Annotated in this window: 39 protein-coding genes and 1 pseudogene (1 of these 40 running past the window's edge); 16 read left to right on the forward strand and 24 right to left on the reverse strand. The window is 72.0% G+C overall.

Annotated features, from left to right (window positions below; translation table 11 throughout):
• The 3 genes in view from ACH4K1_RS30685 to ACH4K1_RS30695 are tightly spaced (at most 52 nt apart) and all read left to right on the forward strand, a layout consistent with a single transcriptional unit that may run on beyond the window.
• Nucleotides 1-69: the end of an LRV domain-containing protein gene (locus tag ACH4K1_RS30685; protein ID WP_398092801.1), read on the forward strand. The gene continues 1,332 nt to the left of window position 1, outside the view; 69 of the gene's 1,401 nt are visible here — the last part of the coding sequence; its start codon lies off the left edge, out of view; the stop codon is at nucleotides 67-69.
• A 10-nt stretch (nucleotides 70-79) separates the two neighbouring features.
• Nucleotides 80-376 carry a YciI family protein gene (locus ACH4K1_RS30690; protein ID WP_398092802.1) on the forward strand — a complete coding sequence of 99 codons (297 nt, stop codon included), beginning with the start codon at nucleotides 80-82 and terminating at the stop codon, nucleotides 374-376.
• 52 nt (nucleotides 377-428) lie between these two features.
• Complete coding sequence (locus ACH4K1_RS30695) at nucleotides 429-1,295, forward strand: alpha/beta fold hydrolase (RefSeq protein ID WP_398092803.1); 867 nt, start codon at nucleotides 429-431, stop codon at nucleotides 1,293-1,295.
• Between the two features lie 45 nt (nucleotides 1,296-1,340).
• On the opposite strand, the gene ACH4K1_RS30700 is transcribed toward ACH4K1_RS30695, so the two are convergent.
• The gene (locus ACH4K1_RS30700; RefSeq protein ID WP_398092804.1) at nucleotides 1,341-2,429 is read right to left on the reverse strand and encodes a WD40/YVTN/BNR-like repeat-containing protein; all 1,089 of its coding nucleotides are present in this window, start codon (nucleotides 2,427-2,429) and stop codon (nucleotides 1,341-1,343) included.
• A 235-nt stretch (nucleotides 2,430-2,664) separates the two neighbouring features.
• On the opposite strand from ACH4K1_RS30700, the gene ACH4K1_RS30705 reads away from it, so the two are divergent.
• From ACH4K1_RS30705 to ACH4K1_RS30720, 4 genes and pseudogenes are all read left to right on the forward strand, one after another.
• Complete coding sequence (locus tag ACH4K1_RS30705) at nucleotides 2,665-3,081, forward strand: SsgA family sporulation/cell division regulator (protein WP_398092805.1); 417 nt, start codon at nucleotides 2,665-2,667, stop codon at nucleotides 3,079-3,081.
• Between the two features lie 224 nt (nucleotides 3,082-3,305).
• A pseudogene (locus ACH4K1_RS30710) lies at nucleotides 3,306-3,658 on the forward strand (hypothetical protein); the annotation flags it as partial.
• 10 nt (nucleotides 3,659-3,668) lie between these two features.
• Nucleotides 3,669-6,002, forward strand: coding sequence for an ATP-binding cassette domain-containing protein (locus ACH4K1_RS30715; protein ID WP_398092806.1), 2,334 nt, complete (start codon nucleotides 3,669-3,671; stop codon nucleotides 6,000-6,002).
• Nucleotides 6,003-6,179: 177 nt separating this feature from the next.
• Nucleotides 6,180-7,154 (forward strand): acyl-ACP desaturase, encoded by a 975-nt coding sequence (locus ACH4K1_RS30720; RefSeq protein ID WP_398092807.1) that lies wholly within the window; start codon nucleotides 6,180-6,182, stop codon nucleotides 7,152-7,154.
• Nucleotides 7,155-7,396: 242 nt separating this feature from the next.
• On the opposite strand, the gene ACH4K1_RS30725 is transcribed toward ACH4K1_RS30720, so the two are convergent.
• The 3 genes from ACH4K1_RS30725 to ACH4K1_RS30735 form a co-directional block, all read right to left on the reverse strand.
• Complete coding sequence (locus ACH4K1_RS30725; protein ID WP_398092808.1) at nucleotides 7,397-7,651, reverse strand: WhiB family transcriptional regulator; 255 nt, start codon at nucleotides 7,649-7,651, stop codon at nucleotides 7,397-7,399.
• 62 nt (nucleotides 7,652-7,713) lie between these two features.
• Entirely contained in the window at nucleotides 7,714-8,508 is a 795-nt protein-coding gene (locus tag ACH4K1_RS30730; RefSeq protein WP_398092809.1) for a VOC family protein, read from the reverse strand.
• A gap of 343 nt (nucleotides 8,509-8,851) precedes the next feature.
• Nucleotides 8,852-9,862 carry a multicopper oxidase domain-containing protein gene (locus ACH4K1_RS30735; protein WP_398092810.1) on the reverse strand — a complete coding sequence of 337 codons (1,011 nt, stop codon included), beginning with the start codon at nucleotides 9,860-9,862 and terminating at the stop codon, nucleotides 8,852-8,854.
• A 326-nt stretch (nucleotides 9,863-10,188) separates the two neighbouring features.
• Here ACH4K1_RS30735 and ACH4K1_RS30740 point away from each other — a divergent pair, with 326 nt between their 5' ends.
• Together ACH4K1_RS30740 and ACH4K1_RS30745 are read left to right on the forward strand one after the other, a co-directional pair.
• Entirely contained in the window at nucleotides 10,189-12,639 is a 2,451-nt protein-coding gene (locus ACH4K1_RS30740) for a ThuA domain-containing protein (RefSeq protein ID WP_398092839.1), read from the forward strand.
• On the forward strand, nucleotides 12,636-14,873 hold the full coding sequence (locus ACH4K1_RS30745; RefSeq protein ID WP_398092811.1) for an OmpL47-type beta-barrel domain-containing protein: 2,238 nt from the start codon (nucleotides 12,636-12,638) through the stop codon (nucleotides 14,871-14,873). Before ACH4K1_RS30740 ends, ACH4K1_RS30745 begins: the two co-directional genes overlap by 4 nt.
• A gap of 17 nt (nucleotides 14,874-14,890) precedes the next feature.
• Here the strand turns inward: ACH4K1_RS30745 and ACH4K1_RS30750 are convergent, their stop codons facing one another.
• A complete protein-coding gene (locus ACH4K1_RS30750; RefSeq protein ID WP_398092812.1) occupies nucleotides 14,891-15,958 on the reverse strand; it encodes an ABC transporter permease in 1,068 nt (355 codons plus the stop codon).
• Complete coding sequence (gene ligD, locus ACH4K1_RS30755) at nucleotides 15,955-16,998, reverse strand: non-homologous end-joining DNA ligase (protein ID WP_398092813.1); 1,044 nt, start codon at nucleotides 16,996-16,998, stop codon at nucleotides 15,955-15,957. Before ligD ends, ACH4K1_RS30750 begins: the two co-directional genes overlap by 4 nt.
• A gap of 76 nt (nucleotides 16,999-17,074) precedes the next feature.
• On the opposite strand from ligD, the gene ACH4K1_RS30760 reads away from it, so the two are divergent.
• The gene (locus ACH4K1_RS30760) at nucleotides 17,075-18,145 is read left to right on the forward strand and encodes an ATP-dependent DNA ligase (RefSeq protein WP_398092814.1); all 1,071 of its coding nucleotides are present in this window, start codon (nucleotides 17,075-17,077) and stop codon (nucleotides 18,143-18,145) included.
• Nucleotides 18,146-18,260: 115 nt separating this feature from the next.
• Nucleotides 18,261-19,226 (forward strand): polyphosphate kinase 2, encoded by a 966-nt coding sequence (gene ppk2 / locus ACH4K1_RS30765; protein ID WP_398092815.1) that lies wholly within the window; start codon nucleotides 18,261-18,263, stop codon nucleotides 19,224-19,226.
• A gap of 93 nt (nucleotides 19,227-19,319) precedes the next feature.
• On the opposite strand, the gene ACH4K1_RS30770 is transcribed toward ppk2, so the two are convergent.
• The 18 genes from ACH4K1_RS30770 to ACH4K1_RS30855 form a co-directional block, all read right to left on the reverse strand.
• Complete coding sequence (locus tag ACH4K1_RS30770) at nucleotides 19,320-20,615, reverse strand: lytic transglycosylase domain-containing protein (RefSeq protein WP_398092816.1); 1,296 nt, start codon at nucleotides 20,613-20,615, stop codon at nucleotides 19,320-19,322.
• Nucleotides 20,616-20,630: 15 nt separating this feature from the next.
• Nucleotides 20,631-21,413 (reverse strand): hypothetical protein, encoded by a 783-nt coding sequence (locus ACH4K1_RS30775; protein ID WP_398092817.1) that lies wholly within the window; start codon nucleotides 21,411-21,413, stop codon nucleotides 20,631-20,633.
• 50 nt (nucleotides 21,414-21,463) lie between these two features.
• Nucleotides 21,464-21,961, reverse strand: coding sequence for a hypothetical protein (locus ACH4K1_RS30780; RefSeq protein ID WP_398092840.1), 498 nt, complete (start codon nucleotides 21,959-21,961; stop codon nucleotides 21,464-21,466).
• A gap of 215 nt (nucleotides 21,962-22,176) precedes the next feature.
• Nucleotides 22,177-22,800: a hypothetical protein gene (locus tag ACH4K1_RS30785; RefSeq protein ID WP_398092818.1), complete on the reverse strand. Its 624-nt coding sequence runs from the start codon at nucleotides 22,798-22,800 to the stop codon at nucleotides 22,177-22,179.
• On the reverse strand, nucleotides 22,797-23,318 hold the full coding sequence (locus ACH4K1_RS30790; protein WP_398092819.1) for a hypothetical protein: 522 nt from the start codon (nucleotides 23,316-23,318) through the stop codon (nucleotides 22,797-22,799). The genes ACH4K1_RS30785 and ACH4K1_RS30790 overlap by 4 nt, the downstream gene beginning before the upstream one ends.
• A complete protein-coding gene (locus tag ACH4K1_RS30795) occupies nucleotides 23,315-24,550 on the reverse strand; it encodes an MCE family protein (protein ID WP_398092820.1) in 1,236 nt (411 codons plus the stop codon). The genes ACH4K1_RS30790 and ACH4K1_RS30795 overlap by 4 nt, the downstream gene beginning before the upstream one ends.
• A complete protein-coding gene (locus ACH4K1_RS30800; RefSeq protein ID WP_398092821.1) occupies nucleotides 24,547-25,800 on the reverse strand; it encodes an MCE family protein in 1,254 nt (417 codons plus the stop codon). Before ACH4K1_RS30800 ends, ACH4K1_RS30795 begins: the two co-directional genes overlap by 4 nt.
• Nucleotides 25,797-26,927: an MCE family protein gene (locus ACH4K1_RS30805; RefSeq protein ID WP_398092822.1), complete on the reverse strand. Its 1,131-nt coding sequence runs from the start codon at nucleotides 26,925-26,927 to the stop codon at nucleotides 25,797-25,799. The genes ACH4K1_RS30800 and ACH4K1_RS30805 overlap by 4 nt, the downstream gene beginning before the upstream one ends.
• A 1-nt stretch (nucleotide 26,928) precedes the next feature.
• Nucleotides 26,929-27,948, reverse strand: coding sequence for an MCE family protein (locus ACH4K1_RS30810; protein ID WP_398092823.1), 1,020 nt, complete (start codon nucleotides 27,946-27,948; stop codon nucleotides 26,929-26,931).
• On the reverse strand, nucleotides 27,945-28,976 hold the full coding sequence (locus tag ACH4K1_RS30815) for an MCE family protein (protein ID WP_398092824.1): 1,032 nt from the start codon (nucleotides 28,974-28,976) through the stop codon (nucleotides 27,945-27,947). Before ACH4K1_RS30815 ends, ACH4K1_RS30810 begins: the two co-directional genes overlap by 4 nt.
• The gene (locus ACH4K1_RS30820) at nucleotides 28,973-30,262 is read right to left on the reverse strand and encodes an MCE family protein (protein ID WP_398092825.1); all 1,290 of its coding nucleotides are present in this window, start codon (nucleotides 30,260-30,262) and stop codon (nucleotides 28,973-28,975) included. The genes ACH4K1_RS30815 and ACH4K1_RS30820 overlap by 4 nt, the downstream gene beginning before the upstream one ends.
• Complete coding sequence (locus ACH4K1_RS30825; protein ID WP_398092826.1) at nucleotides 30,262-31,065, reverse strand: MlaE family ABC transporter permease; 804 nt, start codon at nucleotides 31,063-31,065, stop codon at nucleotides 30,262-30,264. The genes ACH4K1_RS30820 and ACH4K1_RS30825 overlap by 1 nt, the downstream gene beginning before the upstream one ends.
• Before the next feature lie 3 nt (nucleotides 31,066-31,068).
• The gene (locus tag ACH4K1_RS30830) at nucleotides 31,069-31,938 is read right to left on the reverse strand and encodes an MlaE family ABC transporter permease (protein ID WP_398092827.1); all 870 of its coding nucleotides are present in this window, start codon (nucleotides 31,936-31,938) and stop codon (nucleotides 31,069-31,071) included.
• Entirely contained in the window at nucleotides 31,935-32,921 is a 987-nt protein-coding gene (locus ACH4K1_RS30835) for an ABC transporter ATP-binding protein (protein ID WP_398092828.1), read from the reverse strand. Before ACH4K1_RS30835 ends, ACH4K1_RS30830 begins: the two co-directional genes overlap by 4 nt.
• A 567-nt stretch (nucleotides 32,922-33,488) precedes the next feature.
• Nucleotides 33,489-35,024: a DUF6801 domain-containing protein gene (locus tag ACH4K1_RS30840; protein WP_398092829.1), complete on the reverse strand. Its 1,536-nt coding sequence runs from the start codon at nucleotides 35,022-35,024 to the stop codon at nucleotides 33,489-33,491.
• A gap of 431 nt (nucleotides 35,025-35,455) precedes the next feature.
• A complete protein-coding gene (locus ACH4K1_RS30845) occupies nucleotides 35,456-36,967 on the reverse strand; it encodes a DUF6801 domain-containing protein (protein ID WP_398092830.1) in 1,512 nt (503 codons plus the stop codon).
• A 158-nt stretch (nucleotides 36,968-37,125) separates the two neighbouring features.
• Nucleotides 37,126-37,788: a hypothetical protein gene (locus ACH4K1_RS30850; RefSeq protein WP_398092831.1), complete on the reverse strand. Its 663-nt coding sequence runs from the start codon at nucleotides 37,786-37,788 to the stop codon at nucleotides 37,126-37,128.
• 180 nt (nucleotides 37,789-37,968) lie between these two features.
• A complete protein-coding gene (locus ACH4K1_RS30855) occupies nucleotides 37,969-38,904 on the reverse strand; it encodes a hypothetical protein (RefSeq protein ID WP_398092832.1) in 936 nt (311 codons plus the stop codon).
• 799 nt (nucleotides 38,905-39,703) lie between these two features.
• On the opposite strand from ACH4K1_RS30855, the gene ACH4K1_RS30860 reads away from it, so the two are divergent.
• From ACH4K1_RS30860 to ACH4K1_RS30880, 5 genes are all read left to right on the forward strand, one after another.
• Nucleotides 39,704-40,918 (forward strand): helix-turn-helix domain-containing protein, encoded by a 1,215-nt coding sequence (locus ACH4K1_RS30860; RefSeq protein WP_228989272.1) that lies wholly within the window; start codon nucleotides 39,704-39,706, stop codon nucleotides 40,916-40,918.
• Between the two features lie 197 nt (nucleotides 40,919-41,115).
• A complete protein-coding gene (locus ACH4K1_RS30865) occupies nucleotides 41,116-41,379 on the forward strand; it encodes a hypothetical protein (RefSeq protein WP_398092833.1) in 264 nt (87 codons plus the stop codon).
• A 197-nt stretch (nucleotides 41,380-41,576) separates the two neighbouring features.
• A complete protein-coding gene (locus tag ACH4K1_RS30870) occupies nucleotides 41,577-42,050 on the forward strand; it encodes an SCP2 sterol-binding domain-containing protein (protein ID WP_398092834.1) in 474 nt (157 codons plus the stop codon).
• A gap of 4 nt (nucleotides 42,051-42,054) precedes the next feature.
• Nucleotides 42,055-43,269, forward strand: coding sequence for an acyl-CoA dehydrogenase family protein (locus ACH4K1_RS30875; protein ID WP_398092835.1), 1,215 nt, complete (start codon nucleotides 42,055-42,057; stop codon nucleotides 43,267-43,269).
• 316 nt (nucleotides 43,270-43,585) lie between these two features.
• Nucleotides 43,586-43,999 carry an excalibur calcium-binding domain-containing protein gene (locus ACH4K1_RS30880; RefSeq protein ID WP_398092836.1) on the forward strand — a complete coding sequence of 138 codons (414 nt, stop codon included), beginning with the start codon at nucleotides 43,586-43,588 and terminating at the stop codon, nucleotides 43,997-43,999.
• Nucleotides 44,000-44,142 lie beyond the last annotated feature (143 nt).

Consider the following 44,142-nt stretch of genomic DNA (forward strand, 5'->3'; position numbering starts at 1 on the left):
GCGGCGGAGGGGCCCGCGCTGCCGCTCGCGGCCATGGAGTCCGTCCTCGCCGCGGTCGGCATCCCGTAACCTGCCGATCATGTTCGTACTCGAATTGACCTACACCGCGCCGGTCGAGCGCGTCGACGCCCTGATGGCGGAGCACGTCGCGTGGCTGGACGAGCAGTACGCGGCAGGCGTCTTCATCGCCTCGGGCCGCAAGAACCCGCGGGACGGGGGGGTGATCCTGGCCGTCGGGGAGGACCGGGCGGCGATCGAGGAGATCGCGGCGGCCGACCCGTTCGCGGCGCACGGCGTGTGCGCGTACCGGATCACCGAGTTCATCGCCACCAAGACCGCGCCGGAGCTCGCCCCCCACCGCCAGCGGCTGCCGTAGCGGGTGGCCCCGCCGCCGATGAGTTTCGGGGGCGGGGCCGGTCTGCACGGGTATGGAGACCTACACACTCACCACCGCCGGCGCCGACCTCGTGTACGACGTGCGCGGCCCCCTGCCCACCGCCGACGGGCGTCCGCCGCTGGTCCTGATCGGGCACCCCATGGACGCCACCGGGTTCGCCGCTCTGGCGGCGCGCTTCCCCGACCGGACCGTCGTCACCTACGACCCCCGGGGGCTCGGCCGCTCCACCCGCAAGGACGGCCGGGTGGAGTACACGCCCGAGCTGCTGGCCGACGACGTGCACGCCGTCGTCGAGGCGCTGGGGGCGGGGCCGGTCGAGATGTTCGCCAGCAGCGGTGGCGCGGTCGCCGCCCTCGCCCTGGTGGCGCGCCACCCCGCCGACGTGGCGACCCTCGTCGCGCACGAACCGCCGCTCATCACGCTCACTCCGGACGGACCGGCGGCCGTCCGGGCGCGGGCCGGGGTCCGGGACGCGTACGAGGCGCGCGGGTGGGGCGCCGGGATGGCCGCGTTCGTGGCCATGACGTCGTGGGAGGGCGAGTTCACCGAGGCGTACTTCGCGCAGCCGGCCCCCGACCCCGCCGCGTTCGGGATGCCCACCGAGGACGACGGCTCCCGGGAGGACCCGCTGCTGTCCGACCGGTCCTGGGCGGTCAGCGGCCACCGGCCGGACGCCGGGGCGATCGCCGCGGCGGCCACGCGGGTGGTGATCGCCGTGGGCGAGGAGTCGCGGACGGTGCAGACCGGGCGGACGTCCGTCGCCGCCGCCGAGCTGCTCGGGCAGCGGGTGGCCGTCTTCCCGAGCCACCACGCCGGTTTCGTCGACGGGGAGTTCGGCTACCCGGGCAAGCCCGACGAGTTCGCCGAGCGGCTGCGCGAGGTGCTGGACGCCTCGTAGGGCGGCTCCGCTGGTGGGGGCCGCCCTACGAGGGACCCGGCGGCCCTAGAACCCCAGCCGGGCCACCCGTCCTTTCTCGCCCGCCGCCCAGCAGCCCAGGTCCGGGGTGCAGTCGACGGTGTCGTACGAACCGGGATCGACCGTCCGCCAGGTGCGCCCGCCGTCCAGGGTGAGGTCGGTGCCGGTCGGGCCGACCGCCAGGGCGGCGGTGCGGCTGTGCGGCAGCCAGGCGACGCCGGAGCGGTAGGCGGGCGGCGGCGTGGCCGCCTGCCGCCAGCTCCGGCCGCCGTCCCCGGTCACCGCGGCGGCCCGGGGCGACGGCTGGTCGGCGCGGTAGTCGCCGCCGACCGCGATGCCGTGGCCCCGGTCGCGGAAGGCCACGGCGAAGACGCCGCGCGCCGGATCGCCCGCCGGGAGGGTCGACGCGCTCGCCGTCCAGGTCAGCCCCCGGTCCCGGGAGTGCAGGACGCGAGCGGTCTCCGCTCCCCCGGTGGTCAGCCAGACGTCCTTCGGGCCGGAGCCGACCAGGCACTGGCCGCTGGCGGCGAACCCCGCCTCGCCGGGCAGGGCGGTGGGCATCCCGGCGTTCGGCAGGACCCGCCAGGAGCGGCCGCCGTCCGCCGTGGACAGGAGGCGGAACTTCCCGTCCACCGGGTCGCCCGCGGCGAGGCCGTGCCGGCTGTCGAAGAAGGTCAGGCAGTTGAAGAAGGCGCGCGGGTCGGTGTTGCGGAAGGACTCGGTCCAGGTCGCCCCGCCGTTCTCGGTGCGCAGGACCCGGGACGCCTCGCCCTCGCCGATGGCCAGGGCGACGGCCCGCTTCCCGTCGAACGCCTCGATGTCCCGCAGTTCCAGTCCGGCGGCCCCCGCGGGGGAGACGTCCCGCCAGGTGCGGCCGCCGTCGCCGGTGCGCAGGACCGTGCCCTTCGACCCGGCGACCCAGGCGGTGGTGCGGCTGACCGCCGCCAGCCCCCGGAAGCGGGAGTCCGTGCCGGTGTCGGTGAGTTTCCAGCCGGGCAGCGGGCCGCGGGCGGCGGGCTTCGTGGAGACCGCCTCTCCGCCGTGGCCCCCCGCCGCGTGCGCGCCCGGTGCGACCAGCGCGGCGGCCAGGGCCGCCCCGCCGGTCACCAGTGCCATCAGCCGTCTCGTGTTCCCCATCGCCTTCATGGCGCAGGAAGCTAGCCCACGGGTTCCGGCGCGTCCAGGGTGCGTCGCCGCCGAACGGGCAGGAGAGCGGGGTGCGCGGAGGCGCGGCGGGACCGGCCGGAACCGGTGACGCAGCTCACTCGGCGCGCCGGTGCACGAAACGAAGGGTTCCGTCGTCTACTCCAGTGCCGGGAACCGTTCACCCAGCAGCGAGAGGGAGCAGGTCTTGTCCAGCGTTATCGAGCAGTCCGTGCAGGCTCGCATGGTCGCGTCCGCCCCGCGGATGGAGACCCTGCCCGCCATGCTCAGCTACGACCGGGAGTACCCCTTCGCCGTCCGCATGGCGTTCCCCGCCCCGGCGACCCTGGAAGGCACCGAGGTGTCCTGGGAGTTCTCCCGCGAGCTGCTGGCCGCCGGGGTGGACGACCCGGCGGGAGAGGGCGACGTACGGGTGCGGCCGTTCGGGTACGACCGGACCGTGCTGGAGTTCCACGCCCCCGAGGGCATCGCCATGGTCCATGTGCGCACCGAGGAGCTGCGGCGCTTCCTGGAGCGGGCGCGGGAGTTGGTGCCGGAGGGCGAGGAGCACCTGTACCTGGATGTGGACCGGGAGCTGAGCGGCCTGCTCGGCGAGGACCGCTGACCTCGCCGTAAATCCCCTTGCCCGGTCCGCTTCCCGGCCCTGCCTTCGTGACGGTCCCTGTCGTCGTCGATCGGAGGGGGACGTTGCTGATCTGAGGTCCTGTGCACACCGTGGAGTCGGGCGACGTCCGGCCGGAGCACTTCGCGGTGATCGGCGACGACTGGGACGCCGAGGAGAGGTCCCTCGCCGCCCTGGACGGGCTCGGCCTCGGCCACATCGGGCTCGACCGCCCCGTCGGGGAGATGTCGGGCGGCGAGCGGTTCCGGGCGACGCCGGCCATGCTGCTGCCGGCCGACCCGGCTCCCCGCCTGCTCCTGCTCGACGAGCCGACGAGCCGACGAGCAGCCTCGACCTGCCGAGCGTACGGCGGCTGACCGAGGCGCTGGCGACGTACGAGGGGGCGCTGATCGTGGCGAGCCACGACGTGCCGTTCCTGGAGTCGATGGGGGTCACCCGGTGGCTCCGGCTCGACGGCGCGCTGCGGGACAGGGCGCCGGAGGCGGTGCGCGAGGGCCGTCGACCCCGCTGGTGGAACGCCCGGGAAAAGGCGACGGAAGCTGTCGGGTATCCCGCCTAGCGTCGGGGCCATGAACCGCTTTCCCGCGTACGGGCACGGCGCGGAGCCGGCCGCCTCCGGCTCCGCGCACCGCGACATCGTCATCAGGGGCGCGCGTGAGAACAATCTGCGCGACGTCTCCCTCCGCATCCCCAAGGGCCGGATCACCGTCTTCACCGGCGTCTCCGGTTCCGGCAAGTCGTCCGTCGTCTTCGACACCGTCGCCGTGGAGTCGCAGCGGCAGTTGAACGAGACGTTCACCTCGTTCCTGCGCAACCGGCTGCCGAAGTACGAGCGTCCGCACGTCGAGTCCGTCGAGGACCTGTCGGTGGCCATCGTGATCGACCAGAAGCCGCTGGGCGGCAACGTCCGTTCCACGGTCGGCACGGCGACGGACATCTGGTCGGTGATCCGGGTGCTGTTCTCGCGGTGCGGGACGCCGAGCGCGGGCGGGGCGACCGCGTACTCGTTCAACGACCCCGCCGGGATGTGCCCGCAGTGCGACGGGGTGGGGCGCACCGTCCACCTGGATCTCGACCGGGCGATCGACTGGTCGAAGTCGCTGAACGAGGGGGCGCTGCTGCTGCCCGGCCTGTCGGTGGGCAGCTGGGAGTGGAACCTGTACGGCGGGTCCGGGCGCTTCGACAACGACCTGCCGCTGGCCGAGTTCGGCGAGGAGGAGCGCCGGCTGCTGCTGCACGGTTCGGGGTTCACCGTCCGGCTCGACCTGCGGACCGGGTCGGCGGACATGAGGTTCGAGGGTGTCGTGACCCGCTTCGAGCGGTTGTACCTCAAGCGCGACACGGCCTCGCTGTCCGAGAAGCGGCGCGAGGCGGCAGCCCGGTTCACCGTGGAACGGATGTGCGGGGCCTGCGGCGGGGCGCGCCTGAACGCGGCGGCGCTCGCCACCCGGATCGACGGACTCTCGCCCGCCGACTACGGACGGATGGAGGTCTCCGAGCTCGTCGGCGTGCTGGAGCGGATCGACGACCCGGTGGGCGGGCCCCTCGCGGCCGCCGCCCGGGAGCGGTTGGAGCGGCTGACCGGCATCGGCCTCGGGTACCTGAGCCTGGACCGGGAGACCACGACCCTGTCGGGGGGTGAGGGGCAGCGGCTCAAGATGGTGCGCCACCTGGGCAGTTCGCTCACCGGGCTGACGTTCGTCTTCGACGAGCCGAGCGTCGGCCTGCACCCGCGCGATGTGGGACGGCTGGGCGACCTGCTGGTACGGCTGCGCGACAAGGGCAACACGGTGCTGGTCGTCGAGCACGACCCCGATGTGATGGCGGTCGCCGATCACATCGTCGACATGGGGCCGGGGGCCGGCTCCGACGGCGGCCGCATCGTCTTCGAGGGGCCGTTCGAGGCCCTGCGCGCGGCCGATACGCTCACCGGCCGGTCGCTGCGCCGCCGCACCCCGGTCAAGGAGGCCGTCCGCTCCCCCGCCGGCCGGCTCCCGGTGCACGGGGCGGACCTGCACAACCTCAAGAATCTGGACGTGGCGTTCCCGGTCGGGGTGCTGACCGCGGTGACGGGGGTGGCCGGGTCGGGCAAGTCGACGCTGGTGTCACGGGTGTTCACGGCGGCCCATCCGGGGGCGGTCGTCATCGACCAGAGCGCGATCGCCGCCTCGTCGCGCTCCACCCCGGCCTCGTACATCGGGGCGCTGGACGCCATCCGCAAGGCGTTCGCCCGGGAGAACGGCGTGGACGCCGGGTTGTTCAGCTTCAACTCCGCCGGCGCGTGCGCCACCTGCTCGGGGCGCGGGGCGGTCTCGACGGATCTGGCGTTCATGGACCCCGTCACCACGACCTGCCCGGAGTGCGAGGGGCGCAGGTTCCACGACGACGTGCTGAAGCACCGCCTCGCCGGCCGGTCGATCGTGGACGTCCTGGAGATGACGGCGGCGCAGGCGGCCGAGGTGTTCGAGGACCGTGCGCTGCTGCGGAAGCTGCGGGCGCTCGACGAGGTCGGCCTCACCTATCTGGCGCTCGGGCAGCCGCTGAGCACGCTCTCCGGCGGCGAGCGCCAGCGCATCAAGCTCGCCACCCAGCTGCACCGCACCTCCAGCGTGTACGTGCTGGACGAGCCGACGACCGGGCTGCACCTGGCGGACACGGGCGCGCTGGTGGATCTGCTGGACCGGCTGGTCGACGCGGGGAACACGGTGATCTGCGTGGAGCACAACCTGGAGGTGGTCAAGCGGGCCGACTGGGTGATCGACCTCGGCCCGGACGGCGGCAAGGGCGGCGGGGAGCTGGTCTTCGCGGGGACGCCCGCCGAGCTGCTCGCGCATCCGACGTCCGTCACGGGCCGGTACCTCCGCCGGGACCCGGGGGCGGGGGCCGCTGTGGCCGGCCGCTGAAAGGTTGCCTTCCAGGGCCCGTCGACGGGCCTCCACACCCCCTCCCACCTGGGCCCATCACACTGTGCAGCGACTCAGAGGCGGGGACGGGCTTGGATTTGGCCTTACGGTCGCCTTAACCTACGGTCACGTAACCTACGAAGCCGTAGGTAATTCTCCCGTCCCCAGGAGCTCCCCGTGACGATCACCTCTCCCCACCTCGGCAGTTCGAAGGCGTGGACCGACGCCCAACTGCTGTACGCGCTGGAAGAGGTGGTGGAGAAGGAACTCAACCGCCATCTCAAGGTCGCCAAGGACTGGATGCCCCACGAGTACGTCCCCTTCTCCGACGGCCGGAACTTCCCCGGCGTCTTCGAGGACGGCGAGGCGTGGACGGCGGACCAGTCCAAGGTCACCGACATCGGCAAGATCGCCCTCGTGGTCAACCTCCTCACCGAGGACAACCTCCCCAGCTACCACCACGAGATCGCCTCCCTCTTCGGCCGCGACGGCGCCTGGGGCACCTGGGTGCACCGCTGGACCGCCGAGGAGGGCCGCCACGGCATCGTGATGCGCGACTACCTGCTCACCTCGCGCGCCGTGGACCCGGACAAGCTGGAGCAGTTCCGCATGGCGCACATGGCGGAGGGGTTCGAGTCGGACAACCGGCACTCGATGCTGCACTCCGTGGCGTACGTCGCCTTCCAGGAGCTGGCCACCCGCGTCTCGCACCGCAACACCGGCCACCAGTCCGGCGACCCGGTCTGCGACCGGATGCTGGCGCGGATCGCGACCGACGAGAACCTCCACATGGTCTTCTACCGCAACCTCCTGGGCGCCGCCTTCGAGCTTGCCCCGGACCTGACCATGCAGGCCGTGCGCGACGTCGTCGTCAACTTCCGGATGCCCGGACACGGCATGCCGGGCTTCGAGCGGGCCGCCGCGCAGATGGCGATCGGCGAGATCTACAACATGCGCATCCACCACGACGACGTGATCCAGCCCGTGCTGCGCTTCCTGAAGGTCATGGACATCGACGGGCTCGGCCCCGAGGGCGCGAAGGCGCAGGAGGAGCTCGGCCTGTACATGGGCGGCCTGGACAGCGAGGCCTCGAAGTTCGACGAGAAGCTCGCCGCCCGCAAGGCCCGGATGGTGGCGCGCGGCCGCGCCTGACCCGCCCCCTCCGGCGCCCCTGCCGGCCTCCGGGGGCCCGGCTCCCGACGGGCCGCCCCTCGGGCGGTGGTCTCCGCGGACGCCCGTCGCGTACGGCGGCGGGGCAGGGCAGGGCAGCGGCGGGGACAAGCCGCGGGGCGGGGCGGCGGCGGGAACGAGCCGTGGTGTGCCGGTGGCCCGATGGCGCCGGGCCGAATCCGCCTCTCACGGCGTTCACGGGCCGGGAACCCGGCCGGGAACGTTCAGCCCCGGTCGCGCCCGTCCCTGCGCAGCCGTTCGCGCTCCTTCTCGGACAGTCCGCCCCAGACACCGAACCGCTCGTCGTTGGCGAGGGCGTACTCCAGGCAGGCCAGCCGCCCTTCGCAGGCGTTGCAGAGCTGTTTGGCCTCGCGGGTCGAACTGCCCGGGGCCGGGAAGAAGAACTCGGGCCCGGCCTGCGCGCACAACGCGGTCTCCTGCCAGGCGAGTGCGTCCTCGGTCACGGTGTTGATCAGCATGGAGCACACGGTGCCCGGTGGCGATAAACAGCCGATCAACGTTTCATCAACCCGCCGGTCGGCTACCGCCTCGGTTCGGGCTTCATGACCGCGAGGACCGCCCCGTACGGATCGGCCACGTTGGCCATCCTGCCGACGCCGGGCACCTCCAGCGCGGCCAGCGCCACCGAGCCGCCGAGCCGCCGGGCCTCGGCCACCGTGGCGTCGACGTCGGCCACGGCGAAGTACGGCAGCCAGTGCGGCCCGCGGGCCGCCTCGGCGGGAACGTCGCCCATCCTGACCAGGCCGCCGAACGACGCGTCCGGACCCGCCCCGGCCGGGTGGGCCGTCGTGTAGACGGAGTCGGTTCCCTCGACCTCCAGCTCCTCGGTCCCCCAGCCGAACACGCTGCGGTAGAACGCGGCCGCCGCCGGGACGTCGGGGGTGTACAGCTCGGCCCAGAGGAACGAGTTCGGCTCCTGGACCACCCCGAAGCCGGGGTGGTCCTTGGGCTGCCACGCCCCGAAGTACGCGCCGGCCGGGTCCGTGAAGCCCCCCATGGAGCCGAAGTCCAGGACGTCCATCGGCTCGAAGGCGGCGCTGCCGCCGGCCCGCTCCACCGCCGCGGCGGTGGCGGCGACGTCCGGTGACTGGAAGGAGACGGACCAGGCGCTCGGCGCCTGCTCCTCGGGCACCGTCATCACTCCGCCGACGTACCGGCCGTCCAGAGTGAGCATCCCGTAGCCGCCGACCTCGGGGCCGCCGGGGACCAGCCCCCAGCCGAACAGCTCCCGGTAGAAGGCGGCGGCTCCGTCGAGGTCGGGGGTGCCGAGATCGACCCAGTCGGGTGCTCCGTCGAGGAAGACGGGGTTGATCATGGTGTGCTCCTCGGTCGGTCCGGGCCGGCCCGCTCGCCGTGCGGCGCCGGGGCGGTGCCTCTCGTTCCGAGTCTCGCACCGGGCGCCGACGGCCGCAGTCCGCGCCGGGCCGGCCGGAACGCGATCCACCGCCGGAGCGGTGGGGCCCCGCGCCGGCCCTCCCGGCGGGGGCCGCTTCCGGCGGTGATCGCGTCCGTCATGCGGCCAGGGTAGACAGCGGGCGGGGGCCCGGGCGAAGCGTTGGACCGGCGCGTCGCCCGTGCGTACCGGAGGCGGAGGGCGCCGGACGCCCCTGACCGGGCCCGGCCCCTCCGGAGCGGCCCGGGGTGCGGAAGGGCGGCGGTCAGTGCTGGTGCGCGCCCGAGCCCGCCGCCTTCCCCTCCGCGCCGCCGGCCGTGCGGTGGTGCGGTTCGTACCCCGGAATGGTGCCGTCCGGCTTCTTGATCAGCAGCAGTCCGGCCATCCCCATGTCGGAATGGCTCTGGACGTGGCAGTGGTACATCCACGCGCCGGCCCCGACCCGTTCGCCCGCGATGAACTGGAAGCCGAAGGAGTCGGCGGGCCCGCAGATCTTGTTGTCGATCACCCGGCTGGGGTCGCCGGGACCGGTCAGGAGACCGGTGCGGTTGTCGGCCCAGCGGTGACCGTGGATGTGGAAGGTGTGGTAGTACTCCCCGTGCGTGATCATCACGACTTCGAGCCGGTCGCCCACCGTGGCCTCGAAGTTGACGCTGTTGTGCGCCGCCTTGTTGTTGATCGTCATGTCGTTGAAGACGATCGTGAACGTCCGGTCGGGCAGGATGTCCCCCTTGCGGCGCACGATGACCGGCCCGTAGAGCCCCTTGCGGATGCCGCCGGTGCCGTGGTCCGTGCCGACGACGTGGTCGTGGTAATGCCAGTAGCCCGCACTGCCCGGCTCCCAGGTGCCGTCCTCGCGGCGGCCGGGGGCGTGGGTGCGCCAGGTGTACGTCCGGGTGCCGCCGGGTTCGACGTGGCTCCTGTTCATCCGGGTGCCGTCGTTGGCGATGTCGTAGTCCACGCCGTGGACGTGGAGGCTGGCGTCGGCGTCGGTGAGGTTCTCGAAGTCGATGTGGACCGTGTCGCCCTCGTTCAGCTCGATGAGGGGGCCGGGGATCGACGCCTTGCCCTTCTCGAAGCCGTAGCCGAGCTGGCCGTCCGCCAACTTCTCTGCGTACACCTTCAGTCGGCGCACCACGCCCCCGGCCGGAGCCGTGCGGGGCGGGATCTCGGCGGAACTCGCCTCCACCGCGCCGAGCGACAACGATGTCACACCGGTCGCCGCCGCCGCGGCGCCCCCGGCCAGCATCCGTCGGCTGAAGGTCCTTCGGTCCATGTCGAACTCCCCACTGCGGTAAGGAAACTGATGGGCCCACCGTCACGGGGCGAGGGCCGCGGGATCGCCGGAACGGGCCACACCGTAGCCGGGGCGCCTCCGTTTATCCACACTCAGGACAAAGTTCGTTCGATTGCCGCCGTACCTATTGGCGGACCGCGAAAAGAGGTCTAGCTTCGTGCGCTGTCCCGGTGAATCGAGAGGCACCGACGAAGAGCGAGCAAGCCACAGTCACCGAGAGGTGCGGTGACCACAGAGGGGTGGGTGACCACATGCAGCGCGCATCACATCACCGGTCCAGATCACGACGCGGCCTCGCGGCGGCCATGGCGGCCGGCGCACTGACCGTGTCCATGCTGGGGTCCGGCGGCCCGGCCAACGCGGACACGTCGCCGGACCGGGCCCTGGTGGAGAAGATGGCGACAACGTTGTCGCTGCCGTCTCCGCCGGGCGCGGCGAGCCAGGTCAAAGTGCTGGTGTTCCACGCGTCGGCGGGCGAGGAGGCCCCCTACACCGACGCCGGGATCGCGGCGATCGAGAAGATCGGCCTCTCCGGCCCCGAGACCCAGCGGTTCGCCACCGTGGCCACCTCCGACCCGAGGGTCTTCACCAACGGCAAGCGGCTCGGCTCCTTCCACGCCGTCGTCTTCCTGACCGGCGGGGGCGACGTCCTCGACCCGGCGCAGGAGGCCGGGCTGGAGGCGTACATGGAGGCGGGCGGCGGCTTCCTCGGCATCCACGACGCGGCGCGCACCGAGCCGTACTCCGACTGGTTCACCGGTCTGGTCGGGGCCCGCCCGGCGGCGAAGAGCCCGGCGTCCGTACAGCGGGCCACCGTGGAGATCGGGGACCGGGTCCACCCGGCCACCAAGAACCTGCCGTTGGAGTGGAAACGCCCGGACAAGTGGCTGAACTGGACGAAGAACCCGTCCGGTGACGTCCACACCGTGGCGCGCGTACGGGAGTTGACGTACAAGCCGGGCGAGGGCGCCAACGGCTGGGACCACCCGGTCTCCTGGTGCCGCGACTACGACGGCGGCCGGTCCTTCTACACGGCCATGGGCGGTACGGCGGACAGCTTCGCGGAGACCGACTTCCGCGACCACCTGCGCGGCGCCCTCTCCTGGACCAACCGGACCGCGCGGGCCGACTGCAAGGCGACGATCACCTCCAACTACACCGCCGAACGGGTCACCCAGCCCAACCAGCCGGGCCGGAACGACCAGATCGGCGAGCCGCACGGCCTGGTGACCGCCCCGGACGGGCGGGTCTTCTACATCGGGCGCGGCGGGGCCGACAGCTCGGTCCCGGTCGTCACCGACTGGAACGACCCGGACATCGGCAAGGGCAAGGGCGAGATCCACGTCTACGACCCGAAGACCGGGAAGGTCACCCTGGCGGGGGCGCTCGACGTCTTCGGCAACAAGGGCGGCGGCGACGAACTGGTCAAGGTCGAGGAGGGGTTGCTCGGCATCGAGCTGGACCCGGACTTCGCGTCCAACGGGTGGGTGTATCTGCACTACACCCCGCACGCGAAGATCGACCGGGACAAGCGCATGGCGACCCGTCAGGTCTCCCGCTTCACCTTCGACTCCACGACCGGCAAGCTGGATCCGGCCTCGGAGAAGGTGCTGCTCCACTGGCCGGTGCAGATCCACAGCTGCTGCCACGCGGGCGGCGGCATGGCGTGGGACTCGAAGGACAACCTGTACATCGCGACCGGCGACAACAACTCCTCCGGATTCAGCGGAGGTTACTCCGGAAACAACCCGCAGCCGAACTACAAGGGCGTCTCCTTCGCGGACGCTCGGCGCACGGCGGGCAACACCAACAACCTCAACGGGAAGATCCTGCGGATCCACCCGGAGGACGACGGCACGTACACCCTGCCGGAGGGCAACCTCTTCACCGGCGAGGAGCCGGACGAGGGCGGCGGGAAGACGCGCGGCGAGATCTACGTGATGGGCGTGCGCAACCCGGCCCGGATCTCGATCGACCCGGCGACGGACACGCTGTACGCGGGCTGGGTCGGCCCCGACGCGGGTTCGCCGTCCACCACGTGGGGCCCGGCGAAGTACGACACGTTCGCCGCGATCACCAAGGCGGGCAACCACGGCTGGCCGTACTGCATGGGCAACAACCAGCCCTACCGTGACCGCAATCTGCCCGACCCGGCCAAGCCGCTGGGCTGGTACGACTGCGACGCCCCGAAGAACGAGTCGCCGAACAACGACGGCCTGGTCAAGCTGCCGCCGGTGACCCCGAACACCATCTGGTACTCCCCGCAGGGCGGCGGGGTCGACTACCCGCGCGACGCCGACGGCGTACCGAGCTACAAGCCCGAGGAGGGCAAGCAGCTGCTGCCCTGGCTCAAGGGCGGCGGACAGGCCACGATGAACGGCCCGGTCTACCGGTACGACGCACGGAGCGAGTCGACCGCCAAGTGGCCGGCCTACTGGGACGGCAAGTGGTTCGTCGGGGACTTCTACGACGACACCCAGCCCCGGCACGCCGTGCTCACCGACCCGAGGACGGCCGGCAAGGGCGGACTGCCCACCCACGCCGAGTCGTTGAAGAAGATCATCCCGGTCGGGGCGGACGGCATCCGCAACCTGATGGACTGGAAGTTCGCCCCGGACGGTTCGCTGTACGTCCTGGACTACGGGCGCGGCTTCTTCACCTCCGACTCCAAGTCCGCGCTGTGGCGCGTGTCGTACAAGGGCGGCGGCGCGACCCCGGCCGCCGCGGATCTCGTCGGAAAGGCGGCGGCGAAGTGAGGCACCATCCCTACCCCGCACGCGGGCGGCATCGTCCGCCCAGCTTCTGGGTCGCCCTGCTGGCCTCCCTCCTCATGGTCCTCGGACTGACCTCGACGGCCGCGTACGGCAAGGGGGACGACGCTCCCCCGGCAGCCGCCGCCGATCAGGTGCTGACCTGGACCGCGGGTGACCCGATCGACCGCTATCTGTCCGCGCCGAAGACGGCGGTGGCCGGCAGGGCGACCATCGTCTTCGAGAACAGCACCGCCACCGGGAACACGACGAGCATGCCACACACGCTGACGTTCAGCGTGTCGGACCCGGAGTTCAACAACGACGTCCAGCTGAACATCCTGGCCAACCCGGGCGACGCCTCGGGCGGCAAGCACAGCGTGGAGGTCACGCTGTCGCCCGGCCGGTACTTCTACCACTGCACCATCCCCGGCCACGGCATGATGCAGGGCATCCTCACCGTCACCGAGGGCAGCGGCGAGGACACCGAGGCCCCCGCCACCTCGGCGAAGGTGGACGGAGACCGGAACGGCGCCGGCGCGTACATCGGCCAGGCCACCGTCACCGTCGAGGCCGCCGACGCCGGCTCCGGAGTGGACACCGTCGAGTACGCGCTCGGCGCGGACGGCGCGTGGCAGCCCTACACCGCGCCCGTCGTGGTGAACACGGTGGGCGAGCACACCGTGCGCTACCGGGCCACCGACAAGGCGGGCAACGCGGCCGGTGAGAAGTCCGTCGCCTTCGCGGTCGCCGCCCCGCCGAGCGACGACGAGACCCCGCCGGACACCTCGGCGACCGTCTCGGGCGAGAAGGACGGCGCGGGCGCGTACCTGGGCATGGCGACGGTCACCGTGACCGCGTCCGACACCGGGTCCGGCGTCAACACCATCGAGTACGCGCTCGGCGCGGACGGCGCGTGGCAGCCCTACACCGCCCCGGTGATGGTCCACGAGCTCGGCGAGCACACGGTCCGCTACCGGGCCACCGACCGGTCGGGCAACGCGGCGGCCGAGAAGTCCGTCGGCTTCACCGTGGTCGAGCCGCCCTCGCAGGACCGGACGGCCCCGGAGACCTCGGTGAAGGTCGAGGGCGACCGGAACAGCGACGGCGCGTTCATCACCAGCGCCAAGGCCGCCGTCACCGCGACCGACGACGACTCGGGCGTGGAGAAGGTCGAGTACAGCCTCGACGGCGGGCCCTACCTGGCCTACACCGCCCCGGTGATCGTGGACCGGGTCGGCTACCACTCGCTCGCCCACCGGGCGACCGACAAGGCGGGCAACACCTCCGAGGCGAAGAAGGTGTCGTTCACCATCGCGCAGGGCGGCGGGGTTCCCGCCCCGAACTGCGCGGAGTTCGACGAGCGGCACACCGTCTTCGTCGGCACGGTCGACACGGGCGTCCCGAACCGGATCACCCGCAACCGCTGCACGATCAACGAGCTGATCGAGGACGAGAAGGACTGGTCCTCCCACGCGCTGTTCCTCAAGCACGTGGCCTCGGTGATCGACAGGCTGAAGGCCGACGGCGTCATCGACCTGCGCGAGCGCCGGGCGATCTACCGGGCCGCCAAGCAGTCGGGCATCGGCACGCCGGGCCAGGTCGAGGGGTACACCAAACTCTTCGACGGCACGGCGGCCTCGCTCGCCAAGTGGCAGCACGTGGGCGGCGGCGCGTTCGGGCTGAACGAGGAGGAGGGTTCGATCACCAGCTCCACCACCGTGGGCGGCATGGGCATGCTCTGGCTGCCGACCCGTGCCTACGGCGACTTCTCGCTGAAGCTCCAGTGGCGGGACGACGCCCCCGGGTCGGGCAACGCCAACGGCGGGGTCTTCGTCCGCTTCCCCCAGGTCCACGACCACCCGGAGGAGCCCCGGCCGGAGTGGGTCGCCATCAAGTACGGCCACGAGATCCAGGTCAACGACCGGCCGGACGGCGACATGTACAAGACCGGTTCGGTCTACGGCTTCGACCGGGTGGGGCTCGGCGGCGCCGGGGTCACGCCCAAGGGCAGCTGGAACGACTACGAGATCAGGGTGGTCGACCAGCACTACGAGATCTACCGCAACGGCGTCCTGATCAACGAGTTCGACAACAACCGCGGTCAGCTCTTCGAACCGCCGCGGGGCGACGACCCGGGCACCGACGGCCGGCGGTTCGCCACCGGTTACATCGGGCTCCAGGTGCACGGGGTCTCGGACGTCATCTCCTACCGCGACATCCGGATCCAGGAGCTGTAGGCCGTAGGGAGGAGGGCTCAGGTGGCCGCGGCCGCATGCTCCGGCGTGCGGGCGCGGCCACCGGGGTGCCGGTGCCGCCACACCCAGAACACCGTGCAGGAGACCAGCGCCCACCCGGCGAGGACCAGGTAGGGGAAGACGAACTGGTGGCCCTGGTAGTAGACGGCGGTGTGCTGGGCGTTGACGGACGCGCCCGGCGGCAGCCAGCGGCCGATGTGGCCGAGCGCCGAGGGCAGCAGCGGCCAGGACACCGCGCCGCCGGAGGACGGGTTGCCGAGCAGCACCATGACGCCCCAGGTGGGGATCATCGCCCAGCGGCCCATCAGGGTGTTGAACATGGTGAAGACCATGCCGGAGGTGAACATCGTGAACGCCAGGATCAGCCAGGACTGGACGAACGGCAGGTCCACCGCCCCCAGCCACCAGTCCACGGCCGCCGCGACGGCGAAGCCGCCGAGCAGGGCGTAGGCGGCGGTGAAGGCGATGCGCTCGGCCGGGTTCAGACCGCGGGCGTGCACGCTGAGCTGGATCGCGCCGAGGAAGCCCATGATCACGGCGGCCAGCGAGATGTAGAAGAGGGCGAGGCCGCGCGGATCACCCCGCTGGAGCGGTTTGACGTCCTCGACCGTGACCTCCGTCCCGGTGGCGTCGCCGGTCTCGACGGCCGCCTTGCCGAGGAGTTCGGCCACCGACGCCCCGGACGCCCCGGCCACGTCGAGCGCCACGCCGCCGTCGGAGGCGCGCACGACCGCGAAGACCTTCTGCTCGTCGAGGGCCCGGCGGGCGGCGGCGGCGTCCGGGTAGTCCCGCAGTGCGAGCGAGGCGTGGAGCGCCTTCTCCATCCCGGTGACGAACTCCCGGCCGCCGCGCACCTCGGGGTCGGCGACCAGGGCCGCCGGGATGCGGTGCGGGGTGGGGTTGGCCATGGCGTACGTGTAGGAGCCGGCGAAGAGGCCGGCCGCGGCGGCGACGATCAGGACGAGGACGGTCGCGGGGAGGAAGGGACTGTTCTTGTACGCCTCCCAGCGCTCGCGCGGCGACGGCGGACGGCCGTGGGCCCCGTGCCTCTCGCTGCTCCCGCTCACGTCTTCCCGCCGTGGTCGCCCCGGTCGTCATCGTCGTCGTGGCGGGCGCGGCTGGGCTGGACGCGCTTGGGTTCGCCGGGCATCTTCGGGTATTCCGGCGGGTACGGCAGGTCGCCGAGGCCGCGCTCCCTCTCGTCCCGGTCGGCCAGCTCCAGCAGTCCGTCGAGCCGGAACGCCTCCTGGTCCATGCCGGCGTGGACGTCGCCCAGTTCGGCGTAGCGCACCGGGAGCGTGCGGATGTCGAAGTCGCGCGGTTCGGCGTCGTCGATCTCCTCCCAGCGCAGCGGGGCGGAGACCGGGGCGTGCGGGAAGGGGCGTACGGAGTAGGCGGAGGCGATGGTGCGGTCGCGGGCGGCCTGATTGTAGTCGACGAGGATCCGCTCCCTGCGCTCCTCCTTCCACCAGGCGGTCGTCACCCGGCCGGGCATCCGCCGTTCCAGTTCGCGCCCGGCCGCGATGGCGGCGCGCCGCACCTCGGTGAAGGTCCAGGCGGGCTCGATGGGGACGAGGACGTGCATCCCGCGCCCGCCGGAGGTCTTGGGCCGGCCGCGCACCCCGTGGTCCTCCAGGACGGAGCGCAGCTCGTGGGCGGCGGTGACGGCGTCCGCGTAACCGGTGCCGGGCTGCGGGTCCAGGTCGATGCGCAGTTCGTCGGGGTGGTCGGTGTCCCCGGCCCGCACCGGCCAGGGGTGGAAGGTGAGGGTGCCGAGGTTGGCGGCCCAGACGACGGCGGCGAGTTCGGTCGGGCAGATCTCGTCGGCGGTCCGGCCGCTGGGGAAGGCGACCCGGGCGGTGGGGATCCACTCCGGGAGGTTCTTCGGGGCGTGCTTCTGGTAGAAGAAGTCTCCCTCGACGCCGTCCACGAAGCGCTGGAGGGTGGTGGGCCGGTGGTTCAGGGCGCGGGTGACGCCGGGCCCCACCGCCAGGAAGTACTCGGCCACGTCCCTCTTGGTGTAGCCCTTCCGGGGGAAGTACACCTTGTCCGGGTGGGACAGCCTCACGGTCCGTCCGCCCACGTCCAGCTCCACCGCTGCTCCCATGACGGTCACGGTAGGCCGGTCGCACATATGCCGCACATCGGGAGACACCGGCCGGTGGGCGGTGAAGAATCGGGGCATGGACCTGCCGGTGATGCCGCCCCTGAAGCCGATGCTGGCCGCATCGGCGGCGACGATCCCGCCGGGCATGGCGTACGAGGCGAAGTGGGACGGCTTCCGCACGATCGTCTACCGGGACGGCGGCGAGGTCGAGCTCGGCAGCCGTACGGGCAAGTCGCTGACCCGCTACTTCCCCGACGTGGTCGCCGCCGTACGGGAGAACCTTCCGCCGCGCTGTGTGGTCGACGGGGAGATCGTCATCGCCCAGGAGGGGCGGCTCGACTTCGAACGGCTCTCCGAGCGCCTCCATCCGGCGGCCTCCCGGGTGCGGACGCTCGCCGAGCGGACCCCGGCGAGCCTGATCGCCTTCGACCTCCTCGCGCTCCACGACACCTCGCTGCTCGCCGCCCGGCAGGCGGACCGCCGGGAGGCGCTGGAGGCCGCGCTCGCCGACGCCTCTCCTCCCGTCTTCCTCGCCCCGTCCACCACGGACATCGGCCTCGCCCGGGAATGGTTCGACCGGTACGAGGGGGCGGGGCTCGACGGAATCGTGGCCAAGCCGCTCGACCTCCCCTACCGGCCCGACGCCCGGGCGATGTACAAGATCAAGCACGAGCGGACCGCGGACGTCGTGGTGGCGGGCTACCGCGAGCACAGGAGCGGCCCGGTCGTCGGCTCGCTCCTGCTCGGGCTGTACGGCTCCGACGGCGTCCTCCAGCACGTCGGGGTCTGCGCGGCCTTCCCGATGAAGCGGCGCGCCGAACTGGTCGAGGAGCTGGCCCCGCTGCGCTGCGAGGCCGCCGATCACCCGTGGGCGGCCTGGGCCGACGCGGCGGCGCACGAGCAGTCCCGGCTGCCGGGGGCGCAGAACCGCTGGTCGGGCAAGAAGGACCGGTCGTGGGCGCCGTTGCGTCCGGAGCGGGTGTGCGAGGTGGCGTACGACCACATGGAGGGCGACCGGTTCCGGCACACCGCCCGGTTCCGCCGGTGGCGGCCGGACCGGGCCCCCGCCGGGTGCACGTACGCGCAGTTGGAGGAGGCCGTCTCCTACGATCTCTCGGAGGTGCTTTCGGCGGTCGGCCCCGGGTGAGAGGCATGGACGGCGGGTGCGGGGGCACGTTGCGGTGCGGGAGAGGGTCCACCCGCGGCGGGGTGGGCCCTCTCCCGTAGCGGTTGATGTCGAGGCGGACGGGGAGACCAGGACGATGACCGAAGGACCGCAGGCCGACCCGGCGGAGCTGCTGAAGGGGCTGACCGTGGACGGCAGCCGGCCCGAGCAGCCCGTCCTGCTGGACGACCGGGGCCGCCCGATCGAGACGTGGCGGGAGAACTATCCGTACGACCGGAAGGTGCTCCGCCGGGAGTACGAGCGGGAGAAGCGGGTCCTCCAGATCGAACTGCTGAAACTCCAGCGCTGGGTCCGGGAGAGCGGGCAGCGGCTGGTGGTCCTGTGCGAGGGCCGTGACGCGGCGGGCAAGGGCGGGACCATCCAGCGGTTCACCGAGCGGCTGAACCCCCGTGGCGCGCGCGTGGTCGCCCTGGAGAAGCCCACCGAACGCGAGAGCGGCCAGTGGTACTTCCAGCGTTACGTGGCCCAGCTCCCGACCGCCGGGGAGATCGTCTTCTTCGACCGCTCCTGGTACAACCGGGCCGGTGTGGAGCGGGTGATGGACTTCTGCACCACCGAGCAGTACGAGCACTTCCTGCGGCAGGCCCCGCAGTTCGAGCGGATGCTCGTCGAGGACGGCGTGCTGCTGGTGAAGTTCTGGTTCTCGGTCTCCCGCGGCGAGCAGCGGACCCGGTTCGCGATCCGGCAGGTCGATCCGGTCCGCCAGTGGAAGCTGTCGCCGACCGACCTGGCCTCGCTGGACCTCTGGGACGAGTACACGACGGCGAAGGTCGAGATGTTCCGGGCCACGGACACCGAGGAAGCGCCCTGGACCGTGGTGAAGAACAACGACAAGAAGCGCGGCCGGCTGGAGGCGATGCGCAGCCTGCTGTGGCGGTTCGACTACGACAGCAAGGACGAGAAGGCCGTCGGGACGCCGGACCCGCTGATCGTCGGCCCCGCCGACACCCTGCTGGAGCCCGGCGAGGAGCGCGCGGACCTCTCGCCCACTCCCCTGGCCGGCCGGGCGGAGGGGCCGGGCAACCACCCCGGGCGGGGCTGACGAGGGCGTGATGCCCGGATGCCGGGGCCGTGCGGTGACGCCGCCCGCCCCCGGCGCCGGTGCCGGGGGCGGGAACTTCGCGTGGCGCCGGGGTCAGGCCGCGGAGCCCTCGGCCGGCGCGCAGGGGTCGTCGGACTCGGCCTGGCCGGCCGGGGCCTCCTGGGGCGGCGAAGGCTCCGCCGGGGCGGGGGGCGGGGTCTCGCCGGGGCAGCCCGGGTCGGTCCCGCCGGGGTCGGGCGGAGTGGTGGGATCGGTCGGATCGGGGCTCGGGGTCGGTTCGGTCGGCCCCGGGTCGGTCGGGTCGGGGCTGGGGCCCGGGGTCGGTTCGGTGGGGCCGGGGCCCGGGTCCGTGGGGCCGGGGCCCGGGTCCGTGGGGCCGGGGCCCGGGTCGGTCGGGTCGGGGCTGGGGCTCGGGGAGCCGGGGGCCGTGGGGCGGGGGGTGGGGACCGGGCTCGGCGGCCGGGTGGGCTGCGGGCCGACGACGATTCCCCCGCCGCCCTTCCCGGGAGGCTTCGGAGCGCCGGGGCCGCCGACCGGGGCCTTGGGCCGGACCCCGCCGCCGGGTCCGGGGCTGGCCGGGAGGACGCCCTGGCCGTCGGCGACCGGGTGGCTGCCGTTGCGGTAGAACTCCAGCCAGGACAGCACCGTCCGCAGATAGGTGTCGGACCGGTTGTAGCTGAGGATCGCCCGGTCCAGGTCGGCGGGGCGGGTCAGGTCGCGCGCCCCCGCGCAGAGGTAGCGGCCTGCGGCGAGCGCCGCGTCGTAGATGTTGTGGGGGTCCTCGCGGCCGTCGCCGTTGCCGTCGGCGCCCCAGTTCGCCCAGGTGGAGGGGATGAACTGCATCGGTCCCACGGCCCGGTCGTAGGTGCGGTCGCCGTCGTACGCCCCGTCGTCGGTGTCCCGGATCAGGGCGAAGCCGTTCCCGTCGAGGGCGGGCCCGACGATCGGGGAGAGGGTCGTCCCGCGCGCGTCGACCCGCCCGCCGGATGCCTGGCCGGACTCGACCTTGCCGATCGCCGCGAGCAGCTGCCACGGCAGTCCGCACCCCGGGTCGCCGCGGCCCACGGTGGACTCGGCCTTGCGGTAGGCGGCCAGCACGGTGGCCGGGATTCCCGCCTCGGACCAGGCGCGGGCCAGGAGCGGATCGGGCTTCTTCCCCGGCTTCAGGGGCGGAGGCGGCTTCGGGGACCGCAGCGGGGGAAGTTCGGTGTGGTACGCGTCGTCGCCCGGCACCTCGGTCCACACGACGTCGCCCGAGGACGCCGCCTTCTCCTGCCGGGGCCCGGGCAGCGGGACCCCCGGGGCCTGGGACGCGGTCAGCGCGGTCATCGCTGCGAGAGCGGTGGCCGTGGTGCCGAGCCGGTGCCGCACCGTGCGGTTGAAGCTCATGTCGGTTCCCTTCGCTCAGCGGGTGAAGGTGTCGATGGCGGCGATCAGCCAGGTGCCCCCGCGGCGGACGGCGTCCACGGCGAACATGGCCGCCGCGTACGTCGTCTCCTCGTCCTTGCCGGTACGGGTGTTGCTCTGGTCGGCGAAGACCAGCAGCCGGGCGCGGTCGCCGTCGAGGAACTCGACCCCGCTCTCGGTCACGGTGGTGGTGAGCACCAGCTTCTGCTTCGGAGCCTGCTCCCGGACGTCGGCGAGCATGTCCTTGTGCTGCTGCACGGCCCGGCCGGTCAGATAGGTGCTCGCCGCGCGGTCGGCCCGGGCGGGCGAGGCGTAGTCGTACGAGAACACCGCGCCGACCGCCTCGCTGATCCGGCCCTTGACCTCGCTGGTCCGGCCGATGTCGGTGAGCGCGGTGTTCTGCCGGGCCGGTTCGTCGCGGAGGCGGTCGGCGGAGGTGAACGCCCAGACGGCGAAGGCGCCCAGGAGCACGGTGAGGGCGCAGAGCACGGCGGGCAGCGTGAGGCGGAGGCGGGACGGGGCGAGCGGGGACGCCTCGGCCCGGGGGGCGTCCTCCTCCCGGGCGGCGGCGTGCGGCTCGGGTTCGGCGGAGGCGGCGTCGGCCGTTCCCGGGTCAGCGGCCGCATCCGTGTCGCGATCGGCGGCGGTGCTCGTCGCCGTCCGCGATGCGGGGTCGGCGGCGCTCTGCCCGTAGTCCGGCTCCGTCTCGGCTCCCGCCGTGCGCGAGGGGGTCGTGGCCAGCCGGCGGCGGCGGTTGACGAGGTGGCGGGTCGTCGACATGGGTGGTTCCTCTCCGGGGCGTGCGGGGCGGGGCGGGGGCGGTGCCGGGGTCAGCCGGCCGTGGCGCCGACGGGCGCCTGGCCCAGCGCGCTGAGCTTCCACCCCTCGGCGGTCCGGGTGAGGCTTCCGAGCAACCGGCTCTCCTTCACCGCCGGTTCGCCCTCGGGCGCGGTGACGGTGACGCGGATCGCGACCATCACCCCTGCGCGGCCGGCCCGTTCGTCCAGTTCGGTCACGGCGCCGGAGAGCACCTTCGCCGTGCTGACCGTCTTCGCCTCGGCGATCTGTTTGGCGAACGCGTCGCGCCCGCCCACGAGTTGGCGGCGCAGGTCTCCGGTGGTGGACTGCTCCCAACTGTCGAGCCCCTGCTCCAGCGCCTTGTGGTCCAGGGTGTTCATGTTCTGCACCGCCTGCTCCCCCGCCGCCAGCGCGTCGTCGCGCGCCTGCGCGAAGGACGCCGCGTCGTCGTTGGCCGCCTGGTAGCGCTGCCAGCCGCCCCAGCCCGCCGCTCCGGCCGCGCAGACCGCCAGGGCCAGTGCGGCGAGCAGCAGCGGGTTCCCCGCTCTCGCCCGGCCCGCCCCGGGCCGCCGGGCGGTCCCTGCCTTCCCGCTCCTGCCGGTGCTCCCGCTCTGCTCGGGGTTCCCGCCGCTCCCAGCGGTCTCGCCGCTCTCGGTCTTCGTCGTCGCCGTCCGCTGCCGTGCCATGTGGTGCCTCTCCCCTGCCTGCCGAACCGGACCGGTGCGCCCTCTCCTCCGGTCCGCCGTCATATGGAGCCGATCTCGACGATCCACCAGCGTCCGTCGCGCAGTTCGGCGGTCACCGTGAGCTGCGCGGCGGCGGTGGTGGGGGCCCGGCCCTTCCGCTCGTAGACCTGGTCGAGGAAGACCAGGAGGTGGGCGCTGTCGTCGGTCAGCCGGGTCACTCCGGCCCGGACGACCTCGCTGGTGAGCGTCAGCTTCTGGTCGGCGGACTGCCGCTCCACCTGGCCGAACAGCGCCGCGTACTGCTGGAGCGCCTTGCCCGTCAGCACCTCCTTGGCCGCCGCCCGCGTGGCGGCGGTGGTGCCGGGGGCGTACGAGAAGACCTTCGCGAGCGCGCTGCTGACGTCGCCGGTGACGCGGGTGGTCGCCGCCGTGTCGGTGAGGGCGAGGTTCGCCGTGGCCGGGGTGTCCCGGAGCCGGCGCCCCTCGGCGTACAGGACGCCGCCGGTGACGACCAGGGCGACCGCCAGCAGGGCGCCGAGGACGCGCGGCCACCGGCGGCGCGGCGCGTCCGCCCCGCTCTCCGGCTCCGGCACCGGGTCCGGCGTCTCCGCTTCCCGGTCCCCGGCCTCGGGTTCCACCACGGCCTCGCCGTCGACCGTGGTCACTCCTCCGTGCTCCGTCATCGGCCGCCGTCCGTTCCCATCGCCGTGAGCGCCTTGACCTTCCAGCCGTCCGCGGTACGGGCGAGGGTCGCCCCGAACCGCTTGCGCTGGGTGCCGGCCGCGCCGGAACGCGGGGTGACCTCGATGTCGACGGCGGCAATCAGCTCCGCCGTGCCCGTGCGCTCGTCCAGTGCGGTGAGCGCCGCCGAGGTGACCTTGCCCCGGGCCGTGTCGCCCGCTGCCGTCAGGGACTTCGCGTCGGCCTTACGGGTCCGCTCCAACTGGTCGTGCAGCGGCCCGGTGGAGGCGTCCAGCCAGGCCCGCAGCCCGGTGTCGACCCGTTTCGCGTCCGCGCCGTCCAGGCTGTTCAGCGTGGCGAGGTGCCGTCTGCCCTCGGTCAGGGCGGTGTCGCGGGCCTTCGCGTGGGCGAGGGAGCCGTCGCCGCGCGCCTGTCCGTACGACCAGGCTCCCAGTCCGCAGACCAGGGCGGCGGCGAGCAGGACGGCCCAGCCTCCCAGGTGCCGGGTGCGGGCGGTCACGAGGTGCCTCCCAGGCCGAGCAGCCCGGCCATGCCGTCGGCCCGCGGCTCGGCGTTCACGGACGCGCCGCCCCCGGCTCCGGGCAGCTTCATCGAGCCCGGGACGGCGGGCTTCGGCACCGGGCCGCCCTTGGGGGCGTTGGCGCTGCCCCGGACGTTGATGCCGGTGCCCGGCGAGGAGGTGCAGCGGGCGGCGGTGTTCACGGCCGGTCCGGCCGAGGTGTCGAGGCCGTTGCGGTAGACCGTGCCGCCGTAGCCGGCGGTGCAGGGCAGGGGTTCGAAGAAGGTGAGGGACATGCCGAACCGGGCGCCGTCGTCGTCGACCGCGCTCGCTCCGACGGCGGCGACGGCGGGCAGCTTCACCAGGATTTCCTCCAGGCCGCGCTGGCGGGTGACGGCCACCTCGGAGGTGGTGAGGAGGTTGGCGACGACGACGCCGAAGGCGGGGTCGACGTCGCGCAGCAGTCCGCTGATCTGGAGGGCGGCGTCCGGGGTGGTCGCGATGAGGTGGCGCAGGTCGGCGTCGGAGCCCTTGAGTTCGGCGGCCAGTTCCTTGGCCCCCTTGGCGAAGCCCTTGAGCGCCTGGCCCTGTTCGGCCTGGGTGCGCAGGACCTTCTCGCCGTCGGCCATCAGCCGGGTGGTGACGGGCAGGGCCCGGTCTGCGGCCTCCACGAAGTCGCCGCTGCTGTCCAGCAGGACCTGGAGGTCGTCGCCGCGCCCTTCGAAGGCGGCCCCGAACTCCTCGACGACGGTCCGCAGGCTTTCCAGGTTCACCGAGCTCGCCAGGTCGTCGACGCTGGTGAGGACATCGGTGGGGGGCGCGGGGATGGTGGTGTCGGCCTCGTCGATGACCGAGCCGTTCCCCAGGAAGGGCCCGTCCCGGCGGGTGGGCCGCAGATCGACGTACTGCTCGCCGACCGCCGAGAGGTTGGCGACGACGGCGGTGAGGCTGTCGGGGATCGGCGGGGCGTCCTTCTCGATGCGCAGTTCGGCCTCGACGCCTTCCTCGGTCAGCTCGATCGGTCCGACACGGCCCACGGAGACGCCCCGGTAGGTGACGTTGGAGTGGGTGTACAGGCCGCCGGTCTGCGGGAGTTGGACCTTGACCGTGTAGTAGCTGCGCAGACCGACGTAGTGGCCGAGGTCGGCGTAGCGGACGCCGAGGTAGCCGAGGACCAGGACGGCGATGACGAGGAAGGCGAGGTTCTTGAGCCGGATGGCGAGGGTGATCACGGGGTCGCCTCCTTCGCGGGCTTCGAGGACCCGGACGCGGCCGGCTGCGAGGCGCCGGGCGCGTCGGGCTCCGGCGTTCCGGGCGCGGTGGTCCTCGGGGCGCCGGAGACGGCGGGCAGCGGCAGCGGGAGCGCGCCCCGGAGCGACGCGGCGGGGTCCTCGCCCTCGGCCGGGGGCTGCGGGATGCCCGGGGGGTCGGGGGTGAGGGCCGGGATGATCTGGGTGCCCGGCATGGCCGTCACGTCCAGGTAGACGTTGAGGTAGTCGCCCTTGACGCCGCGCAGCACCTCGTCGGTGAAGGGGTACGTCAGCAGCACCTGGAGGGAGTCGGGCAGGTCCTGGCCGGAGTCGGCGAGCGCCTTGAGGGTGGGGGCGAGCGCCTTGAGGTCGGCGATCATGTCGGCTTTGCTCCGGTTGATCGTGTCGACGGCCACGGTGGAGAGGGTGTCGAGGGAGCGCAGCATGGTCAGCAGGGAGCCGCGTTGCTTCTCCAGGACCTTGAGTCCGGGGCTGAGGTCGGTGAGGACCGTTCCGACGTCCTGCTCGCGGGTGGCGAGGGTGGCGGCGAGCCGGTTGACGCCGTCGAGGGCCTTGGTGATGTCGCCCTTGTTCTCGTCGAGGTTGGTGACGAGGGTGTCGACCCGGTTGAGCATGGAGCGGATCTGCGGTTCCTGCCCGGCGAGCGCCTTGTTCAGCTCGGTGGTGATGGTCTTGAGCTGGTTGACCCCGCCCCCGTTGAGGAGCATGGACAGGGCGCCGAAGACCTCTTCGACCTCCGGGTTCCGGTTGGTGCGGGAGAGCGGGATGCGGCCGCCGCTCGCGAGCGATCCCCGTGCGGTGCCCTCGGGGGGCGGGGCGAGCTGGATGTACTTCTCACCGAGGAGGCTGGACTGTTCGAGTCGGGCGTAGGCGTTGGCGGGCAGCTTGATCCTGCCGTTGACCTGCATGGTGACCCGGGCCCGCCAGCCGCCCGGGGCGAGCGCGATCTTCGTGACGCGCCCCACGGAGACGTCGTTGACCTTGACCGAGGACTGCGGGGCGAGGCTGAGGACGTCGCCGAACTCGGCGGTGACCTCGTACGGCCTCTCGCCCAGGTCCGCGCCGCCGGGCAGCGGTATCTGCTCGATGCCGGTGAAGGACGGGGCGTCGGGGCGGACCACCACCAGGGCGACCAGCGCGCCGGTGGCGAGCAGGGCGACGGCGGCGACGGCCGCGCGTGCGGCGGGTCTGCGGCGGGCGTCGTCGTTCATCCTTCCGCCCCCTTCTTCTTGCCGGGCTGCTTCTCGGGCGTGCCGTAGACCGTGCCGACCTCGGGGAGCGGCAGGACGGGCAGGACTTTGCGGCGGTTCGCGTCGACGGGGGCCAGGCCGGTGAGCCGGCCGGCCGCCGCGGCGGCCCCGGGCTCCACCAGCGGTCCGCCCATGGAGAGTTCGTTGAGGTTGGCCCGGCCGTTGAGGGTGCGGTGGGCCGGGTCGTAGGCGTTCAGCACGTTGCCCGCCGCGAGCGGCAGGGTGTCCATCGCCTCCGCGAGCGAGGCGCGCTGGTCGACCAGCGTCTGGGTGATGGGGACCAGGGCCTCGACGTTCTTCTTGAGCGAGCCGCGGTTCTTGGCGATGAACGCCTTGACCTGGCCGAGGGCGGCGCCCAGCTCCTTGAGGGCCGCGCTGAGGTTCTTCTTGTCGTCCGCCAGGAAGGAGGTGACCGTGTTCAGCTGCTGTTCGGCGCTGCGGACGTTGCCGTCGTTCTCCTTGAGCATGGTGGTGAAGCTCTGGAGGTAGGTGAGGGTGTCGAAGAGGTCGCCGCTGCTCTTGTCGAGCGTCTTGGTGGCCTTGCCGAACTGTTCGATGGAGTCCCCGATGGCCTTGCCGTTGCCGTCGAGGTTCTTCGCCCCGGTGTCCAGGAGCCGGGCGAACGCCCCGTCGGCGTTGGCCCCGTCGGGGCCGAGCGCGGTCGAGAGTTCGGTGATGGAGGCGTACAGCTCGTCGACCTCGATCGGGGTGGCGTTGCGGGCGGCGGGAAGCACCGCGTCGTCCGCGAGCCGGGGGCCGCCGTCGTAGGCCGGGGCGAGCTGGACGTAGCGGTCGGCGACGAGGCTGGGGGCGACGACCACGGCGTGGGCGTCCCGGGGGACGTCGATGCCGTGGTCGAGGCGCAGGACGACCTTCACCTCCTCGCCGCGCGGTTCGACGGACTGGACGGTGCCGACCTTGACGCCGAGGATGCGCAGGTCGGACCCGGCGTAGACGCCGGTGGCGCGCTCGAAGTAGGCGGTGACGGTGAGCTTCCCGTCCTCCTCCAGGGCGCTCACCCCGGTGGCGGCGGCGACCCCGACGAGAGCGAGGCCGACGACGATGCCGGTGATGCGGGTGCGTCTCATGTCAGCGGCCCCCTTGCTGCCGGGGTGGCATGCATCCGGTCGCCGGGCCGGTGCCGGCGGGCAGGTAGTTCTTGGGCACGACGCCGCAGACGTAGTTGTCGAACCAGCGTCCGCTGCCCAGGGTGTTGCCGACGAGCCGGCTGTAGGAGCCGGTCGTGGCGAGGACCTTGTCCAGGCTCTTGCGGTTCTTCACCAGGACGGCGGTGACCCGGCTGAGGGAGTCCAGGGTCGGCCCGAGCTGCTTGTCGTTGTCCCGGACGAGCCCGGCGAGCTGGGTGCCGAGGTCGCGGGTGCCGGTGAGCAGCAGGTGGATGGAGTCGCGGCGGGCCTGGATCTCGCCGAGGAGGAGGTTCCCGTCCTCCAGGAGCGTTTCGAAGCTGCTCTTCTTCCCGGCGAGGGTCTTGGTGAGCTTCTTGCTGCTGCTGAGCAGGGTGGCGAGCTGGGCGTCGCGTTCGGAGACCGTGCGCGAGAGGGCGGAGAGCCCGTCGGCGGCGCTGCGGACGTGGGGCGGCGAGTCCTTGAAGGTGGCGGAGATCGTGTCGAAGCTCTTGGCGAGCTGGGCGGTGTCGATCTCCCCGATGGTCTCCCCGAGCCCGTTGAACGCCTGGGTGACGTCGTACGGGGAGGTGGTGCGGCCGGCGGTGATGCGGCTGCCGGGGTCCTGCGGGGCGTCGCCGAGGGGGTCGACGGCGAGGTACTTCTCGCCGAGCAGGGTCTTGACGGCGATGCCCACGGTGGAGGAGTCGCCGATCCAGGCGTTCTCCACCCGGAAGTCGACCCGGACCTTGGAGCCGTCCAGCGAGACGCCGGTGACCTCTCCGACCTTCACTCCGGCGATGCGGACCTCGTCGCCGTCCTCCAGTCCGGCGGACTCGGTGAAGTCGGCGCTGTAGGAGGTGCCGCCGGTGACGAAGGGCAGGGAGTCGGCGCGCCAGGCGGCGAGGCCGACCAGGGCGAGGACCAGGAGTCCGACGACGGCGACGGCGACCGGGTTGCGTTCCCGGATGGGGGTGATTCTCATGCCAGGCACCTCGGTTGGGTGATCGCGATGCCGGTGGGCGGCTTGCTTCCGTCGTCGTGGGTGACGCCGCTGACCTTCGCCTCGCAGAGGTAGAGGTTGAGCCACGACCCGTAGGACGTGAGTCGGCTGATGGCCGCCATCTTGGCCGGGGTCTTCTGGAGGAAGTTCTCGATCTGCGGGGTGCCCTTCTCCAACTGGCCGCTCAACCGACCCAGTTGGCGGATGTCGTCCTTGAGCGGCTTGCGGCCGTCCTGGAAGAGGTCGGCGGTGACGGTGGTGAGCGCGCCCATGGCGGTGATGGCCTCGCCCAGCGGCTTGCGGTCGCCGGAGAACCCGGTGACGAGCTTCTGGAGGGTGACGACGAGGTCGTCGAAGCCGGCTTCCCGGTCGTTGACCGTCTTGAGGACCGTGTTGAGGTTGGCGATCACCTCGCCGATCACCTTGTCCTTCGCGGCGACGGTCGTGGTGAGCGAGCCGACGTGCCGCAGGATGCTGTCGACGGTGCCGCCCTCGCCCTGGAGGACCTGGACGATGGAGCCGGCGAGCTGGTTCACGTCGGGCGGCGACAGCCCTTCGAAAAGGGGCTGGAAGCCGTTGAAGAGCTGGGTGAGGTCGAGCGCCGGGGTGGTGCGGGAGAGCGGGATGGTGTCGCCGGGGCGGAACGTCCGGCCGACCGGCCCGGCGCCCTGGTCGAGGTCGACGTACCGCTGTCCGACCATGTTGAGGTACTTGATGGAGGCCGTCACCGAGGCGGGGAGGTCCCGCCCCTTGCGTACGGCGAAGGCGACCTCGGCGACCCGCCGGTCGGCGACCCGCACGGATTCGACCTGGCCGACCTTGACCCCCGCGATCCGGACGCTGTCGCCGGGCAGCAGCCCGGTGGCGTCCGTGAACCGCGCCTTGTACGTGGCGGTGTCGCCGACGCCCTTGTTGGCGATGGAGAGTCCGAGGACGGTGGTGGCCAGCACCGTGACGACGATGAAGACGAGGGACTTGGTGACCGGTCCCGCGAGCGAGCGGCGTTTCACTTGAGCTTCACCTCCGCACCGCGGAAGGCCGGGCCGATGAGCACGCTGCTCCAGTCGGGCAGGTCTCCCGGCGCCACCTTCAGCGAGGGTGCGACCAGTTCGTTGACGAGCTGGGATTCCTGGGGCGAGTTGGGCAGGCCGAGCGCGGTGTCCGCGTCGGCGTCCCGGGCCGGCGGCGGGGCGGTGACGTCGGCGGCCCGGCGGACGTCGGCGGTCGGGGCGTTCTTGCCGACGTACGGCACCGAGTAGCACTTCGGGCCGCCCGAGGCGTTGTAGACCGGCCGGTCCCTGCCGGGGACGTACTTGCCCTTGGAGGGAACGGGTGTGATCGACACGTGGAGCCCCGGCTCGTTCGTCCCCTTGCCGAGCGCCTTGTCCATGGCGGGGACGAATCCGGCCATGGTGCGCAGGGTGCAGGGGAACGACTCGGAGTACTCCGCGAGGAGTTCGAGGGAGGGGCGGCCGGCGGTGGAGAGCCGGATGAGGTTGTCCTTGTTCGCCTGCAGGAAGGTGGTCATGTCCCGAGCGGCGGCCGTGGTCGCACCGTGGAGGCCGGCGAGGCGCGCCTCCTGGTCGGCGAGGGTGGAGCTGGTGACCGTGGCGTCGGTCAGCGCGTCGAGAACGTCCGGCGCGGCGTCCGCGTAGAGCGTGCTCACCTTGACGAGTTCCTTGATGTCGGCGTTGAGCGTGGGCAGTTGGGGGTTGAACTTCTTCAGGTGGCCGTCCAGCGTGGTCAGCGTCTCGCCGAGGCGTTCACCGCGTCCCTCCAGTGCCTGGGAGACGGCGTTGAGGGTGGCGGACAGCTTCTCGGGCTTCACGGCGGTCAGCAGCGGCAGGACGTTGTCGAGGACCTGTTCCAACTCGATGGCGTTGCTGGAGCGGTCCTGCGGGATGACCGCCCCCGCCCGCAGGGTGGCCCCGGCGGGGACGCGGGGCGGGACGAGGGCGACGAACCGTGCGCCGAAGAGGGTGGTCGGCAGCATCTGGGCGGTGACGTCGGCGGGTATCTGGTCGAGCTTGTCGCGGTCGATGGCGAGGGTGAGGCGGGCGCCCTGGCCGTCGGAGGCGATGGAGCGGACCTGGCCGACGACGACGCCGCGCAGCTTCACGTCGGCGTTGTCGTGCATCTCGTTGCCGACCGCGCCGGTGCGGACGGTGACGGTGGCGTCGTCGGTGAACTCCTTCTCGTACACGGCGACCGAGGCCCACACCAGGACTGCGGGGACCAGGAGGAAGGTGACGCCGGCCAGGCGGCGGCGGACCGTACGGGTGCTGGATGGGCGCATCAGCCGGCCACCTTCACCGTCGTCGTGGCTCCCCAGATGGCGAGCGAGAGGAAGAAGTCGGTGACGCTGATGAGGACGATCGCGTTGCGCACCGAGCGGCCGACCGCCACGCCCACCCCGGCGGGCCCGCCGCTGGCGTGGAAGCCGTAGTAGCAGTGGGCGAGGATCACCAGCACGCTGAAGATCAGCACCTTGAGCACCGACAGCAGGACGTCCTGCGGGGAGAGGAAGAGGTTGAAGTAGTGGTCGTAGGTGCCCGCCGACTGGCCGTTGAAGAAGACGGTGATGAAGCGGGAGGCGACGTACGAGGAGAGCAGCCCGATCGCGTACAGCGGGATGATCGCGACGACTCCGGCGATGATCCGGGTGGTGACGAGGTAGGGCATGGAGCGGATGCCCATCGCCTCCAGGGCGTCGACCTCCTCGTTGATCCGCATCGCGCCGAGCTGGGCGGTGAAGCCCGCGCCGACGGTGGCGGAGAGGGCGAGTCCGGCCACCAGGGGGGCGATCTCACGGGTGTTGAAGTAGGCGGAGACGAATCCGGTGAAGGCCGAGGTGCCGATCTGGTTGAGGGCGGCGTACCCCTGGAGCCCCACCACCGTGCCGGTGAAGAGGGTCATGGCGACCATCACGCCGATGGTGCCGCCGATGACGCCGAGTCCGCCGCTGCCGAAGGAGACTTCGGCCAGCAGGCGCTGGACTTCCCGCAGGTAGCGGCGCAGTGTGCGCGGGATCCAGAGAAGGGCCTTGATGTAGAAGGTGAGTTGGTCGCCCGATCGGTCGAGCCGGCTGAGCAGCGCCATCGGTCAGCTCCCCTTCGCGGGGACGATCTGGAGGTAGACCGTCGTGAGGACCATGTTCACGAAGAACAGCAGCATGAAGGTGATGACGACGGACTGGTTGACCGCGTCGCCGACGCCCTTGGGGCCGCCGCGCGGGTTGAGGCCGCGGTAGGCGGCGACGATGCCCGCGATGAAGCCGAAGATCAGGGCCTTGAACTCGCTGATGTAGAGGTCGGGCAGCTGGGCGAGGGCGGAGAAGCTGGCGAGGTAGGCGCCCGGGGTGCCGTCCTGCATGATCACGTTGAAGAAGTAGCCGCCGAGGGTGCCGACCACCGAGATCAGGCCGTTGAGCAGGACGGCGACGAGCATGGTGGCGAGCACCCGGGGGACGACGAGGCGCTGGATGGGCGAGACGCCCATGACCTCCATCGCGTCGAGCTCCTCGCGGATCTTGCGCGATCCGAGGTCGGCGCAGATCGCGGAACCGGCGGCCCCGGAGATCAGCAGGGCGACGATGAGCGGGCTCGCCTGCTGGATCACCGCGAGGACGCTGGCGCCGCCGGTGAAGGACTGGGCGCCGAGCTGCTGGGTGAGGGAGCCGACCTGGAGGGCGATGACCGCGCCGAACGGAATGGAGACGAGGGCGGCGGGCAGGATGGTGACGCTGGCGACGAACCAGAACTGCTCGATGAACTCCCGCACCTGGAAGGGCCGGCGGAAGACGGCGCGGGCCACGGCGGCGGCGAGGGCGAACAGCTTCCCGGTCTCGCGGAGCGGGGCGAGCAGCCGGGAGGGCCGCCGGCCGGCGGCGGGACGGCCGGTCGCCCTCTCGGCGGGGGGCGGCAGGGGTTTCTCGGGCGGCTCGGGCGGCCGCACCGGCATCGGGGCGGTCACGCGCGCGCACCTCCCGCGGCCGGGGCGTAGCTGTTGAGGATCGCCGTACGGGCGGCCTCCGGCAGCTGGCCCATCATCGACATGACCCGCTCCCGACGGCGCAGCGCGCCCTGGCGCACGGGCATCCCGGGCGAGGGCTCCAGCTGGGGGACGACGGTGCGGGGCCCGGCGGGGAGCGGGAGGGTGTCGAACCGCTGCTCGGCGGCGAGGGTGGCGGCGTCCTTCTCCTCGGACATGCCGATGGGGCCTTCGCGGCGGCCGGCGAGGAACTGGGAGACGACCGGGGTGTCGCTGGTGAGCAGTACCTCGCGCGGGCCGAAGGTGACGAGGTTGCGGCAGAACAGCATGCCCATGTTGTCGGGGACGGTCGCCGCGATGTCGAGGTTGTGGGTGACGATGAGCATCGTCGCGTCGATCTGGGCGTTGAGGTCGATGAGGAGCTGGGAGAGGTAGGCGGTCCGGACCGGGTCGAGGCCGGAGTCCGGCTCGTCGCAGAGGATGATCTGCGGGTCCAGGACCAGGGCGCGGGCGAGGCCGGCGCGCTTGCGCATGCCGCCGGATATCTCCCCCGGCAGCTTTCCCTCGGCGCCGAGGAGCCCGACGATGTCGATGCGCTCCATGACGATGCGGCGGATCTCGGATTCCTTCTTGCGCGTGTGCTCGCGCAGCGGGAAGGCGATGTTGTCGAAAAGCGACATCGAGCCGAAAAGGGCCCCGTCCTGGAACATGAGACCGAACAGCTTCCGGGTCTCCATGATCTCGCGCTCGGGGCTGTTCACCATGTCGACGCCGTTGATGAGGACGCGTCCCTGTTCGGGCTTGAGCAGCCCGATGATGGATTTCAGAAAAACGGTCTTACCGGTTCCGGAAGGACCGAGCATGACGCTCACTTCACCGGCGGGCAGGGTGAGGCTGACGTCCTGCCAGATGTTCTGTTTGCCGAAGGACTTCGTCAGGCCCTCGACGACTACTTCGATTCCCATCGGCCCTCCCTCGAAATGGCGGTGAACGTGTTCATCGTTGGCGCTCCGGCTCTGCTGCAATCGATGGCGGCTCGTCACACATGCACCAGGGGGCGCACGCTATGTCCGCCGAAACCGCCGGGGCAAGCCGTTGAACAGCGGAGATCGACGAACGCGGGGGTCGGGTTGGATCACTTGTCATTCGGTGACAAGGCCGGTTCCCGTCCTTGTCGAAATCTGCGCATGTCCCCGGACGCCTCGTCCGGGGTGCTTCTGGGCCGGAGCGGAGCGAACCGGGCCCGAGCATGCCCGCCAGCAGGTACGCAGGCGCTTTCGATGGGCACGCCTGGGACGCTACGGGCCAGTAACCTGACTTCGCAATACTGGGTACAGATTTTCCTCGGCGAGAATTCACGCGGGGCCACGGATTGTCAGTGGGCGAGTAATCCGCCTGCCAAACCTGTCGGATGATGAGGAATCACGGCGGTGGCGTTCCGCTCCGAGGGACAGAAAAGAGCCCTTCCGGTCCCGGGAGCCGGAAGGGCTCGATCGCCTTTCACCTGTCGGCGGCCCGGGGGCCGCCCGCGCTCACCGCTCGGGCTCGGGCTTCCTCGGCGGGCAGTCGGGCCCTTCCGGGTTGGTGGCCACGCACAGGGGCGCCTGGGTCATCTTGGCGTAGTTGTCGGCCTTCTTGCCGGGGCTGGAGATGGCCGCGGTGAAGATCGGGTCGAGGTCCTCGTCCACTCCGCAGTCCGTGAACGGCGGGATGTGGGCGTACCCGGTCAGGGTGCCGCCGTACGCCACGAGGTAGCCGGCCGGCGGATAGCTCTGGCCGTACCCCCGCAGCACCTGCTTGAAGGGGCGTTCGGTGCGGCAGTCGGGGCCGACGTCCAGGGGTACCCCGTTCACCTCGACGTCGGAGAGCCGCATGACGAGCTGGGCGGTGACGGTCGTCTCCTCCGGGTAGGTCGGCGTGTTGGTGACCGTGTGCGTGTGGATCGCCGCCGGCGGGCCGACCTGTTCCAGCGTCATGGTCGCGGTGGTCGGCATGAAGCCGTAGGTGAGGAATGTGGCCTTCGTCGGGGGGAGTTGGCGCTCCCCCTGGTAGTCGAAGTTCACCTCGGAGCTGACGTCGACGGTCGAGGCGCAGGAGTCGTTGATGTAGCGCTTGTTCAGCACCACCTTCATGAAGGCGGGCCCCAGGGCCGCCGCGCCGTTCAGTTTGGCGGCGTTGGCGTAGCCGGCCGCGTAGGTTTCGGCGGTGGTCATCACCCACTCGGGCGGGATCTCGATCGGGCAGCTGCCCGGGTCGTCCTCCAGCGCGTCGAGCCGCTTGTCGGTGAGGGCGTCGATCTTCTCCCGTGCGGTGGGCGGCAGCCCCTCGCCCGGGCGGCCGGGGGTCGGTTCCGGCGCGGGGTCGCTCTCGCCGGGCCGGGGCGCGGGGGTATCGGGGTCCTGGTCGCCGCGGATGTCCACGGCGGCCAGTTCGGCCTCCTGGCCGGGGACCGGTTCGCAGGCGACGTCGAGGCCGGGGGGCACGGTCGGCTCGCCGTCCGCGGTGCGCGAGGAGAGCGAGAGGGCGAGTGCGGCCGGGGCCAGCGTCGCCCGCCCGGGAGTGCCGAACGCGACCGTCGGCACCTCCCCGGTCGCGGTCAGGGTAAGGCCGCCCGTCCCTTCCTCTTCGCCTTCGCCTTCGCCTTCACTTTCGCCTTCACCGGGTTTCGGCAGGGCCGTCGGTGGGGCGGTCAGGCCCTGCCAGGAGGAGTCGGCGGAGGTGTCGCCGACCGCGTTGCGGACGGTGAGCCGCGCGGTGGCCGCCAGGGTCTCGGCCTCCAGGTCGCCGAAGCGGGCGAGCGCCGTGGCCGGCAGGCCGACCTCGACGGAGACCTGGTCGGGGCGGATCTCCTCGCCGGTACGGGCCGAGGTGGGAAGCACCGCCGAGACGACGACGTCCACCTCCTCGGCCCCGGAGGGGAACGGGCAGGCGTAGCGGAGGGCGACCTCCGACTTCTGTTCCGCGGCGGCCGATTCGGCACTGGGAACCAGCGCGGTGGCGACGACGAGCGCCCCTCCCACGGCCCAGTGGATCGGTCGTCTCGCCGCGGCGCGTGCATCGACGGTCATACGGTTGTGTCCTTCCGGCGCGCGTGGGCCCAGAGGATGGGCGGCTGCGGAACGGGTCCGGTTCGGGGCGACGGCTGAGCGGGCGGGATTCCAAGGGGCCGCCGACGGACGTCGGCGGGGTCCGGCCACGCTCCGTACCGGTGCGGCCGCAGGCCGGACGGTCCCTACCCACGGGTACGCTACGCACGCCGACGACGCCTGGGAAGGGCCGGGTTCGCGTCCGGATCACCGGTGTGCGGTCTTTGTCAGCCAGTGACAAGGCGCCACCCCGGACCTTGTCGGCGGGTGCGTGAAAAGGCGGATCCGACGTGGTGACACCGCATGGGCTCCCTGGCCGGTGCCACCCGGGCCCCAGGAGGCGCATGCCATGTCCGTCGAAACCGGAGGACTCACTCGCCTTTCACCTGTCGGCGGCCGCCGGCCGTCCGCGCTCACCGCTCGGGCTCGGGCTTCTTCGGCGGGCAGTTCACACTGGTCGGGTCCGTGGCCACGCACAGGGGCGCCTGGGTCATCTTGGTGTAGTTGTCGGCCTTCTTGCCGGAGCTGGAGACGGCCGAGGTGAAGACCGGGTCGAGGTCCTCGCCGACGCCGCACCCCTCGAACGGCGGGATGTGCGCGTACCCCGTCAGGGGGCCGCCTCCTGCCACGGTGTAGCCGGCCTTCGGAATGCTCTGGCCGTACCCCCGCAGCACCTGCTCGAAGGGGCGTTCGGTGCGGCAGTCGGGGCCCACGTCCAGGGGCACGCCGTTCACCTCGACGTCGGAGAGCCGCATGACGAGCTGGGCGGTGACGGTCGTCTCCTCCGGGTAGGTGGGCGTGTTGGTGACCGTGTGGGACTGCACGACGGCCGGCGGGCCGACCTGTTCCAGCGTCATGGTCGCGGTGGTCGGCATGAAGCCGTAGGTGAGGAATGTGGCCTTCGTCGGGGGGAGTTGGCGCTTCCCCTGGTAGTCGAAGTTCACCTCGGAGGTAATGTCGACGGTCGAGGCGCACTGGTCGTTGATAAAGCGCGTGTTGAGCACCGCCTTCATGAAGGCGGGCCCCAGGGCCGCCGCGCCGTTCAGTTTGGCGGCGTTGGCGTAGCCGGCTGCGTAGGTCTCGGCGGTGGTCATCACCAGCTCGGGCGGGATCGGGAAGGGACAGCTCCCCGGGTCGTCCTCCAGGGCGTCGAGCCGCTTGTCGGTGAGGGCGTCGATCTTCTCCCGTGCGGAGGGCGGCAGTCCTCCGGCCGGGAGGCCCGGGGTGGGCTCCGGCGCGGGCTCGCTCTCCCCGGGGGTGGGCGCCGGGTCCGCGGGGTCCTGGTCGCCGCGGATGTCCACGGCGGCGAGTTCGGCCTCTTGGCCGGGGACCGGCTCGCAGGCGACGTCGAGGCCGGGGGGCGTGGTCGGCTCGCCGTCCGCGGTGCGCGAGGAGAGCGTGAAGGCGAGTGCGGCGGGGGTCAGCGTCGCCCGCCCGGGGCTGCCGAAGGCGATCGTCGGCACCTCCCCGGTCATGGTCAGGGCCAGGCCGCCTCCGCCCTCTCCGTCGTCTTCGCCGGGCTTCGGCAGCGCGGTCGGCGGGGCGGTCAGGCCCTGCCAGGAGGAGTCGGCGGAGGTGTCGCCGACCGCGTTGCGGACGGTGAGCCGCGCGGTGGCCGCCAGGGTCTCGGCCTCCAGGTCGCCGAAGCGGGCGAGCGCCGTGGCCGGCAGGCCGACCTCGACGGAGACCTGGTCGGGGCGGATCTCCTCGCCGGTACGGGCCGAGGTGGGAAGCACCGCCGAGACGACGACGTCCACCTCCTCGGCCCCGGAGGGGAACGGGCAGGCGTAGCGGAGGGCGACCTCCGACTTCTGTTCCGCGGCGGCCGATTCGGCACTGGGAACCAGCGCGGTGGCGACGACGAGCGCCCCTCCCACGGCCCAGTGGATCGGTCGTCTCGCCGCGGCGCGTGCATCGACGGTCATACAGTTGTGTCCTTCCGACGCGCGTGGGCCCAGGAGGCGGGGGGCTGCGGATCAGGTCCGGACACCCCGGGTGTTCCGTGGCGCGGCCGTGCCCGGCCGCCGGGTGCGCACGGCCGGGCACGACGTTCAGGTGGTGCGGTACGTCATCGGGTGCGGGATCAGCCGCTGATGACCGGGGACTTGCCCGTGGTGGCGCTGACCAGCGTGTACAGGCCCTGGAAGCTGGCGGTGCTGCCGACGATGCCGCAGCCGCCGCCGACCTTGTTGGTGATGGCCAGGGTGAGCCCGCCGCCCGCCGTGTTCAGGGTGCCGTTGCTGCCCCCCAGGGTCGGGTTGTTGTACTTGGCGGCGACCTTGCCGGTGACGTCGAAGGTGCAGGGACCGAGGACACTGCTCCCGGCCACCTTCGCCTTGATCGCCCGGATCTCACCGGTCACCTGGCCCGTGGAGTTGGTGCCGGCGCCCGCCGTGTAGTCCAGGCCCCAGATCTCCCACGGCGGCGTGGTCGTGGTGGTCACGGTCCACGTGGAGCTGAACGGACCGGTGCACGGCTTGTTGAACGAGATCGCCGTGATGTTCGCGAGCTTGGCCGGGCTGCCGGCGACCGGGGACGTCGGCGCGTTGCCCGAGGCGGCGGAGGACGCGCACTGGATCTTGTTGCCGTTGTTGTCCGTGAGGACGGTCACTCCGGCGGAGCCGTTGAAGTTGCCGGTCGGGGTGATCGTCCAACTGGTCGGCGCGGCGACGGCCGACGGGGCCGCCAGGACCACGGCTGCCGCGGCGGAGCCGATCGCAGTCAGGACACCGGTTCGCTTGAACATGGGGTACTCCCTTTTCTCGTCCCGTTGGGGATTGGACTGAACGTGAGTGGAGAGACGGCTGCGCTGTACCTGGCGGTGCCGGACGGTGCGGCACACTGCGGGGTCCACGGCGGCGTACGGTGCGCGGACCGGGACGTGCGGGGGCGGTTCCCGCATCACCTCCTCGTACCGGAGGACGGCCTACCGCTTCGCGGAGTGCCAGAACTCGGACAGCTTCCGGCCCTCGTTCGGCGCGAGGCCGGCGGGGTCGTAGGGGCTGCCGAAGTAGGTGGTGGTGGCGTTCAGCTTCACGCTGTTCTTGCCGGAGGCGGACGGGAGGCCGGTCTTGAGGTTCACCGCCCAGTTCAGGAGGCCGGCGCCGCAGCCGCTGGCCCCCGGAACGGCGAACGCCGTGTCGCCCTGGTCGGCGCCGTCGAAGGTGTAGCGGCCCATCTCGCCCTCGTCGTCGTTCGGCGTCCCGTCGGCGGAGAAGCGCTGGAGGGAAAGGGTCGGCGCCGTGGTGTTCTGCGGCTTCAGGAGCACCGGGTCGGCGGTGGTCCCGATGTAGCACTTGTCACCCAGGAACGGATTCTTGAGGTGGATGCGGACCGGGATGGTGAGAATGGGCTCACCGGTGGAGAAAGCCGCCGCCATATTGAAGTCCCGGGGCGCTCCCGCCGGTTCGATGGTGGCAGTCACCCGGTTGAGATTGTTGTCCGTCAGCTGCCGGCAGATTCCCGATACCAGAGGAATTCCGCTGGGGCACATCAAGCCGAGCAGGCCGCCCGGGATCTCCGCCGGGTCCGCGGTCAGCGCCCCCTCGGGCGGGGCCACCAGCGAGGTGGTGCCGTCGGGGCGCTGGATGACACCGAGCTGAAGGTCGGTGTTGCCGGTGGGGACGTGCGACTTGCCCAGCGTGATGGAGCCGGTGGCCGAGCTGGAGGATATGCAGGTGGCAATGGTGTTGATGCCGTCCGCCGCCAGCATGGCGGGGGCGTCGACCGGGCAGCGGTCGAAGGGCGCCCAGTCACCGTTGAGCTGGGTGGCGGCGGTGGCCGAACCGGTGGAGAGAAGTGCGCCGAATGCCGTGAGCGCCGCGAGCAGGCCCACCCGGGTTCGATTGGAAACGGATCTCATGTCGTCCCCTCTGTCGGCCGCTGAGGCGCGGCCTCGTGCACGAAAGTTGAACGGTTCTGCAACACATGCCCGCACCGTGACGGCCGTCGACGGCGATGGGGCCTCGGGTGGGCCCGGGGGCGGAGGATCTGAGCATCAAATTTCGGGCAGATTTTGTGACCGAATTGATCGAGGCGTGATGTTACTCGCCGGAAACCGGGCGACACAATCCGTCCGCCTAAGATTCTTTCCTGCGCCCTCTTTTTGATCCGGAAATGAGCATCGGTCCACCGGGGTCTTGTCAAGGAATGCGCAGCCGCGGCAAGCGCACCGCCCGCCGGCGAGGCGAACCCCGCGCGTGGTGCGCAGACGGGGCCGCCGGGGGCCGCGCCGCGGAACTCTCGCTTCCACTCGCCGAGGGACGCCATGAAAATCGGCCACGCGGCTGAAAATATCCACCCCACCGAAGCCGTTACCCGGGGTTCGCCGTGGTGAGCCGCCTGCCGCAGGAATCGACAGAGGGGACACGCGGCCCACCGGAAACAGCGCCGGGAGACCGGAACGGCTTTGTTGTCACCGCTGGAGCAGGCGGCTGAAATACATTGTCCGAAAGCGCGCAGTACCGCCCGACCTGCGCGGAAGTCGCACAGTGCGGCCGCGATGCGTGCCCCCTGCTCGCCGATCTTGTTCAAGTGGTTTGCAGTGCCTGCCACTTGGTCTATCTTCGTCGCGGACTTGGTACGCACCTGTCGGTTCGTGGGAGCGCTTTCCCCCCACCGCCTCACCCCACCACCGGGCGCCGAGAGCAAGGGGACTTGTCATGGCACATCTCATACAGCCGTTGGACACCGAAGACCCCCTGGGGCCCCTCCCTCAGGAATTCGCGGCGATCATGCGGCCTGAACTGCCCAGCCTCATCAAGGAAATCGGCGTCGAGGTCACCCGGGCCTATCCGGAATACGCCCGACTGCTCGACGGGCCGAACGGCCAGGCCATCCGGGTGGGCGTGGAGCAGAGCCTCTCCTCGTTCGTCGACCTGGTGGCCGAACCCACCTCCTCCACCGCGCTCCGGGACGACATGTGCCGGCGCTTCGGGCGGTTCGAGGCGTACGAGGGCCGGAGCATGGACACCCTCCAGGGGGCCTACCGGCTGGGTGCGCGGGTGGCGCTGCGGAGGGCGAAGAAGGTCGGGCAGAGCTACCACCTCTCCCCCACCCTGATGCTGAGCTTCGCCGACGCGCTCTTCGCCTACGTCGACGAACTGGAATCGCTTTCCCGCGAGGGCTTCCTGGAGGTGCGGTCCCAGTCGGGCGAGCACAGCGAGGCGCTGCGCCGCCGACTGCTCCACCTCATCCTCGCCGGGCGGCCGTCTCCCGGCAGCGCCATCGCGGACCTGTGCGAGCAGGTGGCGTGGCCGCTGCCGGAGGAGGTCACGCTGATCGCCGTACGCGCCCCGGCGGAGCTGGACCGGCTCCGCGCCGACCGCGATCTGCTCGTCGACCTCAGCGCCCCGCAGCCGCACCTGCTCGTCCCCGGCGCGATGACCGACGCCCGGAGAACCATGCTGGAGCAGGCGCTCCCGGACACCCGCGCGGCGATCGGACTGACCGTCCCCACGGCGCTGGCCTGCGAGTCGATCCGCTGGGCCCGCCGGGTCCTGGAGCTCGTCGACTCCGGCGTGATCGACGACGCCCCGCTGATCCGCTGCGAGGACCACCTCATCACCCTGTGGCTGCTCTCCGACCCCGCCCTGCTGGACCAGCTCGCCCAGCGGGAGTTGGCCGCCGTGGCGGGGATCAGCGCCACCCGCCGGGAGCGGCTGGTCGAGACGCTGCGGATCTGGCTCGACACCCGGGGCACCGCCGCGCAGATGGGTGCGCTGCTGGACGTCCACCCCCAGACCGTGCGCTACCGCATGCGCAGCCTGGAGACCATCTTCGGCGACCAACTGGTCGACCCCGAGAGCCGTTTCGCCACGGAAGCGGTGCTGCGGGCCCTGCGCCTGCGCTCCCGCGCCACCGGAACACCCCCCTGATCCGGAGCACGTCCGGCGGGGCGGGTCAACTTACCGGCGAGTAAGGCGAAATAGACGGTCAGTCCCAAACGGTTGCGACACGGAGACGTATCCGACGAGAAACGCGGAACCGCGTCCCGTACACAGGAGGGAACCTGCCGCTCACCCGGCGGCGGGCCCCGCACCGCCTCCTGGCCGACCATCCGAGAGGGCCCCGAATGACCGCCTCGCACCTCCTCGTTCCCGTGCCGATCCCGGACCGGGTCGCCGCGCTGATCGGTTCGTGCATTCCGCCGCACATCCTCCAGGCGGAGTTCGACGCCGACTGCGCGGCCCGCGAGGTCCGCCGGTTCCGCGGCCCCCTGCTGGGCGTCGAGGACCAGGCCGACCGCGAGCACGCGCTGTCCGAACTGGCCCGCGCCAACAAGGTGCTGGCCGCGCACCACCCCCACCTCGCCGTACTGCCGGGCTCGCCGTTCTGACCACCGCCCGCCGCGCCCGGGCGGGTCCGGGACCGGGCCCGACCCGCGCGGGACCGGGCCCGACCGGAGCGGAACCGGAGCCGGACCGCGAGGCCCGGTCCGGGCACGGGAAAGCCCAGGCGGCCCGGCCTTGCGGCCCGATGACCGCCACCCTTACCTTACTCTGAAGTAAGTTTACTTCGGAGTAAGGACGTGGCGTGGACGGAACCAGCAGCGGCAACCTCGGCGACGACCTGGCCCGGCTCGACTTCGCGGCGGTCGCCCCCGAGGAGTTCGCCCGGATCGTGAAGGGCCTCTCCGCCCGGCAGATCGCCGAGGTCATGCGCGGAGAGCTGCGCACCCGGATACTCGGTGAGGTCTTCGGCCGGATGAAGCAGCAGTTCCGGCCGGAGGCGGCCGGCGGCCTCACCGCGCTGATCCGCTGGAAGGTGACCGGGGAGAGCGACGCGGTCTACGAGACCGCGATAGCGGACGGCGCCTGCGAGGTCACCCCCGGCCGGTCCGCAGCCGAACCGCGCACCACGCTGGTGATGGGCGACGTTGAGTTCCTCAGACTCGTCTCCGGCAACGGCAATCCGGTCACCATGTTCATGATGCGCAAGCTCAAGGTCGCCGGTGACGTCGGCCTGGCTTCCGGCCTGACCCGCTACTTCGACATCCCGAAGGCGTGAGGTCATGAGCTTCTTCTCCCTCGCCCTGACCGAGGAGCAGCAGGACCTGCGCGCCTGGGTGCACGGCTTCGCCGCCCAGGTGGTCCGCCCGGCCGCGGCCGAGTGGGACGCCCGCGAGGAGACCCCGTGGCCCGTGATCCAGGAGGCCGCCCGGATCGGTCTGTACGGTTTCGAATCGCTCGCCGACCTGTACGGGGATCCCACCGGACTCTCCCTCCAGATCGCCAACGAGGAGCTGTTCTGGGGCGACGCGGGCATCGGCATGGCCCTCTTCGGCACCTCGCTCGCGGTCGCCGGGATCTTCGCCTCCGGCACCCCGGACCAGCTCGCCGAGTGGGTGCCGCAGTGCTACGGCGACGAGGACGCCCCCAAGGTCGCCGCCTTCTGCGTCTCCGAACCGGGGGCCGGCTCCGACGTCTCCGCGATGACGACGCGGGCCCGTTACGTCGAGGCGCGGGACGAGTGGGTGATCTCCGGCCAGAAGGCGTGGATCACCAACGGCGGCATCGCCGAGGTCCATGTCGTCGTCGCCTCGGTCGACCCGGCGCTGGGCTCGCGCGGGCAGGCCGCGTTCATCGTGCCGCCCGGCACGAAGGGCCTGACGGCGGGCCGCACGGTCAAGAAGCTGGGCCTGCGCGCCTCGCACACGGCCGACCTCTTCCTCGACGAGGTCACCGTGCCGGGGCACTGCCTGCTCGGCGGGAAGGAGAGGCTGGACACCCGCCTCGCCCGGGCGCGCGAGGGCGGCCCCGCCAAGGGCCAGGCGGCGATGGCCACGTTCGAGGTCAGCCGCCCCACCGTCGCCGCCCAGGCGCTCGGCATCGCGCGGGCCGCCTACGAGTACGCCCTGGAGTACGCCGGGGAGCGCGAGGCGTTCGGCAGGCCGATCATCGAGAACCAGTCGATCGCCTTCGCCCTGGCCGACCTCCGTACCGAGATCGAGGCCGTACGCCTGCTGATCTGGCAGGCCGCCTGGATGGCCCGCAACGACCGCGCCTTCGACGCGGGCCAGGGCTCCATGTCCAAGCTGCGGGCCGGGGAGCTCGCCGTCGCCGCCACGGAGAAGGCGGTCCAGATCCTCGGCGGCGCGGGCTACAGCCGGGAGCACCCGGTGGAGCGGATGTACCGCGACGCCAAGATCTACACGATCTTCGAGGGCACCAGCGAGATCCAGCGCCTGGTGATCGCCCGCGCGATCTCGGGCCGCCACATCCGCTGAAGGCGGGAGGCCGCCCGCGCGACGATGACGCTCCCCGGCGAAGCGGCCCCTTCGGCCGGTCTGACGCCTCACCGCGCGCCCCTGCGCCCACTTCACCACCGCACCATGGTCACAACTCCATCACCAACGGAACGAAGGGCTCCCCCGTCGGTCGTCGGCTCGCTACGGTCGGGCCTTCACGCAACACCCTGGGGGGACCATGGAGTGGAACAGCCCGCACCACCCGTCGCAACAGCCCGGATGGGGGCAGGGCGGCGCGTTCGTGCCTCCGGGGCCGCCGTCGCCGGGCGGTCCGAGGTGGGCGCAGAAGCGTGTCGTGTTTCCCGTCGCGGGAGCCCTGTTCGTTCTGGGCATAGGAATCGGCGCCACCGGTGAGCAGCCGCAGCAGGTGGAGTCGGCCGCGGTGAAGACGGAGCCGGGGCCGACCGTGACGGTGACGGTGACGGAGACCGCGAAGGTCACCGTCACCGCGAGCCCCGAGCCGGCGCCGACCGTCACGAAGATCAAGAAGGTCCGGGTGACGGTCACCGCCGCACCGCCCCGGCCGAAGCCGGAGAAGGCGCGGACGCCCACCGACGAGGACACGGACGGCGGTGGCTCCGGCAGCACGTCGGTGTACTACAAGAACTGCACGGCGGTCCGCGCCGCCGGGGCCGCGCCCATCAGGACCGGCGACCCCGGGTACGGGGGGCACCTGGACCGTGACGGCGACGGGGTCGGCTGCGAGTAACGGCAGGAGGCGGCACCCCGCCTCCGCGACCGGTCGGGGGGGGGGGGGCGGGGGGCCCCCCCCCCCCCCCCCCCCCCGCGGGCCGCCCCCCGCCCCCCCCCCCCCCCCCCCACGCCCCCCCCGCGGGGGCCGGGCCCCGGCCG

Origin of the sequence: Streptomyces sp. NPDC017448 (assembly GCF_044330565.1) — a bacterium.
Taxonomy (GTDB): Bacteria; Actinomycetota; Actinomycetes; order Streptomycetales; family Streptomycetaceae; genus Streptomyces.

Excerpts from the sequence above, each read along its gene's own strand:
- ACH4K1_RS30715 (WP_398092806.1), top strand. The coding sequence starts at position 3,669 with ATGAACCGCTTTCCCGCGTACGGGCACGGCGCGGAGCCGGCCGCCTCC.
- ACH4K1_RS30805 (WP_398092822.1), bottom strand. The coding sequence starts at position 26,927 with ATGAGACGCACCCGCATCACCGGCATCGTCGTCGGCCTCGCTCTCGTC.
- ACH4K1_RS30700 (WP_398092804.1), bottom strand. The coding sequence starts at position 2,429 with ATGGCACTGGTGACCGGCGGGGCGGCCCTGGCCGCCGCGCTGGTCGCA.
- ACH4K1_RS30820 (WP_398092825.1), bottom strand. The coding sequence starts at position 30,262 with ATGCGCCCATCCAGCACCCGTACGGTCCGCCGCCGCCTGGCCGGCGTC.
- ligD (WP_398092813.1), bottom strand. The coding sequence starts at position 16,998 with ATGGGAGCAGCGGTGGAGCTGGACGTGGGCGGACGGACCGTGAGGCTG.
- ACH4K1_RS30785 (WP_398092818.1), bottom strand. The coding sequence starts at position 22,800 with ATGACGGAGCACGGAGGAGTGACCACGGTCGACGGCGAGGCCGTGGTG.
- ppk2 (WP_398092815.1), top strand. The coding sequence starts at position 18,261 with ATGACCGAAGGACCGCAGGCCGACCCGGCGGAGCTGCTGAAGGGGCTG.
- ACH4K1_RS30825 (WP_398092826.1), bottom strand. The coding sequence starts at position 31,065 with ATGGCGCTGCTCAGCCGGCTCGACCGATCGGGCGACCAACTCACCTTC.
- ACH4K1_RS30850 (WP_398092831.1), bottom strand. The coding sequence starts at position 37,788 with ATGTTCAAGCGAACCGGTGTCCTGACTGCGATCGGCTCCGCCGCGGCA.
- ACH4K1_RS30775 (WP_398092817.1), bottom strand. The coding sequence starts at position 21,413 with ATGTCGACGACCCGCCACCTCGTCAACCGCCGCCGCCGGCTGGCCACG.
- ACH4K1_RS30740 (WP_398092839.1), top strand. The coding sequence starts at position 10,189 with ATGGCGGCCGGCGCACTGACCGTGTCCATGCTGGGGTCCGGCGGCCCG.
- ACH4K1_RS30770 (WP_398092816.1), bottom strand. The coding sequence starts at position 20,615 with ATGAGCTTCAACCGCACGGTGCGGCACCGGCTCGGCACCACGGCCACC.
- ACH4K1_RS30735 (WP_398092810.1), bottom strand. The coding sequence starts at position 9,862 with ATGGACCGAAGGACCTTCAGCCGACGGATGCTGGCCGGGGGCGCCGCG.
- ACH4K1_RS30860 (WP_228989272.1), top strand. The coding sequence starts at position 39,704 with ATGGCACATCTCATACAGCCGTTGGACACCGAAGACCCCCTGGGGCCC.
- ACH4K1_RS30695 (WP_398092803.1), top strand. The coding sequence starts at position 429 with ATGGAGACCTACACACTCACCACCGCCGGCGCCGACCTCGTGTACGAC.
- ACH4K1_RS30730 (WP_398092809.1), bottom strand. The coding sequence starts at position 8,508 with ATGATCAACCCCGTCTTCCTCGACGGAGCACCCGACTGGGTCGATCTC.
- ACH4K1_RS30760 (WP_398092814.1), top strand. The coding sequence starts at position 17,075 with ATGGACCTGCCGGTGATGCCGCCCCTGAAGCCGATGCTGGCCGCATCG.
- ACH4K1_RS30810 (WP_398092823.1), bottom strand. The coding sequence starts at position 27,948 with ATGAGAATCACCCCCATCCGGGAACGCAACCCGGTCGCCGTCGCCGTC.
- ACH4K1_RS30835 (WP_398092828.1), bottom strand. The coding sequence starts at position 32,921 with ATGGGAATCGAAGTAGTCGTCGAGGGCCTGACGAAGTCCTTCGGCAAA.
- ACH4K1_RS30855 (WP_398092832.1), bottom strand. The coding sequence starts at position 38,904 with ATGAGATCCGTTTCCAATCGAACCCGGGTGGGCCTGCTCGCGGCGCTC.
- ACH4K1_RS30800 (WP_398092821.1), bottom strand. The coding sequence starts at position 25,800 with ATGAACGACGACGCCCGCCGCAGACCCGCCGCACGCGCGGCCGTCGCC.
- ACH4K1_RS30840 (WP_398092829.1), bottom strand. The coding sequence starts at position 35,024 with ATGACCGTCGATGCACGCGCCGCGGCGAGACGACCGATCCACTGGGCC.
- ACH4K1_RS30845 (WP_398092830.1), bottom strand. The coding sequence starts at position 36,967 with ATGACCGTCGATGCACGCGCCGCGGCGAGACGACCGATCCACTGGGCC.
- ACH4K1_RS30690 (WP_398092802.1), top strand. The coding sequence starts at position 80 with ATGTTCGTACTCGAATTGACCTACACCGCGCCGGTCGAGCGCGTCGAC.
- ACH4K1_RS30875 (WP_398092835.1), top strand. The coding sequence starts at position 42,055 with ATGAGCTTCTTCTCCCTCGCCCTGACCGAGGAGCAGCAGGACCTGCGC.
- ACH4K1_RS30725 (WP_398092808.1), bottom strand. The coding sequence starts at position 7,651 with ATGCTGATCAACACCGTGACCGAGGACGCACTCGCCTGGCAGGAGACC.
- ACH4K1_RS30865 (WP_398092833.1), top strand. The coding sequence starts at position 41,116 with ATGACCGCCTCGCACCTCCTCGTTCCCGTGCCGATCCCGGACCGGGTC.